Source organism: Serratia sp. BNK-23 (genome assembly GCF_047456145.1).
In the GTDB taxonomy this organism is placed as follows: Bacteria; Pseudomonadota; Gammaproteobacteria; order Enterobacterales; family Enterobacteriaceae; genus Serratia; species Serratia nematodiphila.
The window spans coordinates 3,010,834-3,066,251 of record NZ_CP179900.1; the positions used below are offsets into that span (position 1 = coordinate 3,010,834).

The window sequence follows — 55,418 nt, forward strand, 5'->3', positions numbered from 1 at the left end:
TTCTCTTACTGCTGGCTAGCGTTGATGAAATCAATAGCTGCCTGAACAGTAGTGATCTTCTCAGCTTCTTCGTCTGGAATCTCGGTGTCGAATTCTTCTTCCAGTGCCATTACCAGCTCAACGGTGTCAAGAGAATCAGCGCCCAGATCTTCAACGAAAGAAGCGTTGTTCAAAACTTCTTCCTGTTTAACACCCAGTTGCTCAACAATGATTTTCTTAACGCGTTCTTCGATAGTGCTCATACTCTTAAATTTCCTATCAAAACTCGCTTTCGCGATGGTTTTCGTAGTGTATAAAATGCTGAAAAAGATGCAACTAAATCCCGGCTGGTCAAACCACGATTTTACGCTATTTTGCGGTTTTTGCCTCAAATAACGCAAATGGTTTTCACATTTTTTAAATCATGTACATGCCGCCATTGACATGTAACGTTTCACCGGTGATATAGCCGGCCTCATCAGAGGCCAAAAATGCAACAGCGCTGGCGATTTCTTTAGCATCGCCCAGCCGGTTGGCTGGAACTGATGACAAAATGCCTGCGCGTTGATCATCTGTCAACGCCCGTGTCATGTCCGTCTCAATAAAGCCAGGTGCCACGACGTTGACCGTAATGCCACGAGAAGCAACTTCACGTGCCAAAGATTTGCTAAAACCAATCAGACCGGCTTTAGCCGCCGCGTAGTTCGCCTGCCCTGCGTTCCCCATGGTACCGACAACGGAACCGATGGTGATGATACGGCCAAACCGCTTTTTCATCATAGCGCGCATTACCGCTTTTGACAGGCGGAATACGGAAGTCAGGTTGGTGTCGAGGATATCCTCCCACTCATCATCCTTCATACGCATCAGCAGGTTATCACGCGTGATGCCGGCATTATTCACTAAAATGTCGATTTCGCCAAATTCGGCACGAATCGATGCCAGCACGCTGTCGATAGATTGCGCATCAACAACGTTCAACATAAACCCTTTGCCGTTTGCGCCCAGGTAGCCGCTGATCGCTTCAGCGCCACTCTCACTGGTCGCGGTGCCGATCACTTTGGCGCCGCGTGCTACAAACGTTTCTGCAATGGCTCGGCCAATACCGCGGCTCGCGCCGGTGACCAGAACGATTTTACCTTCGAAGCTCATCATTTTCCTCTTTATTGTTCAAGCGCCGCCGACAGGCTGGCGGTGTCGTTCACCGCCGCAGCCGTCAGGGTGTCAACAATACGTTTAGTCAGACCGGTCAGCACTTTGCCCGGCCCCACTTCCAGCAGCGACGTCACTCCCTGTGCTGCGATAAATTCTACGCTCTCGGTCCAACGCACCGGGCTGTAAAGCTGACGCACCAGCGCGCTGCGGATCGCTTCAGGATCGTTTTCGGTGCGTACGTCGACGTTGTTCACCACCGGCACCTGCGGCGCGTTGAAGGTGATGTCCTGCAGCGCCACGGCCAGCTTGTCGGCGGCCGGTTTCATCAGCGCGCAGTGCGAAGGCACGCTCACCGGCAGCGGCAGCGCACGTTTGGCGCCGGCGGCTTTGCAGGCGGCGCCTGCACGTTCAACCGCTTCTTTATTGCCGGCGATAACCACCTGGCCCGGCGAGTTGAAGTTGACCGGAGAAACCACCTGCCCCTGCGCGGACTCTTCGCACGCCTTGGCGATCGCGTCGTTGTCCAGACCGATGATGGCGTACATCGCGCCGGTGCCTTCCGGCACCGCTTCCTGCATCAGCTTGCCGCGCAGCTCGACCAGACGGATCGCCGCCTTGAAGTCCAGCACGCCGGCGCAGACCAGCGCCGAGTACTCGCCCAGGCTGTGGCCCGCCATCAGCGCAGGCGCTTTACCGCCCTGCTGCTGCCACACGCGGAAAATCGCCACCGAAGCGGCCAACAGAGCCGGTTGGGTCTGCCAGGTTTTGTTCAGTTCTTCCGCCGGACCTTGCTGCACCAGCTGCCACAGGTCGTAACCCAGGGCGGAAGAAGCCTCGCCAAAGGTTTCTTCGACGATCGGGAACTGGGCGGCCAACTCGGCCAGCATGCCAACGGTCTGCGACCCCTGGCCCGGGAAAACAAAAGCAAATTGCGTCATTTTTTCTTCCTGTCCAAATCAGAAACGAACCAGCGCCGAGCCCCAGGTAAAGCCGCCGCCGAAGGCTTCCAACAGCACCAGTTGGCCACGCTGAATTCGCCCGTCGCGCACGGCTTCGTCCAGTGCGGAAGGCACCGAGGCGGCAGAGGTGTTGCCGTGACGATCGAGCGTCACCACCACTTTGTCCATCCCCATGCCCAGTTTTTTCGCCGTTGCGCTGATGATGCGCAGGTTGGCCTGGTGCGGCACCAGCCAATCCAGCTCGCTGCGGTCCATGTTGTTGGCCTGCAGCGTCTCGTCGACGATGCGCGCCAGCTCGGTGACCGCAACCTTGAAGACTTCATTGCCCGCCATGGTGACATAGGCCGGCTTGTCTTGATTCTGGCGATCCTTATATGGCAGCGTCAGCAGGTTGCCGTAGCTGCCGTCGGCATGCAGATGGGTAGACAGAATGCCCGGCTCTTCAGACGCCCCCAGCACCACCGCCCCTGCGCCATCACCAAACAGGATGATGGTGCCGCGATCTTCAGGATCCAGCGTGCGTGACAACAGATCTGCGCCGATCACCAACGCATGTTTGACCGCGCCGTTTTTCACGTACTGATCGGCCACGCTGAGCGCGTAAGTAAAGCCGGCGCAGGCCGCAGCCAGATCGAACGCCGCGCAGTCTTTGATACCCAGCATGTCTTGCACCAGGCACGCCGCGCTCGGGAACGCGTGCGTATTCGTGGTGGTCGCCACCACGATCAGCCCGATGTCTTCTTTAGCCACACCTGCCATTTCCAGCGCTTTTTCAGCGGCCTGGAAGCTCATCGTCGCAACGGTTTCATCCGCGGCGGCGATGCGACGTTCGCGGATACCGGTACGCGTGACGATCCACTCGTCAGAGGTATCCACCATTTTTTCCAAATCAGCATTGGTGCGCACTTGTACGGGCAAATAACTCCCCGTACCGAGAATCTTTGTATACATGTACGATCAGTCACTCTTAGGTAATACAGCCTCAAGGCGCGCAGCAATCCTTTCCGGGACTTGCCGCTGCACCGCCTGCACAGCCTGTTCGATTGCGACTGCAAACGCGTGAGGGTTCGCAGCGCCGTGGCTCTTGACTACGGTGCTGCGCAATCCTAACAGACATGCGCCATTATACTGGTCGGGGTTCAGGTGGCCGAACCGCTTAACCACCCGTTTTTGCAACCAACGGCCCAACAATTTCAGCCACCACGCTCGCTTGTTTCCGTCGCCGGACGATTTCAGCAGCGATAAGAACACCCTGACCACCCCTTCCATGGTTTTCAGGGTGACATTGCCCACGAAGCCATCACAAACCAACACGTCGGTCTTGCCGGTGAGCAGTTCGTTTCCTTCCAGGTAACCAATATAGTTGATTGCCGGAGTATTTTTTAGCACAGCGGCCGCTTCGCGGATATTATCCAGGCCTTTGGTCTCTTCTTCGCCAATATTCAGCAGCGCCACCCGCGGTTGCGCAATGCCGATCACCTCTTCCGCCATCACCGCACCCATCACGGCAAACTGCACCAGCATGGTGCTGTCGCACTCAACGTTGGCGCCCAGATCCAGCACCACGGTTTTGCTGCGTTGCTGGTTCGGGATCGCCGTCATCAGCGCCGGGCGCTCGATGCCTTCCAGCGGCTTGACCAGCAGCTTCGCCAATCCCATCAGCGCACCGGTATTGCCGGCGCTGACGCACCCCTGCGCGTTGCCGCTGCTGAGCTGTTCGAGCGCAATGCGCATCGACGTGCCGCGACTGGCGCGTATCGCTTGTGAAGGTTTGGCGTCGCCGGCGATCACGGACACGGCGGGCACGACTTGCAGACGCTCCAGAAGAACCGGATCGGCGTGGGCAAGCAAGGGAGAGATGACGTCGGGATTGCCGACCAGCAGGAGATGAAGCTGTAAATTAGAGGCCAGTGCCTGCAACGAAGCAGGCACTGTGACGCAGGGACCGAAGTCCCCGCCCATTGCATCTAACGCCAGGGTTAGACGAGTCAAGGTATCGCTACTTAGCCGATAACCTTGCGACCGCGGTAGAAACCGTCGGCAGTGATGTGGTGACGACGGTGAGTTTCACCGGATACTTTGTCTACAGACAGAGTAGTCGTGGTCAGAGCATCGTGAGAACGACGCATGCCACGCTTGGAACGGGTTGGTTTATTCTGTTGTACGGCCATGGACCTTACTCCTCAATTACTTACGCTTTAAACTGGCTAATACGGCAAACGGATTCGGTTTCTCCGCCTCGGGAGGCAGTTGGCCAAATACCATGTCCGCTTCGGACACTTCACAGTGTTCAGATTCATGTACCGGAACGACAGGCAGTGAAAGAATAATTTCGTCTTCAATCATTGCCAACAGATCGACTTCGCCAAACTCGTCAACTTCGATCGGTTCGTACGCTTCCGGTAATGCCTCAGCCTGCTCATCATTGACGACCGGGCTAAAACAATATGTTGTGTGAACCTGATGTTCGAACGGGACTCCACAGCGTTGGCACATCAACGTTACCGTGACGTCCGCATGCCCTGTTATCACCGCGAGGCGTTGATTGTCGATATTGAACGACAACGACACCTCGACATCACTGTCCACACTGACCACGGAGTCGGCAACACGAGTAACCTGCTCAGGCGCATAGACACCAGCATAGTCCAGGCGTTTCTGAGCGGTACGTACCGCATCAATGGTCAAGGGTAATTTTACCTTTTGCATAGGGCGCGCATATTAACTTTGTAACGACATAGAGTCAAAGAAAAAGGCCGTAAAACGGCTCCTTTCACCAATATTCGCTTCCACAGCGGCCGACAGTTTAAAATGCCGTACCCATTTACGCTACGGTTTGCGAAAAAAATTATGCAGAGATTGCTTTTAGCCTCCACTTCCCCCTATCGAAAAATGCTGCTGGAGAAGCTGCAGCTGCCGTTCGACTGCGCCGCGCCGGAGGTGGATGAAACCCCCTTGCCCGGCGAAAGTGCCGAAGCGCTGGTGCTGCGCCTGGCGGCGGCGAAGGCTCAGGCGTTGGCCCTCGCCTATCCCGAGCATCTGATCATCGGCTCCGATCAGGTCTGCGTGATCGATGGCAACATCACCGGCAAGCCCCATACCGAGGAAAACGCCCGCGCGCAGCTGCGGCAGGCCAGCGGCCAGGCCGTGACTTTCTATACCGGCCTGGCGCTGTACAACGGCCGCAGCAAGCAGCTGCAAGCCTTGTGCGAGCCGTTTCACGTGCATTTTCGCGCGCTAAGCGAAGCGGAGATAGCCGCCTATGTGCGTCTGGAGCAACCGCTGAACTGCGCAGGCAGTTTCAAGAGCGAGGGATTGGGGATCGCGCTGTTCGACAGGCTGGAAGGCCGGGATCCGAACGCCCTGATCGGCCTGCCGTTGATCGCGCTGTTGGACATGTTGCGGGCTGAAGGCATCAACCCGCTGGTGTGACGCAGATTACTTGGCCGCCTGCCGGCGCAGCACCTGCAGGCAGTGGCGCAGTTCTTCGTCCATCGGCGCTTCGATGCGCATCGTTTCGCCGGTGGCCGGATGCTCAAAGCGCAGCGCCGCAGCGTGCAGGAACAACCGCTTCAGGCCGGTGCCCGCCAGTTGACGATCGAACTCGCGATCGCCGTAGCGATCGTCAAAGGCGATCGGGTGCCCGGCATGCAGAGTGTGCACGCGGATCTGGTGAGTACGCCCGGTGATCGGGCTGGCCTTCACCAGGGTGGCGAATTCGTAACGCTCTTCTACCTTGAAGCGGGTTTCCGAAGGCTTGCCTTCGCTGTTGACGCGCACGATACGTTCGCCGCTTTGCAGAATATTTTTCAGCAACGGCGCCTGTACGGCCTTGCAGTGCGATTGCCACTGGCCGCGCACCAGCGCCAGATAATCCTTCTGCATGCCCTTCAGCCGCAGTTGCTCATGCAGCGAACGCAGCGCGGAACGCTTCTTGGCCACCAACAGCACGCCGGAGGTATCGCGATCCAAACGGTGCACCAGCTCGAGGAAGCGGGCTTCCGGGCGCAGCGCCCGCAGCCCTTCAATCACGCCGAAGCTCAGGCCGCTGCCGCCGTGCACCGCGGTGCCGGAAGGCTTGTTGAGGATCAGCAGGTGGTCATCTTCATACAGAATGCAGTCGGCCAGCGCCGCCACCTTATCCAGCTTGGCCGACACCGGCGCCTCTTCGCGCTCGGCCACGCGCACCGGCGGCACGCGCACCACGTCGCCGGCCGCCAATTTGTATTCGACCTTGATGCGCCCTTTATTAACCCGCACCTCGCCTTTGCGCACGATGCGATAAATCATGCTCTTCGGCACGCCTTTCAGGCGAGCGAGCAGAAAGTTGTCGATTCTCTGACCGGCTTCGTCGTCGGAAATCGTGATGAATTGTACTGCTGGATTGTTCGTTTTCATGGTGCGGGATTCTAAATAGAGCGCGTGAATAGCGCCACATCTTTTTCTGTGCTTAACTGTCTCTCTGACGGCGGGCGAAACCCCAGCGGACAATAAGGCAGCAAGCCGATTTGAACGTTTGCGATTTCTTCCGCAGTTAAGGAAAAGTCACCTTGCTATAACGGCATCAGCAGTGGAATAATGCAGTCACTTTCCGCGTTGATTCTCGTTAAACAGGGAAAACGGTGGAATTATAAAATTTGTCTGATCGCGCAAAAACGCAGCAATGGCGTAAGACGTAATGCGAAATCAAACAATTAGCGGGCTGCGGGTTGCAGCTTGGCCGGCAAATGGAATCAGATCTGTCGACGTAAATCAGAGGCTATTCCCCTAGTAAAAGTGCTGTCTTTCACAAAGAAAAGCAGGCTTACCGAGATAATGCGCCCCTATGCAGGCGACAACCGTGAGGTTGACGACTTTGCGAGAAGACACGGGGCTTTCGGTTTAACTCCGGCCATGAGGTTATTTTGCCCGCAGCTTTGTCGATAATGTAAAAATAACGAGTAAGTTAAGATGAAAAGAATGTTGATTAACGCAACTCAGCAGGAAGAGTTGCGTGTTGCCCTCGTAGATGGACAGCGGCTGTATGATTTGGATATCGAAAGTCCGGGTCATGAGCAGAAAAAAGCGAATATTTACAAAGGCAAAATCACCCGCATTGAACCAAGTCTTGAAGCAGCGTTCGTGGATTACGGCGCAGAACGACATGGTTTCCTCCCCCTTAAAGAAATCGCCCGCGAATACTTCCCTAGCAATTACTCTTCCCATGGTCGCCCAAACATCAAAGATGTGCTGCGCGAAGGCCAGGAAGTCATTGTTCAGGTAGACAAAGAAGAACGTGGCAACAAAGGCGCCGCCTTGACCACCTTCATCAGCCTGGCGGGCAGCTATCTGGTGTTGATGCCGAACAACCCGCGCGCCGGCGGTATTTCTCGCCGCATCGAGGGTGACGATCGCACCGAGCTGAAAGAAGCGCTCTCCTCGCTGCAGCTGCCGGACGGCATGGGCCTGATCGTTCGCACCGCGGGCGTAGGCAAATCCGCCGACGCGCTGCAGTGGGATCTTTCCTTCCGTCTGAAGCACTGGGAAGCGATTAAAAAAGCCGCCGAAGGCCGCCCTGCGCCGTTCCTGATCCACCAGGAAAGCAACGTTATCGTGCGCGCCTTCCGCGACTACCTGCGCCCGGACATCGGCGAAATCCTGATCGACAACCCGAAAATTCTCGATCTGGCCAAAGAGCACATCGCTGCGCTGGGTCGCCCGGATTTCAGCAGCAAAATCAAACTGTACAGCGGTGAAATTCCCCTGTTCAGCCACTACCAGATCGAATCGCAGATCGAATCCGCCTTCCAGCGCGAAGTGCGCCTGCCGTCCGGCGGCTCGATCGTCATCGACAGCACCGAAGCGCTGACCGCCATCGACATCAACTCCGCGCGCGCAACCCGCGGCGGCGACATCGAAGAGACGGCGTTCAACACCAACCTGGAAGCGGCGGACGAGATCGCTCGCCAGCTGCGCCTGCGCGACCTCGGCGGCCTGATCGTCATCGACTTCATCGACATGACGCCGGTACGCCACCAGCGCGAAGTGGAAAACCGCCTGCGTGACGCCGTGCGCCAAGACCGCGCGCGCATCCAAATCGGCCGCATCTCCCGCTTCGGCCTGCTGGAAATGTCGCGTCAGCGCCTCAGCCCGTCGCTGGGCGAGTCCAGCCACCACGTGTGCCCACGCTGTAACGGCACCGGCACCATTCGCGACAACGAATCGCTGGCGCTGTCCATTCTGCGCCTGATCGAAGAAGAAGCGCTGAAGGAAAACACCAAAGAAGTTCACGCTATCGTGCCGGTTCAGGTCGCTTCGTACCTGCTGAACGAAAAGCGCGAATCCGTCAGCGCGATCGAAAAACGCCAGGGCGGCGTGAAAGCCGTCATCGTGCCGAACGATCAGATGCAAACCCCGCACTACTCGGTGCTGCGCGTGCGCAAGGGCGAGGAAACCTCTACCCTCAGCTACCTGCTGCCGAAGCTGCACGAAGAAGACATGGAGCGCCCGCTGGAAGATGCGCCGATGGAACGCAAGCGTCCGGAGCAACCGGCCCTGGCTTCCTTCTCGCTGTCCGCCGATGCGCCGCCGCCGGCTGAAGAGCCCGTCGCCGTGACCAAACCTGTCGCTGCCGCCGCCAAGGCGAAAGCCGCAGCGCCGGTCGCCGCCAAGCAGGGCTTCCTGGGCCGCCTGTTCGGTGGTCTGAAGAGCCTGTTCGCCGGTGAAGAACAACCTGCCGTCGAAGAAGCCAAACCGGCCGAAACGCCGAAAGCGGAAGGCAACGGTGAAAACCGTCGTCAGGATCGTCGCGGTCAGCGCCGCCAAGGCACCGGCCGTAAAGAGCGCGGTGAGCGTGGCGATCGTCCTGAACGCGGCGAGCGTAAAGAGCGCGGTGAAGGCCGTGACAATCGCGAGCGCGACAACCGTGAACCGCGTGAGAACCGTGAAGGCCGTGAATCGCGTGAGTCCCGCGATGAGCAGCGTCGTAACCGCCGCAACCAGCAGCAGAACGCGCCGGTAGCGGAGGAAACCACTTCGGAAGAAAGCGCTAAAGCGCCGCGCGAAGATCAGCAGCAGCGTCGTGAGCAGCGTGCTGAACGCCAGCGTCGCCGTCAGGAAGAGAAACGTCAGGCTCAGCAGGAAGTGAAAGCGCTGGAAAGCGTTGAAGCGGTCGAGAGCACCGACGAAGAGCAGGAAGAACGCCAGCAGCAGAACATGCAGCGCCGTCAGCGCCGCACGCTGACGCAGAAAGTGCGTATCCTGTCTGCCGAAGAAGAGCTGCAGCGTGCAGCGGAAGAGCTGTTGGCGCCGAAAGCGCCGGTAGCGAAAGCCGAAGACGTGCAGCCGACCGCCGACGATAGCGTCAAGCTGCTGCCGGAAACCGTTGCCGCACAGCCGGAAGACGATGCCCAGGGTGAAAACCGCGGCAACGGCGAAGGCATGCCGCGCCGCTCCCGTCGTTCACCGCGTCACCTGCGCGTCAGCGGCCAGCGCCGCCGTCGTTACCGCGATGAGCGTTACCCGCTGCAATCTCCAATGCCGCTGGCGGGTGCCTTCGCTTCGCCGGAAATGGCATCGGGCAAAGTCTGGGTAAGCTACCCGGTCGCTCAGGTTGAAGAAGCCGAAGTGCAGACCGAAGCCGTAGAGCAGGCACCGGTTGTCGCCGCAGCGGTTGAACAACACAACGTTGCCGTGGAAGAAACCCAGGCCGCGGCCAGCGTCAACGAACCGGCACCAGAAGCCGCCGTTGAAACTGCCGCCGTCACCGTAACGGAAGAAGCTGCAGCCGTAGCGCCTGTCGTTGCTATCCCGGCCGAGGAAACCCCGGCGCCGGCGGAAGCCGCGGTTGAAGAGCCGAAAGTGGAAGAGACTGCCCCGGCAGTGGAAGCCGAGCCGGTAGTTGAAACCGTTGCTGCAGAGCCTGTAGTTGAAGCTAAGTCGGTCGAGGACGAGCCTGTGGTCGAAACTGCGCCGGTAGAAGCCACGCCAGCGAAAGAAACGCCAGTGGTAGAAGCTGCACCTACGGCGGCGGCCGTGGAAGCCGCTCCGGTGGAAACAGCCCCTGCGCCAGTGGTTGCTCAGCAGCCGGCGCCGGTGAAAGCCGTGCAGAACGTGCTGTACAAACACATCGCCACTGCACCGATGACCAAAGCGCCGGCACCAGCCTATGTACCGGAAGAACGCAAGCACAGCGACTGGCAGCGCCCTTCCTTCAACTTCGAAGGCAAAGGCTCCGCAGGCGGCCATTCGGCGGTGAGCCAGGCAACCGCGCCGGCCACCAAACCGCAGCCGGTTAACGAATAAGTTAATCTGCACCCCTAAAAAAACCCGCCATCGGCGGGTTTTTTCTTGCCTGTAAAATACTCAGGCGATCTTCTTCAGTTTTTTGATGTCCAGAACATCCAGCTTGCCGTCAAGCCGGCTGACGAACTGCTGAAAATGCGCCGTCTCATTATGCTTATCCAGCGCTTCGCTGCTGGCCCAACGCTCAAAGAACACGAAAACACCCGGCTTTTCCAGATCGCGATGCAAGTCATATTGCAGGTTGCCCAACTCCTGGCGGCTCGGCTCGATAATGTCGTGCACCGCTTCGCTGACGGCGGCTTCAAATCCCGCTTTCGCTTGCAGGGTGGCGATAACGCGTACTTCCATTGCTTTCTCCCTTTCCACTTGATGAAGGTCGACGGTATTGGCGTCGGCATCGTTGAAATCCCGGTTACTATGCGCCCGCCGCGCTATTGATTTCAACTTGTCGCCAACAAACAGATGCATCTGCGGCACTTTCCGCTTATCCTTACACCCCGGCGTGAATAAACCCATTATTCGCTTTTCATTAGACGTATTTGACCGCCGGAGCCTAGCTAGATGACCGCACAACCTCAAGTTCTGAAAATCCGCCGCCCAGACGACTGGCATATCCACCTGCGTGACGATGAAATGCTGAAAACGGTGGTGCCCTATACCAGTCAGGTATTTGGCCGGGCGATCGTGATGCCGAACCTGGTTCCGCCCGTAACGACCGTGGCCGCCGCGCGCGCCTACCGCGATCGCATTCTGGCGGCGGTCCCGCAGGGGCACAACTTCACTCCGCTGATGACCTGCTACCTGACCAACTCCCTGGCGGCCAGTGAACTGGTCAACGGCTTCGAACAAGGGGTGTTTACTGCCGCCAAGCTGTATCCGGCCAACGCCACCACCAACTCCAGCCACGGCGTCAGCGACGTGACCGGTATTTACCCGCTGTTCGAACAGATGCAAAAAATCGGCATGCCTTTGCTGATCCACGGCGAAGTGACCGATCCCGCCGTCGATATCTTCGACCGCGAGGCGCGCTTTATCGAACAGGTGATGGAACCGATTCGCCAGCATTTCCCTGAGCTGAAGATCGTCTTCGAGCACATCACCACCAAGGAAGCGGCGCAATATGTGCAGGCAGGCAATCGTTTCCTCGGCGCCACCATCACGCCGCAGCACCTGATGTTCAACCGCAACCACATGCTGGTCGGTGGCATTCGCCCTCACCTGTTCTGCTTGCCGATCCTCAAGCGCAATGTCCACCAGGAGGCGCTGCGTCAGGCGGTGGCCAGCGGCTCGGACCGCTTCTTCCTTGGCACCGACTCCGCGCCGCACCTCAAGCACCGTAAAGAGTCCAGCTGTGGCTGCGCCGGCTGCTTCAACGCGCCGAATGCCATCCCGGCTTACGCCGCCGTGTTCGAACAACTCGGCGCGTTGGAACACTTTGAAGCCTTCTGTTCGCTCAACGGCCCGCGCTTCTATGGCCTGCCGCTCAACGAAGACTTCATCGAACTGCAGCGCGTGCCAACCACCCAGCCGGAAGAGATCGCCCTCGGCAATGAATCCGTGATCCCCTTCCTGGCGGGTGAAACCCTGAACTGGTCGCTGAAAGACTGATATTTTTGCTTCGCCCTCTTGCCCCCGCACTCGGTTAACTGTATAAATAAACAGTAAATCGCTTCGGGGGCAATTATGCGTGTTGAAGTCACTATAGATAAAACCCGGCCGCTGCCGGCGGGCGCCATTGAGGCGCTGACCGGTGAACTGGGCAAGCGGGTCAACCGCCAGTTTCCAGACGCCGTCGTGCACGTACGCTATGCCGGCGCCAACGGGCTCTCCGTGCTGGGGGGCGCCAAAACCGACCGGGATCTGATCGAGGAAATCCTTCAGGAAACCTGGGAAAGCGCAGACGAATGGTTTAGCGCAGAATAACACTGCAATGCTGTTTTTGCCGGGGGTCGCTCTCCGGCTTTTTTGTTTCTGGCGCCCTGCCCATTCATCGCTTACCCTTACTCTGGAACAAAATCCGCCTCAGCGCTGTATTTAACGCAAAGGAGTTAGCATGGCCCCGGACAAGGTGAAATCCGAAGACGCAATGACGTTTGGCGAACTGCTGGCGCTGATAGCCGATCAGAAAAGGCGCTTGAACGTACTGGAAGTGGCTTTTTCTTATCTGGCCTTCAGCCTGGATGACAAAGCCAACCAACGGCTGATCCACAGCCTGAAGCTGGAATCGCACAGCCAGAATCGCGATGCCGAAACGCAAAAGCATTTCGCCCATTTGGCCGAAGAGCTGGAAAAATGTCTGCATGGCGCATCGCCGCCTGCCGACGCGGAATAACGCGCTGCGCTCTGCTCATCCACTGCTGCACATACAAATTTGTAGAATAATTGTTCAAATAAATATTTATTTTGCAAATTTCGGTGACAACCCTCTCCACCGTTGAAAGCTGATGCGTATACTGTAATTGCTCTCATGATGATGAGCCGCATTGATCCTCGTTAGTCACTCACGGTAGTTACTACTCAATAAGGGGTCTTTATGGACAGAAATGATGAAGTAATTCAGACGCACCCGCTTGTCGGTTGGGATATCAGTACTGTCGACGTTTACGACGCCATGATGATACGCCTTCATTACCTGTCTTCACTAGACCAAACGCCCGAAGAAGCCCAAGTAGACCGAACGCTTTGGCTGACTACAGATGTCGCCCGTCAATTAATCAATATTTTAGAGGCCGGCATCGCCAAGATTGAAGCTACGGATTACCAGGATCTTGATCGCAGAAAACATTGATTCATCGTCCCCTAACCCTAAGGCGCCGTGACCGTTCCCGGCGCCTTTTTCTCTGCCTTTCGCCGTTCAATCAGTGCATTGCGCTCGCCAACCTTTTATCATGGGGCGATAAGCAATTGCTATCAGAGAGGGTGGGCACGTGGAATATGATTTGATCGTGGTGGGCAGCGGTTCAGTCGGCGCGGCGGCAGGGTATTACGCTACCCGGGCCGGTTTGAAAGCGCTGATGATCGACAGCGCCATTCCTCCACACCGCAACGGCAGCCATCACGGCGATACCCGCATCATTCGTCACGCTTACGGCGAAGGTGAAAAGTACGTGCCGCTGGTGCTGCGTGCACAGGCGCTGTGGAATGCGCTGATTCAGCAATCCGGTGAAGAACTGTTCCAGTCGTGCGGCGTACTCAACCTGGGGCCGCAGCACTCCGAATTCATTCGCAATGCTCAGCAGAGCGCGCAAAAGTTTCGCCTGAATGCGCAAACCCTCAGCGCCGAACAGATCGCTCAACGCTGGCCGGAATTCCGCGCGCCGGAAGGTTACGTCGGCGTCTTCGAGCCAGACGCCGGCTTCCTGCGCTCCGAACGGGCGGTTGCCAGCCTGATCAAACTGGCGAAAGAGGCCGGCTGCAGCCAGCTGTTCAACTGCCCGGTCAGCGCGGTGAACCCCATTGATGGCGGCGTTGAGATCGTCACCGGCGAAGGGCGTTTTACGGCGCGAAAAGCGGTGGTCACCGCAGGCACCTGGGTGAAAGCGCTGTTGCCGCAGCTGCCTATCGCGCCATTGCGCAAGGTATTCTCCTGGCATCAGGCGGACGGCCGCTACAGCGTGAACAATCGCTTCCCGGCCTTTACCGTCGAAGCGCAGGACGGCACGCACTATTACGGCTTCCCGGCGGATAACGATGGCCTGAAAGTGGGCAAACACGACGGCGGCCAGCCGATGGATGCCCCCGAACAGCGCAAACCCTTCGGCAGCTACGCCAGCGACGGCACGGAAGTTTTCTCCTTCCTGCGGCAATTTTTGCCGGGTGTAGGCGTATGTTTACACGGCGAAGCCTGCAGTTATGATATGAGCCCCGACGAAGATTTTATTATCGATACCCTGCCGGATTGCGATCGCCTGATGGTCATCAGCGGATTGAGCGGCCACGGCTTCAAGTTCGCCAGCGCACTGGGCGAGATCGCCGCGCTGTTCGCGCAGGACAAAGCGCCGCCGGTTGACCTCTCCAGCTTTGGTCTGAAGCGATTCAGCTAAGCGAAGGATTTCGCTGTCCACGTTCCCGTCGCGCCCTGGACAGCGAAATCTGCCGGTTACAATTTATTAACCTGCTAACTCTTTTAAATACCAAGTAAAAATTCTGATAACGGAAATTTCTTGCATTCAGCATTTGAATTTCCGAATTGAACACTTGCAGTGTAAGTCCTATTTTACAGAAGATATGCTCCATCGGCTTTCAACAAGGACGTCACCATGAAACTACTTGTCGTGGACGAATGCTGCTTCACCCGGGTCGGTATAGCCAGCTACTTTGCTGATAGTGGGATTACGACGATCAAGTGCTGCCACAGCATTGAATACGCTACGCCGCTGTTGGCCAGCTTTCAGCCGAGCCACATTCTGGTGAACCTCAGCAACCAATGCCGCTATAACGAAGCGGACGCACAGCTGCAGGCATTTATGGAAGCCAGCCAGTCCGCCTTGCTGTTTATCTATCTCGATACACCTTATCCTTACAGCGAAGCGCCAATGCGCATTGCCGATAATGCCTTTCTGTTCAATAAAAGCATTCTGCCGCTCACCTTACGCACGCTGCGCGAAAATCCGCTGGCGCTGGCCGATGACGGCGAAGAGCGTTCCCTGTTCAGCCCACAGGAACTGACGGTAATGAAATATTGGATGGCGGAAATGCCCAACTACCGTATCGCGAAAAAGCTGCAGATCAGCTCGCATACGGTGTACGTGCACAAGCGTCACATCACGGAGAAGATCAACGCGCGCAACCGGCTGGAGTTCTACTCGCTGTATAACGTGCTGCGCTATTTCTACCCACCGAGCACGCCAACCAATTCGACGCCGCTGGCGCTGCTGGCGGTATAACATCAAGCCTGCGATAACGCAGGCTTTTTTATCGCCGCTCTTCCAGCACTCACGCGCGGCGCGCTGTAAAAGACGCCGAGAAAAGGACTATAATCAAGGGTCCTTCTCTTCAGGCGGCTAAAATGTTAAACCGAATACTGGCGGCTATCGTCAACAATGTGCGTGAGCACCTGGTGCTTTACCTTTGTCTGTGGCTGGTGCTGCTGGCGTTGGATGTCTATTTCTTCTTCGTCATGTAAGCCATGCCGCCGTTATTTCCCCGATTGAGCTTCAGCCGCTTCGGCGATCCCACCCAGGTGCTGGAATTGCAGCAGATGAGCAGACCGCTGCTGCGCCCCGGGCAGCGGTTATTGCAGATGCGCTATGCCCCGATCAACCCTTCCGATCTGATCCCGATCCACGGCCAATACGCGCACCGCATCGCCCTGCCGCAGGTGCCGGGATATGAAGGCGTAGGCATCATCGTCAATCCGCAGAATGGGCATTCAACGGGCCGACGCGCGCTGGCGGTAGCGGGTAACGGCAGTTGGCAAACCTTCGTCACGCTGCCTGAGGATCGGGTGATCTGGGTGCCGGACGACATCGACGACGCCTGCGCAGCGCAAATCTATATCAACCCGCTCACCTGCTGGGTGCTGTTGACGCAATGGCTGCCACTCAGCGCCGGCGACGTACTGCTGCTCAACGGCGGCGGCTCCGCTGTCAGCCTGCTGCTGGCGCAGCTGACGGCGCTGCGCGGCATTCGTCTGGCGGTCGTGGCGCGCAACACCGCTCATCGCCAGGCGTTGCTGGCCGCCGGCGCCTGGCGCGTTATCGAAGCGCCGCAGCTGGTGGAAATGACGAATTTTGGCGCCCGTGCGGCCATCGACTGCATCGGTGGAGAAGACGGATTGCAATTGGCGCGGGCGGTGCGCTCCGGCGGCGATTTTGTGGCGCTGGGCCTGCTGAGCGGCCGCCAGGTAGACTGGCGGCGCGTGGTGGACGAGTTAAAGCTGCGCGCTTCGCTGTTCCACCTGCGCAAATGGAACGCACAGGCGGCGCCGGCGCAACGGCAGATGGCGTTTTATCAGTTGTTCCAGCTGCTGCGGCGCGGCCAGCTGGCGCTGCGCCCACCCGCCGCGATTTATCCTTTGCATCAGTACGCAGCGGCGCTGCAGCATGCCGCACAACCTGGCGTGAGCGGAAAAATCTTCCTCACTCCGGCGCCGCCGGAGGCTGGCGCGGCGGGCGGCCGTCCCCCAGGATAACCGCCAGCCGATAGCCGCCCTCGGTGGTCTCCAGCGCGATGCGCGCCACGATCGTCAGCGGCACCGACAGCAACATGCCCACCGGGCCGAGCAGCCAGCCCCAGAAGATCAGCGACAGGAACACCACCAGCGTCGACAGCCCCAGCCCGCGCCCCATCACGCGCGGCTCGAGGATATTGCCGATCACCATGTTGACAGCGATAAAGCCGCCCGCCACCACCAGCGCATCCCCCAATCCGTTGAACAGCAGCGCCTGAATCAGCGGCGGAATGGCGGCCAACACCGAGCCGATATTGGGAATATAGTTGAGCAGAAACGCCAGCAGCCCCCAGATAAAGGCAAAACGCACGCCGACCGCCGCCAGGAAGATCCAGACGATCACCCCGGTGGCCAGGCTGATGATGGTTTTAATCACCAGATAGCGCGTCACGCCGTCCAGCGCCCGCCGCATCGCGGCGAGCCCCTCGTTCGGCTTATCCAGCGCCTGCTGCAGCTTGTAAGGCAGCAGCTGCACTTCGAACAGCATAAACACCACGGTCATCAGCAGCAGGAAGACGTTGGTCATGGCGCCAGACAGGTGCCCCAGCATGCGGGTGACCAGATTCATCGCCGCGCTGGGATCGACATACTGCAGCATCGCTTCGCTGGAGAGGCTGATATTGAAGCGATCGGCGTAATGCTGCAGCTCGCGCAGCTTCTCGATCATCATGCCGCGGTACTGCGGCAGCGAGCGGGCGAATTCGTTCAGCGAAGCACCCAGCATGCCGATAAACAGCATCACGACCACGATCACCGCCGTCAGCAGCAGCGTCACCCCGACGATACGCGGCACCCGCTTGCGTTCCAGCATCGCCACCAGCGGGTTCAACACCATAGCGAGAAATACCGCCAGCAAAAACGGCACCACGATGTCGGCGGCGGCTTTCACCCCGGCCAAAATGATCACCAACATCGCCAGCAGGACGGCCAGACGCAGGCTGCTGTCGGTCACGCGGGTTCGGCCCATGACGTTTCCTTGTTATTTCACTGGGTTAACCGGCCTCATGGGGCCGTCTCTTGGCGCTAATGGTAGCAAAATCCGCCGCTGCACCGCAGGGGATTTAGCGAAACCGTTCGACAACGTTAATCTTTCCGCCCTGCTCTGCGCCGCAAAAAATAGGCATAACCTTTGCCAACAAATAATCTCACCGGGCAACTCACGCGAGGTTTACGTAAAATGACAAAAGCTGACATTAATAGATAATAAGCCTAATTTTCAACAACTAGCACAATCACCGGGCGAGAGAAACAATATCATCTTCAACGATTTATCTGAAGGTTCACGAACATCTCAAACAAATTCACTGACTAATATTTCTAAGAAGTAACATAGTTAAATTTATTATTGATTTTATGTTTCCTAAAGTTTAATTATTGCAGCCAGCCAATCGGTAATCGAAGGAAACAGGATGCTCTGGAAAAATACCGCCGATCGTTTCGGCCATGTGTCAGTGTTGATCCACTGGCTGGTGGCGTTGACGGTGTACGGCATGTTCGCGCTCGGCCTGTGGATGGTCACGCTGGGCTATTACGACGTCTGGTACCACCAGGCGCCGGAGATCCACAAAAGCATCGGCACGCTGCTGTTCATCGTGATGGTGATCCGCGTGATCTGGCGCTTTGTCTCACCGCCACCCAAGCCGCTGGCCAGCTATGGCCGCCTCACTCGCGTCAGCGCCATCCTCGCGCATCTGGCGCTGTACGCCGTGCTGTTCGGCATTCTGATCAGCGGCTATCTGATCTCCACCGCCGACGGCCAACCGATCAGCGTATTCGGCTGGTTCGACGTGCCCGCCACCGTGACCGGCATGGCGGAACAGGCCGACACCGCCGGCGCCATACACCTTTACCTGGCCTGGGCCGTGGTAGTGCTCTCGGTACTGCACGGGCTGGCCGCGCTTAAACATCACTTTATCGATCGTGATGTCACTTTGAAACGGATGCTGGGTAGCAGCGCCGATTAACCTTTGGATTTATGGAGATTGCTATGTTGAAAAAGACCGTATTGGGCCTGACCGCAGGCGCCCTGCTGCTGAGCGCCGGTTCCGCACTGGCGGCGGACTACAAGATCGACAAACAGGGCCAGCACGCCTTTATCGAGTTCCGCATCCAGCATCTGGGCTACAGCTGGCTGTACGGCAGCTTTAAAGACTTCGACGGCGGCTTCACCTTCGACGAAAAAGATCCTTCGAAGGACAAGGTCAACGTGACCATCAATACCGCCAGCGTCGACACCAACCATGCCGAGCGCGACAAGCACCTGCGCAGCGCCGAATTCCTCAACGTGGAGAAGAACAAGCAGGCCAAGTTTGAATCCACCGAAGTGAAGAAAAACGGCGACGGTTATGCGGTGGTCGGCAACCTGACGCTGAACGGCGTCACCAAACCGGTTACGCTCGATGCCAAACTGATTGGCCAGGGCAACGATCCGTGGGGCGGCTACCGCGCCGGCTTTGAAGCCAACGGCAAGATCAAGCTGAAAGATTTCGGCATCACCACCGATCTGGGCCCGGCGTCGCAAGACGTTGAGCTGATCATCTCCGTAGAAGGCGTGCGCGAGAAATAAAAAAAAGCCCGGCTTGGCGGCCGGGCTTCTCATTTCCTCAGGCTCAGCGGGCTGGGCCTTCTTCTTCCGGTGCCGGAATGTGCATCGTGGTCTGCAGCAAGCCTTTCGACTTATTGAAGATCTTGACGCCATTTTCACGGCCGGCACGGCGCGCGCGCTGCTCTTCGCGCGGCAGCTTCAGCTCTTCGCGGCAAATCTCGCTGCAGCATCCTTCAAACTTGGCGGCGCAGCTCGGGCACTGAATGAACAGCAGATGGCAGCCGTCGTTCTTGCAGTTGGTATGAGTGTCGCACGGCGCTCCGCACTGGTGGCAGTTGGCGATCACATCGTCGGAGATGCGCTCGCCCATGCGCTCATCGAACACGAAGTTTTTGCCGATAAACTTCAGCGGCAACCCCTGTTCTTTCGCTTTGCGGGTGTATTCGATGATCCCGCCTTCCACGTGGTAGATGTTTTTAAAACCGTTGTGCAGCATATAGGCGCTGGCTTTTTCACAGCGAATGCCGCCGGTACAGTACATGACGATATTCTTGTCTTTGCTGTCCTGCAGCATCTCCACCGCCATCGGCAACTGATCGCGGAAGGTATCCGACGGCACCTCGATGGCGTTTTCGAAGTGGCCGACTTCGTACTCATAGTGGTTGCGCATATCGACAAATACCGTATTCGGATCGTCGATCATCTGATTGACGCGCTCGGCCTGCAGATACTCGCCGACGTTGCTCGGATCGAAACTTTCGTCATCGATGCCGTCGGCCACGATACGCTCACGCACCTTGAGGCGCAGCACCCAGAAGGATTTGCCGTCGTCTTCGAGCGCGATATTCAGGCGTACCTGATCCAGCGCCGGGTGCGAGGCGAACAGCGCGGCTTTGAACGCGTCGAAGTTATGCTGAGGCACGCTGATCTGCGCGTTGATGCCCTCTTTCGCCACGTAGATGCGGCCAAACACCTTCAGTTTTTCAAACTGAACGTACAGGCTGTCGCGAAACGCCTTGGGATCGTCGATGGAGAAGTATTTGTAAAAAGAAACTGTGGTGCGCGGCTCGGTTTCCGCCAGCATGCGCGCCTTCAGTTCCTCATTAGAAATTCGGTTATGTAACACTGGCATGGTGTACTTTCCTGTCTTTCGGGAGGTGACTGATTACCGCGCGCAGCCAGCAGGCCCACGCGCGGCGCACATCATACCCGAAAAACCACCGCCGCGCAGCCCTGGCGCAGCGCCCCGTTCAGCGCCCGCCGCCTTCGGTAAACGCGGAGGCCACCATACCGAGCGCCATCATTACGCCGGCCAGCGCCAATATCGCGTTCATCTGCAGATGTGCGCCGACGCTGCCGACCGCCGCACCCAACACCAGCAGCCCCGCACTGATCCATGATGCCAACATATTTACCCTCTAAATAATTACCGACAATAATATCGCCATTATCTTTGGCAGGAAAGATTGTGGAAAAATTCGGCATTCGATGCATATTTAACGCCCCAAAAGGGATTTTAATGCGTTGTGTTTTCCCGGATCGCCAGAAAAATGCCACAATAGTCGCAAACAAACGGCAGAAACGAACCTTGCCGCCGAGTTCACCCGGCTGCCAGACCGTGCGATGACGCTGTCATTACACTTAAACAACCGTATTCAAACAGAGAACCCATGACTCAAGTTCCTACTTTCAATCGCTCCTTATTGCACCCGCGCTACTGGCTGACCTGGGTCGGCATCGGCTTGCTGTATCTGCTGGTGTTGCTGCCTTACCCCGTCATCTACTGGCTCGGCACCTCGATTGGGCGATTTTCCATGCGCTTTCTCAAGCGGCGCGTCGCTATCGCCCAACGCAACCTCGAGCTCTGTTTTCCCGACATGCCGCAGGCCGAACGCGATGCGCTGGTGGTAAAGAATTTCGAATCGGTCGGCATGGGGCTGTTTGAAACCGGCATGGCGTGGTTCTGGCCCAACTGGCGCATCGAGCGCTGGTTCAAGGTCAGCGGCCTGGAGCATATCCAAAAAGCGCGCGACAACCAGCAGGGCGTGCTGCTGATTGGCCTGCACTTTTTGACGCTGGAGCTGGGCGCGCGCATCTTCGGCATTCACAACCCGGGCATCGGCGTTTACCGCCCGCACGACAACAAGCTGATGGACTGGCTGCAAACCTGGGGACGCATGCGTTCCAACAAGTCGATGCTGGATCGCAAGGACGTCAAAGGCATGATCCGTGCCCTGAAACAGGGCGATATCATCTGGTATGCGCCGGATCACGACTACGGCCCGCGCAGCAGCGTTTTCGTGCCGCTGTTCGCCGTGGACAAAGCCGCCACCACCACCGGCAGCTATGTGCTGGTGCGAATGGGTAAACCGGCGATCATTCCGTTCACCCCGCGTCGCCTGCCGGACGGCAAAGGGTATGAGCTGATCATGCAGCCGGCGGTGGAAAACTTCCCGCTGGATAATGAACTCGACGCCGCCGCCTTCATGAATAAAGTGGTGGAAAAAGAGATCCTGATGGCGCCGGACCAATACATGTGGCTGCATCGCCGCTTCAAGACCCGTCCGGAAGGCGAGCCTTCGCTTTACTGATAAAACCAACCCGCCGCCGGCGGGTTTTTTATTGCGTGCCTCTTGAGAATCGCCGGCGAGGGTGGGATGGTAATGCCTTTGCCGACACCCCAGGAGCCGCTATGTACATTGTCAGCCTGACCTACCATCGCCCGATCGCCGACGTCGACAGCCACCTTGACGGGCACATCGCCTGGCTTAAGAAATATTTTCAGGACGGCACCTTCGTCGCTTCCGGCCGCAAGAATCCCCGCACCGGCGGCGTGATCCTGGCCAAGGGCATTGAGCGTGCGCAGCTGGACGCCATCCTGGCCGAAGATCCGTTCAACGCCGTGGCCCACTACGAGGTCATCGACTTTAGCGCGACCACCACCGCCGCCGGTTTCGAGGCGCTGGCCGGCTTATAAAACGCTGTAAATTCCGCGCGCTAAGCGCGGAATAAGGTTTAAACGCCATTTTTAAAACTTTATTTCATTTTTCACCCTATTTCCGTCCTCTGGTTTGCCGTTGCCACGCAGGCGGCGCATACTTATCAGGCTAACTTTCACGTTTTGCCCCTTCATCATGCCGCCGGCAAAGCGCGTCACCCTTCGACAGTGGACATTTATGGCTTCGGCAGCAGAACCCGTTAACTGGAAACGCAACCTTTTCGTCGCCTGGGTCGGGTGTTTTCTCACCGGCGCCGCCTTCAGCCTGGTGATGCCGTTTCTTCCGCTGTACGTAGAGACGCTGGGCGTAACCGGCCATCAGGCGCTCAACATGTGGTCCGGCCTGCTGTTCAGCATCACCTTCCTGTTTTCCGCTATCGCCGCGCCGTTTTGGGGCGCCCTGGCCGACCGACGCGGCCGTAAACTGATGCTGCTGCGCTCCGCCCTGGGCATGGCGATCGTCATGGTGCTGATGGGCATGGCGCAAACGGTCTGGCAATTTCTCGCGCTGCGCGCGGTGCTGGGGCTGCTCGGCGGGTTCATCCCCAACGCCAACGCGCTGATCGCCACCCAGGTGCCGCGCAACCGCAGCGGCTGGGCGCTCGGCACCCTGTCAACCGGCGGCGTCGGCGGCGCGCTGGTCGGCCCGCTGATCGGCGGTTTGCTGGCCGACCTTTATGGTCTGCGCCCGGTGTTTTATATCACCGCCGCGGTGCTGTTCGTCTGTTTCGTGCTGACGCTGCTGTATGTCAAAGAGCAATTCACCCCGGTGCAAAAGCGCGACATGCTGCACGCAAAACAGGTGTTCGCCTCGCTGAAGAACCCGAAGCTGGTGCTCAGCCTGTTCGTGACCACCATGATCATCCAGATCGCCACCGGCTCGATTGCGCCGATCCTGACGCTGTATGTGCGCGATCTGGCCGGCGCCACCCATAACCTGGCGTTTATCAGCGGGCTGATTGCCTCGGTGCCCGGCGTCGCGGCCTTGATGAGCGCCCCACGGTTGGGCAAGCTGGGCGATCGCATCGGCCCGGAGCGCATTCTGGTGTTTATGCTGATCGTCTCGGTGCTGCTGCTGATCCCGATGGCGTTCGTGCAAACGCCGTGGCAGCTCGGGGTGCTGCGTTTTCTGCTGGGGGCGGCCGACGGCGCGCTGCTGCCGGCGGTACAGACGCTGTTGATTTACAACTGCACCAATCAGGTAGCCGGCCGAATCTTCAGCTACAACCAATCGTTCCGCGACGTCGGCAACGTCAGCGGTCCGCTGCTCGGCGCTGCGGTCTCCGCTGGCTACGGTTTCCGCGCGGTCTTCGCCGTCACCGCTTTAGTGGTGCTGTTCAACGCCGGTTATTCCTGGTGGTGTCTGCGGCGGCGGCCGGGCTATTTGCGGGAAGACACGCTGCAGGAAGAACAATAGCTGCATTTATCGCCAGCTTCCTCCGTTGGCCGGCTCAACGGCGCATTTCCCCCACTTTTAATAATGCCTCCTTCGGGCCGGCGAATTTCCGTCCCACCCAGAACTTTCTTATCTCAACATTTTGTTTATCAACAAAAAAATAACTTTCAGCACATAAAACCCGCTGTCAATCATATTCCTGTCACAACCAACATAAAAACCAGAAAAGGAGATGCTTGTCGACTTTTCGTCTAAAAAATGGGATACAGGTACTAGACAAAACCAACGACCAGTTATCAAATGGTTAAATAATATCACGCCAGATGTGAAGCATCGGCCAAGTGAAGAAAAGGTCAGCACGCTTTCCACGGTTTATCAGCGTTGCAGCCACGGTGTTTGTCGGGTAATCCGCATTGGGCGGATCGCCTTTATTAAATACACATACATACCACAGTACGGGCTGCAGCCTTGCAGCGCCTTTTATTGGGAAATCGTTATGCAATCCTCTGTCAATAAGTCAGAAAGCCGGACCTTCTTCGGCCATCCCTATCCGCTGGGTTCTCTGTTCTTCACCGAAATGTGGGAGCGTTTCTCGTTCTACGGCATCCGGCCGCTGCTGATCCTGTTTATGGCCGCCACCGTGTACGACGGCGGTCTGGGTCTCGCGCGCGAGAACGCGTCGGCGATCGTCGGCATCTTCGCCGGCAGCATGTACCTGGCGGCACTGCCGGGCGGCTGGCTGGCGGACAACTGGCTCGGCCAACGCAAGGCCGTCTGGTACGGTTCGATCCTGATCGCGCTCGGCCACCTGTCGATCGCCCTGTCCGCGGTGATGGGCACCAACCTGTTCTTCATCGGCCTGATGTTCATCGTGCTCGGTTCCGGCCTGTTCAAGACCTGTATCTCGGTGATGGTCGGCACGCTGTACAAAAAAGGCGATGCGCGCCGCGATGGCGGTTTCTCGCTGTTCTACATGGGCATCAACATCGGCTCGTTCATCGCTCCGCTGATCTCCGGTTGGCTGATCAAGTCACACGGTTGGCACTGGGGCTTCGGCATCGGCGGTATCGGGATGCTGGTGGCGCTGGTGATCTTCCGGGTGTTCGCCGTCCCGGCGATGAAACGCTATGACCGCGAAGTGGGCCTGGACTCCACCTGGAACAGCCCGGTAGCGAAGAAAAAAGGCGTCGGCGCCTGGTTGCTGGCGCTGGCGGTCATCCTGGTGGCCGTCATCGTGCTGATCGCTCAGGGCACCATCGTCATCAATCCGGTCGAAGTGGCCAGCATGCTGGTGTACGTGATCGCTGCGTCGGTCACCCTGTACTTCATCTATCTGTTCGCCTTTGCCGGCCTGAGCCGCAAAGAGCGCGCACGCCTGCTGGTGTGCTTCATCCTGCTGATCTCCGCTGCGTTCTTCTGGTCGGCGTTTGAGCAAAAACCGACCTCGTTCAACCTGTTCGCCAACGATTACACCAATCGCATGATTGGCGGCTTCGAGATCCCGGCGGTGTGGTTCCAGTCGATCAACGCCCTGTTCATCATCCTGCTGGCGCCGGTGTTCAGCTGGGCCTGGCCTGCGCTGGCACGCAATAACGTGCGTCCGAGCAGCATCACCAAGTTCGTGATCGGCATCCTGTGCGCCGCCGGCGGTTTCGGCCTGATGATGTTGGCCGCGCAGAATGTGCTGAGCAACGGCGGCGCCGGCGTATCGCCGATGTGGCTGGTGGGCAGTATCCTGATGCTGACGCTGGGTGAGCTGTGCCTGAGCCCGATCGGGCTGGCCACCATGACGCTGCTGGCGCCGGAGAGAATGCGCGGTCAGATGATGGGGCTGTGGTTCTGCGCCAGTGCGCTGGGCAACCTGGCGGCCGGTCTGATCGGCGGTCACGTCAAGGCCGACCAACTGGATATGCTGCCGGATCTGTTCGCCCGCTGCTCAGTCGCGTTGCTGATCTGCGCCGCCGTGCTTATCGTGCTGATCGTGCCGATTCGCCGCATGCTGGAAAATACCCAGTCCAAGAGCGCACAAAAGCCGGCGACCAGCGCCTGACGGATAAACCGTTTTATCTCGCAAACCGGCGCTCGATGCGCCGGTTTTTTTTATGCCTGCCAGGCCTGGTGTTGCAATACCACCCGGTAGCCATCAGGATCTTCAAAGGTTTGCCCCGCCCGATCCCAATAGGGGTTATAGGCGGCGACCGCCAAGAACCCCGCCGCCCGCATCCGCTCACACGCGGCTCGCCATTCGTTCTCATCCGGCAGATAAAACACCAGCAGGTGATCCTGCGTCGGCGCTTGTCCAACCTGCACCCCACGATGCTGCGTAAACTCCAGATGGTAAGCATGCTGCGGATGCCCGATCATAATGCCGTCAAAGCCCAGATGATCGACAAACTCGCCCAGCCTTTCGAACCCCAGCCCACGGCAATACAGCGCGGCAATCTCTTGCAACCGATCTGTCGGGCGCGCGATGCGCAACACCGCTTTGGCTATCGACATGTACGCCTCCGCCTCATGATAATTTCATACAGCGCCATACCCGCCAGCATCGCCAACAGGAACGGCCACACCCGCTGCATCTCCGCCCCCGCCAACACCCAGGCCGGGCCGGGGCAAATCCCCGCGATGCCCCAGCCGATGCCAAACAGCGCGCTGCCCGCCAGCAAACGGCGATCCACACGCCCGGCGGCCGGGATCTGCAGCGGCTCGCCCAACAGGCTCCGCTCGCGTCGCCGCGCCCACAGGAAGGCCGGCGTCGCCACCGCGATTGCCCCAGCCATCACCAGCGCCAACGAGGGATCCCACTGGCCGGTAACGTCGAGAAACGCCAACACCTTGGCCGGATTGGCCATGCCAGCAATAATTAACCCCAGACCGAAAATCACGCCGCTCAGCAGCGCCAACAGCGTTTTAAGCATTTTCACCCCCCCAACGTGTGGCGCATCAGCCACACGGTCATAAAGCCCAGCAGCATAAACAACGCCGTGGCGGCCAGTGAACGCGGCGCCAACCGCGCGACGCCGCACACGCCGTGCCCGCTGGTGCAACCGCTGCCCAATCGAGTGCCCAAGCCCACCAACAGCCCTGCGGCCGCCAGCCAGCCGCTGCCAACCGAGATCTCACCGGATGGCAACGCCGCAGCGGCAGCATATAGCCAGGGGGAGAGCAGCAACCCGCCAATAAATGCGGCGCGCCAGCCCCGCTCCCGGCCGCCCTCGCTCAATAAACCGCCGGTAATGCCACTGATACCGGCGATCCGGCCGTTGAACAACAGCAGCAGCGCTACCGCGCCGCCGATAATGGCCCCGCCCGCCAACGCGGAATACGGCGTGAAGTGCTGCCAGTCAATGGTCATCGCGGTTCTCCGGCTGTGGGCAATACAGTTGATACAGGGTCGCGAGCAGCGCCAGCGCTTTGGCATCGGCCACCGCATAGTAAATCTGCTTGCCGGCTCGCCGGGTGGAGACCAACCCCTCCTCGCGCAGCACGCCAAGCTGTTGGGACAGCGTCGGCTGGCGGATATCCAGCGCCTGCGCCAGTTCGCTCACCGCCATCTCGCCCTGACTGAGCCGGCACAGCAGCAGCAGCCGATCTTCGTTGCCCAGGGTACGCAGCATCGCACCGGCCTGCGCCGCCGCCTTGCGCATCGCATCAATATCCATTGCCCCTCCTTCAGTTTATAAAATTATATAATATAATTTTATAAACCATTTTGCCGTGCCGCGCCACAGACTGGTGTGAAACAGCGACGCATGGCATGCTGTCCTCCCCCTTTTGCCGCGCGGAGCCTGCTTACGATGCTGCTTTTTCACGACGTTCTGCCGCCCGATCGGCCTGTCCGGCCATTAGCCAGAGATTATCGCCACGGCGACAGCGAGCCGGACCACTACCATAACTGCGCGCAGCTGATCCATAGCCTGAGCGGCGTGGTGCAGGTCACGACCCGGCTCGGCAGCTGGGTGGTGCCGCCCGGCCGCGGCGTCTGGGTGCCGGCGAAAGTGGTGCACAGCCTGCGTATCACCGGCCAGGTGGCGGCCAGGACGTTGTTCGTCGATCCGTTGGCGCGCGCCGATCTGCCGGCCCAATGCCAGGTAGTGCAGGTTTCCCCGCTGCTGCGCGAGTTGATTATCTGTGCGATGGAGATTGCGCCCGGCTACCCCAGCGGCGGGCGCGATGAGCGCGTGATGGAACTGATTCTGGATGAGTTGCGAATGCTGCCGATCCTGCCGCTGCACCTGCCGGAACCTCGCGAAGCCTCGTTGCTCGCCCTGTGCCGCCATATCCAGGCCACGCTGGCGCAGCCCTGGACGCTGGAACAGGCTGCCGCTCATCTCAGCGTCAGCGGACGCACCCTGTCGCGACGCTTCCTGCGAGAAACCGGGCTACATTTTAGCGACTGGGTGCGACGCGCCCGTTTGCTGGCGGCATTAAACGCGCTGGCGACCGGCCGCTCGGTGTTGGAAGTGGCGCTGGATCTCGGCTATGACAGCCCCAGCGCGTTCAGCGCCATGTTCCGCAGGCTGCTGGGAGTAGCACCCAGCGACTATTTCAGCCGGACTGCGCCGACGTTGGCGCCAGATAGCGCCCGGCGACGTTGAACAGCGCCTGCAGCGAGGCGCTGGCGGAGTCGACGTCGATGCCAACGCCATAAGTCGCCTCACCTTGCGGCAGCGTACAGCGAATATAGGCCACCGCTCGGCTATCGCTCTGATGCCCCAACGTATGCTCGTGGTAATCCTCGATCGCCAGCGGCAAGCCGAAGCGCTGACGCAGTGCATCCACCGCGCTGGACAGCAGACCGTTGCCGGCCCCCTGCAGGCGCAGCGGCTCTCCCTCGCAGGCAACTCGCGCGTTGAAGCTGTAGGCCTCTACCCCATGGCTTTCCGTCTGGTAGCTTAACAGCTGCAAACGCGGCTGCTCCACCAGCCCGTAAGTATCGCGGAATAAGCGCCACAGCTGCGCGCCGCTCATTTCTTTGCCGCTATCGTCGGTCGCGCGCTGCACCACCTGGCTGAAATCAATCTGCAAACCACGCGGCAACGCCAGCCCATGATTCTGCTCCAACAGCCAGGCGGCGCCGCTTTTGCCGGACTGGCTGTTGACCCGGATCACCGCCTCATAGCTGCAACCGACATCGGCGGGATCGAGCGGCAGGTATGGCACCTGCCAGCGGCCATCTTGCCGCTGCCGCTGTGCGGCGAAACCTTTCTTGATCGCATCCTGATGCGAACCGGAGAAGGCGGTAAACACCAACTCGCCGGCATAAGGATGGCGAGGATGCACCGGCAGCTGATTGCACTGCTCCACCACCTCCACCACCTGCTTCAGGCGGCTGAAGTCGAGACCCGGCGCCACGCCCTGGGTATAGAGATTCAACGCCAGCGTGACCAGATCGACGTTGCCGGTGCGCTCTCCGTTGCCGAACAGGCAGCCTTCGACCCGATCGGCGCCGGCCAGCAAGGCCAGCTCCGCACAGGCCACGCCGGTGCCGCGATCGTTATGCGGATGAACGCTGATCGCCACATCGGCGCGGCGGCTGAAGTGACGGCAGAACCATTCGATCTGATCGGCATACACGTTGGGCGTGCTCACTTCCACCGTCGCCGGCAGGTTGATGATCATCGGCCGCTGCGGCCCCGGCTGCCAAACCTCCGCCACCGCTTCGCAGATCTCCAGCGCAAACTCTAACTCAGTAAAACAGAAGGTTTCCGGCGAATATTCGAAGCACCAGGCGGTATCGGGCTGCGCCTCGCACTGCCGGCGGATGCGCCGCGCGCCGTTCACCGCCAGCGCCACGGTCGCCGCCTTATCCTGGCGGAACACGATATCGCGAAACATCGGCGCCGTGGCGTTATACAGATGCACGATAGCCCGCGGCGCCCCCTGCAGCGCCTCGAAGGTGCGATCGATCAGATCGTCACGTGACTGCGTCAGCACCTGGATCGTGACGTCGTCCGGGATCAGCCGCTCGTCGATCAGCGCGCGTACAAAGTCAAAATCCGTTTGCGACGCCGAAGGGAACGCCACCTCAATCTCTTTGAAACCACACTGCAACAACAATTGATAGAATTCGCGCTTGCGCGCGTTATCCATCGGCTCCGCCAGCGCCTGGTTGCCGTCGCGCAGATCGCTGGAGCACCAGCGCGGCGCCTGCCGCAGCGTACGCGCAGGCCATTGGCGGTCCGGCAACGCCACCGGCGGGAAAGGTCGGTATTTGCTTGAAGGGTCGATTAACATGGGCTTCTCCTGACGCCAGAGTGAACGATCGCGTCATTATTTCCCGCCATCGCCTCCTCTTCTCCCGCTTTGCGGACAACCATCGTCGCAAAGCGGACAACAAAAAAATTTGCATCCTGCGCCAGTGAGACAACAATTAGTTTTGACGTTTCCCCCACCGCGCCGGCAGCACGCCGGACGCTTTACTCTCATTGTCAACGGAGGCGAACATGAGCCTGTATGCAACCCTGGAAGAAGCCATCGAGGCCGCACGCGAAGAGTTTCTCGACACCGCCGAAGGCGGCGGCGGTGACGAACCGCCGGTGCCCCAGCAGTTCAATCTGCAAAAGTACGTGATGCAGGATGGCGACACGATGTGGCAGGCGGAGTTCTTCGAAGAAGAAGGCGAGGCGGTGGAATGCCTGACGCTGCGCAGCGGTGCGGCGGCGCAGGCGATCTTCGACGGTGACTACGACGAGGTGGAAATCACCGCCGAGTGGATAGACGAAAACACCCTGTACGAATGGGAGGAAGGTGACTTTCAGCTCGAACCGCCGCTGGATACCGAAGAAGGCCAGGCCGCAGCCGATGAGTGGGATGAACGTTAACCCGCACCACGCTTTCATCGCCAAGGAGGCCGCATGATTATTCGCCGGGCCCGCCCTACCGACTACCCCGCCATTTTGCAGCTACAGGGGGAAAACGTGCCGGAAGCGCTCGACGAGCGCCAAAAACGGCAGGGATTTATCGTATCGCGCATGAATGAGGCGCAGCTGGCGGCGATCAACCGCGGCATCGGCATATGGGTGGCCGAACAGGAGAACCAACTGGCGGGGTTTGTTTGCCTGATGCCCGCCGACGTGCAACCGCGCCCGCCGGTGGTGGAGGCGATGCTGGTGACGCTCGCCACGCAATCCTTCGCCGGACGGCCGCTGAGTGAGCAGCGGGTGTTTCTCTACGGCCCGGTCTGCCTCGCCGCCGCCTGGCGCGGCAAAGGCGTGCTGAAGCGCCTCTACGCCGCGGTCAAAGCGCATACCTGCCATGACTATGACGTAGGCGCGTTGTTTATCGACGACGACAATCCGCATTCGTTGGCCGCTCACGTGCAAGGGTTGGGGATGACGGCGCTGGCGCCTTTCCATTGCGGGCAGCAAAGCTATCAGCTGGTGGTGTTCGCCACCCGCTAAACGAAATTACTCGTAGGGGCCATGCTGCGCATCAAACGGCAGCATAAAGGTGTCCACCACCATCGACAGCGGGACGTCTATCACCGTGACGTAGCGCCAGGGCGTGTCACGCAGATCCCACTGCACGCCGGGATAGTACTGGTGGCCATGCCCCGCACCGGGCACGGTGCGGCTGATAATGCTGCCGCAGCCGGTGAGTGCCATCACACCGGCCGCCACGCAGGCCAGCCGAAGATAGGAAGAGAGCTTCACGACATTGACTCTGAGCAAGGGGTTGTTTCGCGAGTGAACAACGCATCGGCCGCAGTCTATCACAGTTCTCTTTCTCCACCGGCACCGGCGCACGTAAGCGAAAGGTAAAAAAAACGGGGAATGCGCCATGCGCATTCCCCGTCTGAGCGTTGCCGATTAGCAATTAACGCCGGCCCGTAGGGTGCGCCAGCGGGTTGTGCGGCAACTGCTGATAATGCTCACGCCAGGCGGCGCCTTCCGGCAACAGCCAGACGCGTTGATGCAAACGAGCCAGCGTGACCGGATCACTCAGCAGCTCCAGACGTTTGCCCTTCACCAGCTTCTCAGGCCCCAACTGCAGCGCTTCGTTCACCCGCTCCTCACGATTGCGATCGAGCGTCGCGCGCAGATGGTGACGCGCCGTCGCCAACGCCGTCGCCAGCGCGTTGAAGGATGGATTGACCACCGCATGCATAAAGCCGTTGGTCAGCGCGCGGTTGCGGTTGAGATGCAGATATTCTTCCGTCGCCAACAGCTCACGCGGCGGATTGTACTCTTCCGGGATCAGGAACAGCTTGGCGCGTTTGCTTTTCATGCCCAGCGTTGCGCGGCTCGACAACACAGACACAAACGGCGACAGGATCAGCGAGAACACGATCGGCGCCAACCACCACAGGAAGCGCAGATCCAGCCACGCCATGCCGCCGGCCCACACCAGGCCCAGCAACATCTGCGAGCCATGGCGGCGGAACGCTTCGCCCCACGGCGTGTCGTCGTCGTCACGCTGCGGCGAATTCCACACCACTTCCCAACCAAGGAAGGCGCTCACCACGAACACGGTATGGAACAGCATGCGCACCGGCGCCAGCAGCACCGAGAACAGCATTTCCATCAGCATCGAAATGAACAGACGGAACGCCCCGCCGTATTCTTTCGCGCCCTTGGCCCAGATCAGCACAATACTGAGCAACTTCGGCAGGAACAGCAGCACCAGCGTGGTGGAGAACAGCGCTATCGCCAGCTCGGGCCGCCACTGCGGCCAGACCGGGAACAGCTGCCGTGGCTGCAGGAAGTATTGCGGCTCCATCAGCGTATGCACCACCTGCAATGCGGTGGAGAGCGCCAGGAACATAAACCACAGCGGCGCCGACAGGTAGGACATGACACCGGTAAGGAACACCGCGCGGTGCACCGGGTGCATGCCTTTCACCAGGAACAGGCGGAAGTTCATCAGGTTGCCGTGACACCAGCGACGGTCGCGCTTCAGCTCGTCCAGCAGGTTTGGCGGCAGCTCTTCATAACTGCCCGGCAGATCGTAAGCGATCCACACGCCCCAGCCGGCGCGGCGCATCAGCGCCGCTTCAACGAAGTCGTGCGACAGGATAGACCCGGCGAAAGAGCCCTCGCCCGGCAGCGGCGCCAGCGCACAGTGCTCGATAAACGGCTTCACGCGGATGATGGCGTTGTGCCCCCAGTAGTGCGACTCGCCCAGCTGCCAGAAATGCAGGCCAGCGGTGAACAACGGCCCGTAAACGCGGGTGGCGAACTGCTGCACGCGCGCATACAGGGTATCCATGCCGGACGCCTTCGGCGCCGACTGGATGATGCCGGCGTTCGGGTTGGCTTCCATCAGGCGCACCAGCCCGGTGAGGCATTCGCCGCTCATCACGCTGTCGGCATCCAGGATCACCATGTAGCTGTACTCACCGCCCCAGCGGCGGCAGAAGTCGTCGATGTTGCCACTCTTGCGTTTGACGCGGCGGCGGCGGCGGCGATAGAAGATGCGGCCGTGGCCATCGACATCGCGGCACAGCTCCATCCACGCTTTTTGCTCGGCCACGCAGATGTCCGGATCGTAGCTGTCGCTCAGCACGTAGATATCGAAGTGTTCCAGCTGACCGGTCGCGGCGACGGACTCATAGGTCGCACGCAGGCCGGCGAACACGCGTTCGACGTCTTCGTTGCAGATCGGCATGATCAGCGCAGTGCGGTGCGCCGGGTTGATCGGCTCATCGCCCTTGATGGTGGAGGAAATGCTGTATTTGTCCTTGCCGATCAGCAGTTGCAGGAAGCCCATCAGCGCGGTCCAGAAACCGGCCGAGACCCAGCAGAACAGTACGGCGAACAGGATCAGAATGCCGGTTTGCAGCACATACGGCAGCAGCTGCAACACCGACTGCATCAGATCCTGATCCAGCATGGCGATAGGATCGATCAGCGCCCAGCCCTGATAAGGCAAGATGGTTTTCATGTACCAGGTGGCGATGCCGGTTTGCACCAGCATCAGCACCAGCAGCACATAGCGGCGCATGGAGCCGACGGTACGCCAGCGGTTCTCGGCCTCGGCCTCCTCTTTGGTGGCGTGCCGATTGTGCGGCGACCGCCCCAGCAGAGAATCCCAGAAGCGCGCCACCGGGTTGGTGCGCCAGGCTTCCGGGAACATGGTGGTGCGTTTGATCGGCGGCGTCGCCTTCAGAATGGCGCGCCCTTCGGCGTCGGTATCGAAGTCGTCATCGCTGACCGCATCCGGCCAGGCGTTTTCGATACGCGGTTTGACCGAGGCCAGCGCCACGTCATCCGCCGACAGGCTATTAACGTTGGCGTCGGCGGCGCCCATCTGCCGATGGAGCGCCTCCAGTGCCTGAGCGCCATCCGCCGTTTGAGGGTTGAGCGCCTCCGACCGCTCGGCGGTCAGAGGCAGCGCCGCAAGATAATCCTGGGCGGGTTGAGTAGGCTTATTCATTGGCAGGTAGCTGATAGCTCCAGGTTTCCGACAGAGTCTTATCGCCATTGACCAGCGCCGCACGCATTTCTACCGGCTTCTTGTCGTCTTTCACTTTCAGACGCACCGTCAGGCGCCAGCCTTTGGTCACTGGGTTATAGCGGACGTTGTTTTCTACCATCTCACCGTTGTCGCCGATGCTAATCTGAGAGGCGACCGGGGTATTGGCGTCCAGCCCTTTCAGCACCGGGCCAACGAAGTCGACCAGGAAGGCCACGCTGCCGTCTGGCTCGCGGATCAGGTTGGACTGCTTCACGTCGCCGGTCGAACGCATGGTACGGGCCACATAGGCGATATCTTGCGAATGCAGTTTGTCTTCATCGCGGGTGAAGTTCAAACGGTAGCTCAGCGTCAGCGGCTTTTTGGCTTCCGGCAAGGTATCCGGCGTCCAGAACGCGACGATGTTGTCGTTGGTTTCATCCGCCGTCGGGATCTCCACCAGTTCGACCTTGCCTTTGCCCCAGTCGCCCTTCGGTTCGATCCAGGCGCTCGGGCGCAGATCGTAGCGATCGTCCAGATCTTCGTAATCCTTGAAGTTGCGGCCGCGCTGCAGCAGACCGAAGCCTTTCGGATTCTCGACGGTATAGGTGCTGACGGACAGGTGTTTAGGATTGTTCAGCGGACGCCAGATCCACTCGCCGTTGCCGGCGTGGATAGACAGACCGTTGGAATCGTGCAACGCCGGGCGGTAGTTCAGCGTCGGCGACGGCTGGTTCGGCCCGAACAGGTACATGCTGGTCAGCGGCGCCAGGCCCAGTTTGCCCACCTTGTCGCGCAGGAACACTTTAGACTCGACGTCCACGGTGGTGTCGCGGCCCGGGATCACCGTGAAACGGTAAGCGCCGGTGGCGCGCGGGGAATCCAGCAACGCATAAATCACCAGGTGCTTGTCGCCCTGCTTCGGACGCTCAACCCAGAATTCGCGGAAACGCGGGAACTCTTCGCCGGACGGCAAAGCGGTGTCGATAGCCAGGCCGCGAGCGGAAAGCCCGTAAACCTGTCCTTTACCCACCACGCGGAAATAGCTCGCGCCCAGCAGGCTCATGATCTCATCGTTTTTGTCGGCGCTGTTGATCGGATAAAGCACCTTAAAACCGGCAAAGCCGAGGTTTTTCACCGATTCAGGGTCGTGTTTGACCGAACCGAAGTTGAAGTAATCCGGGCTGTACTTGATCTGTTTTACGCTGGTGGAGGTGACTTCGTTGATTTTCACCGGCGTATCGAAGTACATCCCCTGATGATAAAACTCAAGCTTGAAAGGGGTTTTCAGCTTGCTCCAATAGGCTTTATCGTGATTGAACTGAATTTGCTGATAGTCTGCGAACTTCATCTCGCGGAACTGAGAAGGAAGGTTGCTCTTCGGGGCTTCGAAACCTTTCGCCGCCAGATCCTGCGCCTGCTTGGCGACATCATCAATAGAAAAGGCCCAAGCCGGCGAACTGAACAGCGTGAACAATACGGTCGCACCTAACCAACGAACGCTCGCGGCGCGTGGTTGTCCGGATAATATATTAACTAGCACATCCCCCCCTATTCGTGTGCTCAAAGCATTTAAATCCATATTAATGGATTACTCAGCTTTCCGACAACATGATAAATGGATGGTTCATGTTTACGGCTCATTGTTTAAGCAGCTGATGGAACACCAGCGTAGCAAGCCGCGCAACAAGACGCTATGGAAAAATGCGGGGGGCTATAGTAGGGTTCCGGATAACAATTTAACGTTTGACGACTTATTAAGCGTGTTAATGAACTCTCGATTAAATCACCAGCGGTAATCTATGACTAAAGGCAGCAAACAGCGCGAGTTTTTCCTCGACTCCATCAGAGCCTATTTGATGTTGCTCGGCATCCCGTTTCACCTCTCCCTGATTTATTCCAGCCACGCCTGGGCGGTGAACAGCGCGTCGCCCTCCTTTTCGCTCACGGTGCTGAACGACTTCATCCACGCCTTCCGCATGCAGGTGTTCTTCGTGATATCCGGCTACTTCTCCTACATGCTTTACGAGCGCTACGAGCGCCACCAGTGGCTGAAGGTCAGGCTGGAGCGGGTGGCGATCCCGCTGTTGAGCTCCATCCCGCTGATCACGGTGCCGCAGTTTTTCATGCTGAAATATTTCACCGACAAATTAAACGGCTGGGATGAATTTTCTCTCTATCAGAAAATAAATGTAACAGTTTGGGAATTGGTTTCTCATCTGTGGTTCTTATTGACGCTGTCATTGTTAACCTGCGCCTGTTTTTATCTGTTCCGTAAAATCAAGCGTCAAACCCGTGAATATATTCCAACGCTAATAAACAGAATGCGTGGATTAGGAAACATCTCACTGTATTTCTTTATTTATGCGGTATGCTATTCGGCCGCGCACCGCATTATTTTAATTTTCGCCCCGCAGCTATTATCCAACGGCCTGTTCAATTTCGTGGTGATGGAGACGATGTTCTACTTGCCGTTCTTCCTCCTCGGCGCCTATGCGTTTAAGTATGTGTGGCTTAAGGAGATTTTTCTGCGCCGTTCGCCGCTGGCGCTGCTCGGTTCGCTGCTGCTGTTTATCGCATATATGCTGAACCAAAAGCTGTTGGCGCACAGCAGCTATATGTTCGAGCTGGAAGTGGTGATCAAAACCCTAATGGGGATCCTGATGACCAACGTCGTGTTCTCTTTCGGGCATAACCTGCTGAATTATCACTCGCCGCGCATCACCTATCTGGTCAACGCCTCGCTGTTTATATATCTGGTGCACCATCCGTTGACCCTGATATATGGCGCTTTCGTGACGCCGTATATCGGCAACAACCTGTTGGGATTCTTGCTGGGCCTGCTGTTTGTGTTCTCTCTGGCCTTCGCGCTATATGAACTGCACAAGCGCATTCCGGTGCTGCGCTTCCTGTTCTCCGGCAAACCGCAATAACCTTTCCCCTGTAAACCCGACCGTTTGCAGGGGGCTTCTGTCATATTGCCGCCGCGTAAAAAGCCTATACTGGTGGTTTGCATACAGAGCACACATTGCTCAGCCTGGCGTCGACCGTTAAGGCAAAGTGATACGGCTGCATAGATAACCTAGCCGTTATAACTGCAATGCATAAGTAGAAATCCGGATCCCTGCCTTACGGTAGTGATTGGGCTCAACACCCCCGAAGGGCTGCGCGATCGTTTAATTTATTCGGTGGCGTTAGCTGCATCTCCCTTCCGTCACGACAGAGAGGATTTTGAATGACCGATAAGAACACCCCAGCTCAAGAAGCCATAGCGGAAAACGCCACCCTGCTGAAGATCCTCGGCAGGTTGCTGTCCGCGCTGGACGCTTCGATCAGCGGCAAAGAACGCAGCGTTTTGGTCGCTGAGCTTTCCAACTTCAATCTCGACGGCATTTCCGAAGCGGAAAGCAAGCTGGCCACCGAGCTGATCAAACGGGCGCTGGAATCGCTCGATCATTAATCCTACCGCGCCTGCAAACCATTAAGCCTGCCGGCGCGGGCTTAATGGTTTTTCCCTCAGCCACGATCGGGCATTGTTGCCAAAGCAGAAATACAGCAGCCTGATAATGTTGGATAAAAGACAGCATTCTCCCTCTTCCCCTCACTTTATTCGGTTAATCGCACCAAAGGGCAATAATTGATCGGTTGTTTTCGCAATCAGCCTTGGCGTTTTACCCACTAAACACGTTATCATCGACACCAGCGCAGTGCCCCTATCCCCCAGCCTCAGGAGAGCGATATTTTGGATGCCAGCACCATTAACAGTTTGTTCGTCATCGGTGCCGTGCTGGTGGGGGCAAGCATTCTGCTCAGCTCATTTTCTTCCCGGCTCGGCATTCCGATCCTGGTGATCTTCCTGGCGATCGGCATGCTGGCCGGCGTCGATGGCCCCGGCGGCATCGTCTTCAGCAATTACCCGGTCGCTTATCTGGTCAGCAACCTCGCGTTGGCGGTGATCCTGCTCGACGGCGGCATGCGTACCCGGGTCAGCTCTTTCCGCGTCGCCCTGTGGCCGGCACTCTCTCTCGCCACCGTCGGCGTAGTGATCACCGCCGGCCTGACCGGCATGGCCGCCGCCTGGCTGTTCAATCTCGATCTGCTTCAGGGGCTGCTGATCGGCGCCATCATCGGTTCCACCGACGCCGCCGCGGTCTTCTCCCTTTTGGGGGGCAAAGGTTTGAACGAACGCGTCAGCGCCACGCTGGAGATCGAATCCGGCAGCAACGATCCGATGGCGGTGTTTCTCACCATCACGCTGATTGCGATGATCGCCGCCGGGGAAACCGCACTGAGCTGGACCTTCCCGCTGCATCTGATGCAGCAGTTCGGCATGGGCATCGTCTTCGGTCTGGGCGGCGGCTGGCTGCTGCTGACGCTGATCAACCACATCAAACTGGCGGACGGCCTCTATCCGCTGCTGGCGGTAAGCGGCGGCATTCTTATTTTCGCGCTGACCACCGCGCTGGACGGCAGCGGCATTCTGGCGGTTTATCTGTGCGGCCTGCTGCTGGGCAACCGGCCGATCCGCAACCGTCACGGCATCGTACAAACCTTCGATGGCCTCGCCTGGCTCAGCCAGATCGGCATGTTCCTGGTGCTCGGGCTGCTGCTTAACCCGCACGAGCTGCTGCCGATCGCCATCCCTGCCCTGCTGCTGTCGCTGTGGATGATCCTGTTCGCCCGCCCGCTGTCGGTGTTTATCGGCCTGCTGCCGTTCCGCAGCTTTACCCTGCGCGAGCGCGGCTTTATTTCCTGGGTCGGCCTGCGCGGCGCGGTGCCGGTGATCCTGGCGGTGTTCCCGATGATGGCCGGGCTGCCCAACGCCCAGCTGTTCTTCAACGTGGCGTTCTTCGTGGTGCTGGTCTCCCTGCTGCTGCAGGGCACCACGCTGTCGTTTGCCGCCAAAAAAGCCAAGGTGATCGTGCCGCCGGCGCTGACGCCGATCTCCCGCGTTGGGCTGGACGTGCACCCGGAAAACCAGTGGGAACAGTTCGTGTATCAGCTTTCGGCGGAAAACTGGTGCGTCGGCGCGGCGCTGCGTGAGCTGAAAATGCCGCCCAATACCCGCATCGCCGCCCTGTTCCGTGGCAAAGAGCTGCTCCATCCTAGCGGCAGTACCCGGCTGCGGGAGAACGATATTCTGTGCGTCATCGGCCATGAGCACGATCTGCCGATCCTCGGCAAGCTGTTCAGCCAGGCGCCGGCCGTGACGCTCGACGAACGCTTCTTCGGCGACTTTATCCTGCAATCCGACGCCCGTTTAAGCGACATCTCGCAGGTTTATGGTCTCAATCTGCAAGACGACGTGGACGAGCAGCAGACGCTGGGGCAGTTCGTCATTCAGCTGATCGGCGGTGAACCGGTGATCGGCGACCAGGTGGAATGGGACGGTCTGACCTGGACCATCGCCGAAATGGACGGCAATCAAGTCAGCAAGATAGGCGTGCGGATCGTGACCGACTAACGCTGCCGCTCAGGCGCCGGCCTATCAGATGAGGGAACTTCTGGCCTTAAGAACGCTCTTAATCTCTATCACGATGTATGCAGTACGGCGCTGCCAAATTATATCCCTTTGATATAACGGCGCCGATAGGGATTAGGGAAGTGAACGGCAAGACTCGATTTCTTTCGGTGATAGTGATCATGGCGCTGGGCGTAGCGGCGCTCGATCTCGGCATCGCCGGTTTGGTCCATAGACTTTTAATTGGATAATTTCAACGTGACGCAGCAGGAACAAGAAAAAGACATTCTGGGGAAAATACTGGTGACGGTGTCCGCGCTTTGCCTGATTCTGGTGGCGGCGTTCCTGATCTGGGGATTCGTGCTGGATTGACGCCGCGCGACGCTCAGACATAAAAAAAACCGCCGCGGCGGTTTTTTTTATGGGGCAGGCAATCAGATCTTGCAACCTTCGCAGTCCGCTTCGTCTTCGAGGAACTCGGGGACCTCTTTTACCTTCTGCGCCGCTTTTTCTTCGGCTTTCGCCAGTTCGGCATCGATATCAAAATCGAAAATATCATCACTCATCGCTTGGTCCTCATTCTGCTTCGCGTTCAAACGCTGAGTATAATCGACAAGCCGCCGGCCGGAAACCTTTCAGTTCGCCGCCGCCAGCTGAGACGGTTCATCCTGCGGCTTTTTTCCGTAGGCCATGTCGTACACGTCGTAGAAATCGATTTCGCCCTTGTTGCCGATGATGATTCGCATCTTCTGTTTCAGCGCGGCGCCGATGGACGGCTCATCCAGCAGCTGCTGCACCGCATAAGGCGACAGCGCGCGGGTGAAGTACCATTCGCCGTTGTAGCAAACCCGCAAATCCAGCACCCCGATGTCCTCGAAACGATACACCGGCCGGATCTCGATCAGCAGCATGGCGAACATGAACAGCACGAAAGCGGTGAAGCCCAGGAAGGCATACATCCCCATATACGGCACCTGATACATCACGGCGATCACCGCGAAGTAACCGGCGAACATGGCAAGGCACAAATAGCGGTGAGTGCGGGCGAATTCGCTGTTGAAACGCGGCTTGCCGTCGCGCCCCTCGCGCCGATTGATCTGTTCAATCTCTTTAACCAAGATGCTTTTAATCGCGTCCATCGTTACAACCTTATGCTGGAAACAGCATTGCCATCAAATCTCACCGCTAAAAGTAACACAAGTACAGTTTTGCCGGGTAGATCAGTTAGCCAACTTAATGGCGGCAACTGTTATAGTTCGGCTTCAGCGCGGCTGAGCGGCTTTGCCTTGCGCAAACATGAACATGCGCTGGGCGACGTCGTCGGCCTGTTTGATTTTTTGCTTTTGCGGTTCGTTGCTGCGTTGAATGGCGCGGGCGTAGGCGATTTCATGGGCCTGATCGATCATGGCGATGATCCGGTCACGTTCGACCTTCTCCATATTGCCCAACATGGTGGTGATAATCGCCTGATAAGCGTTGGATGCGGCGGTCAGCGCTTTCTCTCTCGCCTCAAGGGCGGCGACGCGTTGCAAGAGCTCCTGCAGTTGCTCGGAGTGAGACATATCGACCTCCTGTTGCCGGGCAGCAAGCCTGCCTGATTACAGTTTAGCAAAGGATCGAAAGAGAAAGAGGAAGGAAAGCCAGCGGTTACGGTAAAGCACACCCGAAAATCCCAACGAGGAGCCGATAGTGCAAATCAACCCGGGTGCGCTTTACGATAAGCGCGGTGAGATGAAGGAAAGAAAGCTGGCGCGCTATGCAGGACTCGAACCCGCGTCTATCAATTTTCAAGCCAAAACAAGCCATTATAAAACCAATCACTCTGCCAACTGAGTTAATAGCGCGTTCCTTCGCTTCGGGGTGCCATTATCCATAACAACATTATGGACTCAAGCTTTTTTAGCATAATGCCCTGAATTTACAGATAAGTCTTAGGTTATCGATAGCGTTATGGCATTACGGCAGCGCAATAATCCGATAATCGCCGGCCATGAGCGGCTTGCACAGAATCTTGTAGCCATCGCTGTCAAAGTGGCTGGCCGCGCTCTGCAGCAACTTCGCCTGCGCCAGATTGCCGACCGAGCCCAGATAAAACCAATTGTGGATCACATGGTACTGACGCAGCGTCTCGCCCTGCTCCTCCAGCGCCACGCGTCCGGCGAACGGCCAACAGGCGATGCGCAACTGTTCAAGCGCCGCGCTAAGCCGCAGAGCATGTTCCTGCGCCGACTCCACGCCACAGCAGGCGCCGGCGCACTTGCGCAGGCTGTAACGGAAACAGGCTCGCCCGGCGGGCAGCTTGTCGATCCCCAGCTTGCCGTAACATAAACGATGCTCGTCGGCGATGGCGCGCAGCTTTTCCAGCGCGGCGTGGCGATTGGCAAACAGCCCGTAGAGATCGGGCGTGACGGCGAAGTCGATCTCTTTGGCGTGAGCAATCGTCACCGCATCTGCCTGCAAGCGCAGCGCGCAAAGCTGTTTCGAGCGCCGCAGACGTTTGTTGAACAGCGGCTGTTGTTGTTTGATCAACTGCGCCTCCAGCAGCAATGCGCCCAACTCACCGGCGGTCTCGATAAAGCTGATGCGTCGAGTTTGGCGCAGCATTTTAGCCTCGTCCTGCGCGCGGAAGTGCGCCATCACCCGGCTGCGTATATTGACGCTTTTACCGATGTAAAGCGGCAGGCTCTCGCTTTGACCGTGAAACACATACACGCCCGGCCCTTTAGGCAACGGCGCCAGGCAGGCGCGCAGGTGCTCCGGGTATTGATAAATGTCGAGTTCCGGCTCGAGGCGGTTTGGCATCATGGCGGTGGCATTATCCTGCTGATGAATGAATACTGGTTTTTTAGCCAGTATAACGCGCCCTGCAGCCGGTTGCACACCCGGCGGATAATAACTCACCGTGATCTTTAACGGGAAAGCCTTTACTATCCCCTTTCCAGCGGGAAAGCGCCTCACGTTTAGCGCCAGTTCAAGCTGGCGCTGCCATGATGGCAGACTGGAACCGCCGCTTTTATCGTTATGGAAAACCTGGGTATGTCATCACTGAAGCTCCCCTCCCGCCGTCTGGCGTTGCTCGCCGCCATCGTTTTCATCGCCGTCGCCGTCGCGCTGGCCATCTTTTGGCAACGCCCGCCGCAGCAGGATTACGTTACCGCGCCGGCCCGCCTGGGCGATATCGAAAACGCCGTGCTGGCCACCGGGCGGCTGGATGCCATCGAACGCGTCAACGTCGGCGCCCGCGTCTCCGGCGAAGTCAAATCGCTGAAGGTCAAGCTGGGCGATCGCGTCACCAAAGGGCAACCGATCGCCGACATCGACGATCTGCAACAGCGCAACGATCTGCGCAACGCCGAGGCGGCGCTGAACGTAGTCAAAGCCAATATGTTAGCCAAACAGGCCTTGCTGAAACAGGCGGAGTCGCGTTTCAAACGCCAGCGCCGCATGCTGAACGACGAAGCCAGTTCGCGGGAAGACTTCGAAACTGCCGAAGCCTCGCTCGCCACCACTCGCGCCGATCTGCAGGCGCTCAATGCGCAGTTGGTGCAATCGCAGATCGAAGTCGAGAAGAAAAAAATCGATCTGGGCTATACCCGCGTGGTTGCGCCGATGGACGGCATCGTTATCGCCGTGGTCACGCAGCAGGGGCAAACGGTCAACTCCAGCCAAAGCGCGCCGACCATCGTCAAGCTGGCGCGGTTGGATATGATGACCATCAAGGCGCAGATCTCCGAAGCCGACATCACCCGCATTTCACCGGGGCAAAAGGCGTACTTCACTATTTTCTCCGATCCGGATAAACGGTACGACGCCACGCTGCGCACCATCGAGCTGGCGCCGGAATCGGTGATGAAAGACGATTCGCTCGCCGGCACCAGCTCCGCTTCCGGCTCCGGCACCTCGAACGCCTCGGTCTATTACAACGCGCTGCTGGACGTACCCAACCCGGAGAACCGCCTGCGCATTGCCATGACCGCGCAGGTGTCCTTGCTGCTCGGCGACGCGAAGAACACCCTGCTGGTGCCGATCCAGGCGGTGCATAAAGCCGAAGGAGAAATGCAGCAGGTGCAGGTGCTGACCCAGGACCAGCGGTTGGAAACGCGCAAAGTGACCACCGGCATCACCAACAATGTCGACATTCAGATCCTCAGCGGCCTGAAAGCCGGTGAAACCGTGGTGCTGTCGCAGCCCGCCGCCAAATCGGCTGAGGATGGCATCTTCCTGTGAACGCGATCATCGAACTAAAAGGCATCAGCCGAACGTACACCAACGGCGGTCAAGCGTTAACGGTGTTGAAAGACATCGATCTGACCATCGCCGCCGGCGAGCTGGTGGCGATCATCGGCGCTTCCGGCTCAGGCAAATCGACGCTGATGAACATCATGGGCTGCCTCGACGTGCCGGATCGCGGCGATTACTACATCAGCGGCCAGAACGCCGCCCACCTGTCGCCGGACGAACTGGCCCGCCTGCGCCGCGAACATATCGGTTTTATCTTCCAGCGCTATCACCTGATGCCCGATCTCAGCGCGCTGGGCAACGTCGAAATCCCGGCCATCTACGCCAACGCCCGGCGCGATCAGCGGCGGCTGCGGGCGGCGCAACTGCTGGCGCGGTTAGGCCTGGAGGGACGCGAAGACCACAAGCCCGGCCAGCTTTCCGGCGGCCAACAGCAGCGCGTCAGCATCGCCCGCTCCCTGATCAACGGCGGCGAAATTATCCTGGCGGACGAACCGACCGGCGCGCTGGACACCCAATCCGGCCAGGAAGTGCTGGCGATCCTGAGCGAACTGAATCAGCGCGGCCATACCGTGGTGATCGTCACCCACGATATGAAAGTGGCGCAACATGCGCAGCGCGTCATCGAACTGCAAGACGGCAAGATCATCGCTGACAGCGGCCGCAAATCGGCGTCCGGCCCATCGTTGCCGCCGCCGAACCGCAGCCGGCAAAGCGGCTGGCAACGCCTAATCGACCGCACCCGCGAATCGCTGCACATGGCGCTGAAAGCGATGAACGCTCATCGTCTGCGCACCGCGCTGACCATGACCGGCATCATCTTCGGCATCGCCGCCGTGGTCACGGTAGTGGCGCTGGGCGAAGGCGCCAAACAGCGCACGCTGGAAAACCTCAAAGATCTCGGCACTAACGTGGTAAGCATCTATCCGGGCCGCGATTTCTTCGACGACGCCATCGACAGCATCCGCACCCTGGTGCCGGCCGATGCCGACGCGCTGGCGCAGCAAAGCTTCGTCGACAGCGTCAGCCCGGAAGTAGACGCTTCCGACAGCATCCGTTTTCGCAGCAAATCCGCCACCGCCTCGATCACCGGCGTCGGGCGCGACTATTTCCGCGTTAACGGCATCGAGCTGTTACAAGGCGTGACTTTCCGCGACGATCGTAATGCGCTGCAGGAAGTGATCATCGACGACAATGCGCGCCAGGCGCTGTTCGGCGATTTCGGCGTCGAGCCGCTCGGCCAGATCGTGTTTCTCGGCTCGGTGCCGGCACGGGTGATCGGTGTGGCGAAAAGCAATCGCAACTACGCGCCCAATCGCATTACTGTTTGGATGCCCTACAGCACGGTGATGTATCGCATGGTAGGCAAACCGACGCTCAGCGGCATCACCGTTCGGCTAAAGGACAATGTCGCCAGCGAATCGGCCGTCACCGCTATCACACAGCTGTTGACCCAACGCCATGGCGTAAAAGATTTCCGTTTGTACAACTTCGATAAAATCCGAAAGTCCATCGAACGCACGTCAATGACTTTCAGCCTGCTGATCCTGATGGTAGCCTCGATCTCGCTGGTGATCGGCAGCCTCGGCGTGATGAACATCATGTTGGTTTCGGTGACCGAACGCACCCACGAAATCGGTGTGCGCATGGCGGTCGGCGCGCGGCGCAGCGACATCATGCAACAGTTCATGATCGAAGCGGTGCTGGTCTGTCTGATCGGCGGCGCATTGGGTATTGCGCTGTCGCTCGCCGCCGGGTCGCTGTTCACCTCGCTGGCGGGCGGCATGTTCACCGCCATCTATTCCTGGCAAGCTGCCGCAACGGCGTTTTTCTGTTCAACCTTAATCGGCATGATCTTCGGTTATCTCCCCGCCCGCAAAGCGGCAAGGATGGATCCGGTCGTTTCATTGGCCAGCGAGTAACCCATGAAAATTTTATCCCCCCTGGCGCTAAGCCTCGCCGCCCTGCTAACCGCCGGCTGCGGCAATGCCCTGAAAAGCGACTACCAGGCACCGCAGGTCAACTACCCGGCGAGCTGGCAGCACGCGGCAGACAATGCCGCACCGACGCCGTTCGACTGGCGTGATTTCCACGATCCCGAGCTTGATCGTTGGCTGCAACAGGTGATGGCGAGCAACAACGATTTGGCCCTCGCCGTGCTGCGCGTTTACCGCGCGCGGCTCGAAGCGGAACGCGTCGGCATCAGCACCGCGCCCGGCGTCAGCGCCTCGTTGACGAGCGGCATCAATCGCCCGCTGTCCGAATCCTCCGCCTGGAACAAAACCAGCGGCGCCTCTCTCTCTACGAGCTATGAAGTCGATCTGTGGGGTAAACTGGCGCGCCAGCGCGACGCCGCCGAGTGGGCCAGCCAGGCTTCCGAGCAGGATCTGCAAACGGCGCGCCTGACGCTGCTGGCCGACGCCGCCACGAATTACTGGCGCATCGGCTTCCTCAATCAGCAGATCGACGTCAGCCGGGCGAGCATCGCCTATGCCAAAACGACGCTACGGCTGGCCAACGCCCGTTATCAGGCCGGCAGCATCTCGGCGCTGGACGTGGTGAACGCGGAGCAAAGCTTGCTGACGCAGGAAAGCCGACTGCTGGCGTTGCAGCACGAACGCCAACAGGCGCTGAACGAACAGGCGGTGCTGCTGGGTGCGCCTTCGGGCCAGGCCACCATCGCGCCCGCACGCCTGCCGACGGCGGCGATGCCGCAGATCAACACCGGCATTCCCGCCAGCGTCCTGAGCCGTCGCCCGGATCTCAGCGCTCAAGAGCTGCGGTTGCGCGCCGCCCTGGCCAACGTCGATGAAAAACGTCTGCAATACTATCCCGAGTTCAGCCTGACCGGTTCACTGGGCGCCAGCAGCAGCGCGCTGCTGGAATTCCTGCGCAACCCGACGGGCAGCCTCAGCGCCAGCCTGACGCTGCCGTTCCTGCAGTGGCGGCAAATGGGCGTGGAGATCAAGATCGCCCGCAACGACTATGAACAGCAAGTTCTGGCCTTCAAGCAGGCGCTGTACAAAGCGATGGGCGATGTGAACAATGCGCTGTCACTGCGCACGCAGCTGCTGGCGCAGGAGACGCAGTTGCGCGCCTCATTGGCGTTGGCGCGTAAATCGGAGCGGTTGAACGAGGTGCGTTACCGACAGGGCGCCGTCACCATTACCGACTGGCTGAACGCTCAGGAACAACGCCGTCAGGCGGAACTGGCGGTGGATGAAAACCGCTTCGCGCAGTACCAGAACCTGGCGAAAATCTATCTGGAGTTCGGCGGTTCGTCGGCGCCCTAATCCAAACTGCCTGGCCAGTTGGTCAGGCGTTTTTTTAGCGACGAACACATCAATTTTTCCTGTTTTATCTCCCGTACTCTCTATACTTGAAACATCATCAATCAGACGAAAAACCGTCAAATAGCACAATTATTAGACTATTCTCGCACCAAATCGGTGCAAATACTTAAGTTAAACTGCTGGATTTGATCGCCGCAAGATATAACGTTAAGCTATAGATGCAAAATAATTAGTCACCTAAATGACATAACCTTGGCATAAACGACGATATTTTGTGATCCACATCCCAACTTAAATGTGGATAATGAATCGTTTTGAATCGCGATTCGATTAGCCGATTTGATAACTCGAAAACAACAGTGAACGGAGATGACGCTTTCACGAACAACGAATAATTCATTAAGGGATGATTATATGAAGTTAAGAAAAAAACGACATAAACCGATGCACATTAACGACATCACCATCATCGATGACAGCAAACTCAAGAAGGCGATCACCGCGGCGGCCCTGGGCAACGCGATGGAGTGGTTCGACTTCGGCGTATACGGCTTTGTCGCCTATGCGCTTGGCCAGGTCTTCTTCCCCGGCGCCTCTCCCGGCGTACAAATGATCGCCGCGCTGGCGACCTTCTCCGTGCCCTTCCTGGTGCGTCCGCTCGGTGGTCTGTTCTTCGGCGCCATGGGCGACAAGTTCGGCCGGCAAAAAGTTCTCTCGGTCACCATTATCATCATGGCGGTCAGCACCTTCTGTATCGGCCTGATCCCGTCCTATGCGTCGATCGGCATCTGGGCCCCGATCCTGCTGCTGCTGGCCAAACTGGCGCAGGGCTTCTCCGTCGGCGGTGAATATTCCGGTGCGGCGATCTTCGTCGCCGAATACTCACCGGACCGCAAACGCGGCTTTATGGGCAGCTGGCTGGACTTCGGCTCCATCGCCGGCTTTGTGATGGGCGCAGGCGTAGTGGTGCTGATCTCCAGCATCGTCGGCGAAGCCAACTTCCTCGACTGGGGCTGGCGCATTCCGTTCTTCATCGCCGCGCCGCTGGGCCTGATCGGTCTCTATCTGCGCCATGCGCTGGAAGAAACCCCGGCGTTCCAGCAGCACGTGGATAAGATGGAGAAAGAGGATCGCAACGCCATCGAAAATCCGCCGAAAACCTCGTTCAAAGAGATTGCGGCCAAACACTGGAAAAGTTTGCTGGTGTGCGTCGGTATCGTGATTTCCACCAACGTGACCTATTACATGCTGTTGACCTACATGCCGAGCTACCTGTCGCATAACCTGCACTACTCGGAGGATCACGGCGTTCTGATCATCATCGCCATCATGATCGGCATGCTGTTCGTGCAGCCGGTGATCGGCCTGACCAGCGACCGTATCGGTCGTAAGCCGTTTATCATCGGCGGCAGCATCGGCCTGTTGGCGCTGGCGATCCCGTGCTTCATTTTGATCAACAGCAACGTCATCGGCCTGATCTTCGTCGGCCTGCTGGTGCTGGCGGTGCTGCTCAACTCCTTCACCGGGGTAATGGCCTCGATTCTGCCGGCAATGTTCCCGACGCACATCCGCTACAGCGCGCTGGCGATTTCGTTCAACATTTCGGTACTGATCGCCGGTGCGACACCGACCGTCGCTGCCTGGCTGGTCGAAGCGACCGGCAACCTGTACATGCCGGCCTACTACCTGATGGTTGTGGCGGTGATCGGTCTTATCACCGGTCTGTACATGAAAGAGACCGCCAACAAGCCGCTGCGCGGCGCGACGCCGGCCGCTTCTGACCGTACCGAAGCGAAAGAACTGCTGCAGGAGACCTACGACAACATCGAACAGAAAGTCGAGGACATCAACGCGCAGATCGCCGAGCTGGAAAAGAAAAAGCAGATCCTGATAGACCAGCACCCCAAGCTGGACTGATCGCCGCTGAAAGCCACCCGTTTGGGTGGCTTTTTTACTTTGATTTCAAAAGAAATAATGCGCAGCGCATTTTTATGACAATCAGGATTGGTGGTACGCTTTGCCGCACACTCTTTATTGATGAAGAACATGATCATGAGCAAAATGGACCTTCCCATCATTATCGGCATCCTGGTGATGCTGACCCTGTGGCTCGGCGCGCTTTTCAACATTGGCGATATCACCTTCAGCATTTCACGTCTGTTTCACTGGATTGAAAGCCAACGCGGCTAACCCGACGCCGCCGCAGGCGGTGGGAAACTTCGGCTATGATTGATAGACGTTACGCCATTTTCCGAGACTGTCGCTCGCGATAAAGAGGACCGCATCATGACCGACTATGAGTTCTACAATCAGATCCTGACCCACCTGGCCGCCAATCACCCCGGCACGCTGGATGAAAAAACCTACGAACTGTGGAAGCAGGACGCCACCAGCCCGCACGCCTTCGCCGATCCCTTCGCCTATCTTAAAACCAAGGGGCTGATACAAGCCTATGTGATGAGCGACATCGACGAGAACAACTATGATATCGATCCGCACCAAACGCGGATCACCACCGCCGGTCTCGAGTTCATACGCAACGGCGGGTTTAAGTAAGCAACAAAAAACCGCCGGGCGGCGGTCTTTTATCCTAAAAAGCCTGCGGCCGGTGGTTCAGGCGGGGAAAGGCCGATAAAAAATGCGCAGCACTTCGTTGTCGCCCTGGCGTAAAAAACCGCCTTCCGGCTGCCAGCGCAGATCGCGCGCCAGATTGAGATTTTCCCAACCGACCGCGCCGCCCACGCCGATGCAAAGATTTTTATTGCCCGCGGCAAATCCCGCACCGGTGCCGATCATAGCATGCAGCAATCGGGGCGCCGCCGCATCGCGCATGGAAAATATACCGATAAAACATCCCTGCGGAGCGCGCAGCATATCCGCCATGGTGCGGATCTCGGTATCATCAGGGCTGACGAAATGTTTATATTGCTTATCGAACACCGTCAGCCACAGCTGCTTGTATTTCGCCTTGCTGAGCGCACCTGAACGGTGAGCGCAAAGCACCACCGCATCCCAGCACATCTCCCCGCTCAACGAAAGGTACTCTTCCGTATCGGCTTGCGGCTTGTCGGCGTAATGCCGCGCAAATTCAGCCGCATTCAAATGCGGCGGCACGGCCTGTTTGGCAACGTCACTCTTGTAGCGCTTGAAATTCAACCAATGCATGGGGAGTATCCTCTTCACCCGCGAGATTAATGAATCTGAAACCGTGGATGAGACGAGCCATCACATCCAGGGCGTCGTCGGCGATGGCGGTTTCGTCGTCATTCAGACCCTGCGCCACCGACCGCTCAATCGCGTTCATCACCGCCGGAGCGCTGGTTTCTTCCCCCTGCGCCACCACGTCTAATACGGCTTTGCCGATCGCCAGACAAAGCTCATGATCAAACTCAACCTCTTTATACGGCTGCATAATCACCCCGATAAATTTTCACCCAAGAATACTAGACCACAATGGCGTATCGCGCCTGCCATCGTAGCGCAGCAAGGCATGCGGCCGAAGATAAATGCATCCGGCTCCGGGTTGATAGCCCGAAGCCCGATAAAAAGCAGGTTATTGCGGTGCTTGTTCGGTGGGGCGAATAATAAAGCAAGTGGCGGTTGCCGAAGCCAGCAGCTTCCCTTCCGCCGTTTTGAGCGTGCCTTCAGCAAAAGCGACGTTCTTCGCCGCATAGACCAGACGCCCCTCGGCGATCAGATCAGTTTCCTTCGGCACAGGGCGCAACATTTTAACCTGCAGATCGACGGTGCCATAGCCAATCCCCGCGCCCAGCGTACTGTGCACCGCGCAACCGGTCACCGAGTCCAAAACCGTGGCGGCGAAACCGCCATGTACGCCCCCCAGTGGATTCAGATGGCGCCCGTCGGCCCGCGCCGCGATGCGGATATACCCCTCTTCCACCGCGACCGGTTTCATGGGCACGGTTTCAGCGATCGAGGCCGGTGGGATCTTGCCAGCCATCGCAGCCTGTAATAACGCCAGCCCGGTCATTTTTGTCGGATCCATTGCTCTCTCCTCTGGTGGTAAACCGGTTATATAGGAGAGGTCTGACCTCTTAACTTGCTTTTTCGTGCTGATGTCGTCAGCCGCCTGCTCTTCAGATTCTCTGAACGTGACCGTCATCACTCTTTAGAGCTAATAACCACAATTTTTTAGCGCCTTTAGATTTAAAACAACTTTCTACTGTAAACACCGCCGGAAACTGAACGCAGTTAAGTTCAACATTATTAAGGCGTATCTATCATGGATTTCTTTCTGCAATTAGCGGTTATATTGGCATGCCTGCTGTATGGGGCGCGTAAGGGCGGCATTGCGCTGGGGTTACTGGGCGGTATTGGTTTGATGATCCTGGTGTTTGGCTTTCACCTGCAGCCCGGCAAACCGCCGGTAGACGTGATGCTGGTGATCATCGCGGTGGTGGCGGCCTCCGCCACCCTGCAGGCTTCAGGCGGGTTGGACGTCATGCTGCAGATCGCCGAGCGGATGCTGCGGCGCAACCCGCGTTATGTCTCGATCATCGCCCCCTTCGTCACCTGCATTCTCACTATCCTGTGCGGCACCGGCCATGTGGTGTATACCATCTTGCCGATCATCTATGACGTGGCGATCAAAAATAATATCCGCCCGGAACGGCCGATGGCGGCCAGTTCGATCGGCGCGCAGATGGGCATTATCGCCAGCCCGGTCTCGGTGGCGGTGGTGTCACTGGTGGCAATGCTCAGCAGCTACACCTTCAATGGCCGCCATCTGGAATTCCTCGATCTGCTGTCTATCACCATCCCTTCAACGCTGTGCGGCATTCTGGCGATCGGCATCTTCAGCTGGTTCCGCGGCAAAGACCTGGACAAAGATCCGGAGTTCCAGAAGTTCATCTCGGTGCCGGAGAACCATCGCTATGTCTACGGCGACGCCGCTACCCTGCTGGACCGGGTATTGCCGCGCAGCAACTGGATCGCCATGTGGATTTTCCTCGCCACCATCGCCCTGGTGGCGGTGCTGGGGGCCTTTTCCGGCCTGCGGCCCAGCTTCGGCGGCAAGCCGCTCTCCATGGTTCTGGTGATCCAGATGTGCATGCTGATGGCCGGGGCGTTGATCGTTATCATCACCCGCACCAACCCGGCGTCTATCTCTAAAAACGAGGTGTTCCGTTCCGGCATGATTGCCATCGTGGCGGTGTATGGCGTCGCCTGGATGGCGGAAACCATGTTCGGCGCGCACCTGACGCAGATAGAAGCCACGCTGGGCGTGCTGGTGAAAGAGTACCCTTGGGCCTATGCGCTGATCCTGCTGCTGGTGTCGAAATTCGTCAATTCGCAGGCTGCCGCGCTGGCGGCGCTGGTGCCGGTGGCGCTGGCGATCGGCGTCAACCCGGCCTATATCGTCGCTTCAGCGCCGGCCTGCTACGGTTATTATATTTTACCGACCTACCCCAGCGATCTGGCGGCAATTCAGTTCGACCGCTCCGGCACCACCCGCATCGGCCGCTTTGTGATCAACCACAGCTTTATTCTGCCCGGCCTGATTGGCGTCAGCGTCTCCTGCGTCTTCGGCTGGATCCTCGCTGCGGCGTTCGGTTTCTTATGAGTTGTACTTCGGAGCCCTGCGGGGCTCCCTGCAGGCAGGGTAGCGGCATGACAAGAAAGGAAAAAATGCAGGCGTAACGCGAATTACAAAAACAAAAAAACCGCCTCTCGGCGGTCTACGACATTACTACTTATTGCTTTGATTATTCGGTATTTTTGTTCCCTGGTACCCGGGGCGGGACTTGAACCCGCACAGCCATAAGCCGAGGGATTTTAAATCCCTTGTGTCTACCGATTTCACCACCCGGGCTCGGGAAAGTTGGAGGCGCGTTCCGGAGTCGAACCGGACTGGACGGATTTGCAATCCGCTACATAACCGCTTTGTTAACGCGCCTTTATTCTGTTTGCCTTTTCAGGCCAAAGCCGGTGATTCACCCACTTCGTTTTGTTCTTTTCAATCGCGATGTTGAAATCGCTTATCTTAATCATCTGATTCTTAAGTAATTTATTTCGTCACCGCCGAATCGATGGACTGCATTATGGACTAAACCCCCCACCTTGGCAACCCCCCGAAATAGCAAAAAGTTCTCTAACGCTTTCAACTGCTTATTTTGTGGGCGCACTGTTCACAATGCCAACGGAAAGGCAAGCGGAATGTTGATTTTATATGCATCGGCTTAGGGATTCACGGGCAAATCGGATCTTTTTTCTCGACAGGAATCGCTTACCCGTGCCCTCCCAGGCTTTTCATTTGCTTATGATCAATGGGGTACCGGGCAAAGCATCATCATGGGGACATCGCGCAATCTTCGATACCGCCGCCCTGAACGACCAACGCAACTGCAGAGCTGGAGACTCACATCGGGTTGTACGCCGCACGATGGGTCGGCATCAATACCCCACAGAGCATCGACACGATGTCCAATCAAATGTGCCTGTTTTCAGGAGGCATCCTGCGGTATGAAAATGGCAGGAGATATAGGGACAATAGTCGATGCAGGAAGATGAAGAAAGGTTTCGCCGGACGGCAAAGGAATAGAAAACGAAAAAGGGGCCGAAGCCCCTTTTTCTTACCTGCCGAATCACGAAAATTCAACAGGCTAATGTTTGGAGCGGGAAACGAGGCTCGAACTCGCGACCTCAACCTTGGCAAGGTTGCGCTCTACCAACTGAGCTATTCCCGCATTACCAGAACTGACTGATTTCTTTGCTATCTTTCGGCAATTCATCGTTGTCGTCTGATGCGATGCATTCTACTTACCTGACGTGATGAGTCAATAAAATTGTTGGCACACCACGATCGTTTGCCGCTTTTTGCAGCGTATCGATCACGGTTCCAGCAAATCGTTGCGTGCCGCGTTCAAATATTGGAACATCGACCAGAAAGTCAGCACCGCCGCGATATACAACAAGCCAATCGCCACATACTCTACGGAACGATCCGGCCGCCACAGCAAGCCCACCAGCGACATCATCTGCGCCATGGTTTTCACTTTGCCGATCCAGGACACCGCCACGCTGCTGCGTTTGCCAATTTCCGCCATCCACTCGCGCAGCGACGAAATGATGATTTCACGGGCGATCATGGTGGCCGCCGGCAGCGTGATCCACCAGCTGTGGTAGTGCTCAGCCACCAGCACCAACGCCACCGCCACCATCACTTTGTCCGCGACCGGATCCAAAAACGCCCCGAAGCGCGTCGTTTGTTTCCAGCGACGTGCCAGGAAGCCGTCAAACCAGTCGGTGACGGCGGCAAACACAAAGATAACGGCGCAAACCATCGGAGCCCAGTTGAACGGCAGATAAAACGCCAGCACAAAGAATGGGATCAGAACTACGCGAAACAGGGTAAGCCAAGTCGGTATATTCAATTGCATAATGCTACGGTAACTATCTGGCTAGAGTGGAAATTAAGAGTATGTTGCTACATTGCCCTCAGTGTTTCAATGCATTGTAGATCTTTTCTGCCAATGCTTGTGAAATACCCGGCACTTTTGCAATTTCCTCCACGCTGGCGTTCAACAAAGGTTGCAGTCCGCCCATATACTTCAACAGCACCTGGCGCCGTTTCGGCCCTACGCCTTCAATCAGCTCCAATGCGCTGGTATTCCTGACTTTCGCCCTTCTCTGCCGGTGACCGGTAATGGCATGATTGTGCGAATCGTCGCGGATGTGTTGGATCACATGCAGCGCCGGCGAATCCGGCGGCAGAGAAATCCCTTCACCTTCCGGCACGAAGAACAACGTTTCTAACCCTGCCTTGCGGTCGGCGCCTTTGGCGATGCCGATCAACAGCGGCTTATTCTTGTCCCAGGTAACATTCAGCGATTTGAATACGTCGATCGCCATGCCGAGCTGCCCTTTACCGCCGTCGATGAAGATGACATCCGGGATCTTTTTCTCTTCCAGCGCCTTGCCGTAACGGCGCTTCAGCACCTGCGTCATCGCCGCGTAGTCATCGCCAGGAGTAATGCCGCTGATATTGTAACGCCGATACTCCGCTCGCACGGGGCCGTTTCCGTCGAACACCACGCACGAAGCCACGGTCTGCTCACCCATGGTATGGCTGATATCGAAGCACTCCATACGGTTGATTTCCGTCAGGTTCAGCACTTTGGCCAATTCCGCCAGCCGCTGATGGATCGTCGACTGTTGCGACAGCCTGGTGGTCAACGCCGTTGCCGCGTTGGTGCGCGCCAGTTTCAGATAACGGGCGCGATCGCCGCGCGGTTTGCTTTGAATTTGGATCTTGCGCCCCGCCAACTCGGAGAGCGATTCCGCAAGCAGGTCTTTTTCCGGCAGGCTGAAATCCAGCAGGATCTCGCCGGGCAGCGTACGCGCCTGGCTGCCTTGCAGATAGAACTGGCCGACAAAGGTCTGCACCACCTCACCCATATCCGTGCCGCCCGGCACTTTAGGGAAATAGCTGCGGCTGCCCAGCACCTTGCCCTGACGGATGAACAGCACGTGCAGGCACGCCATACCGGCATCGAACGCCACGCCGATCACGTCCAGATCGT

The 55,418-nt window shown here is 58.2% G+C and carries 59 protein-coding genes and 4 tRNA genes (1 of these 63 running past the window's edge); 30 read left to right on the forward strand and 33 right to left on the reverse strand.

Translation table 11 applies throughout. The annotated features are described in order from the left end of the window. Positions 1-5: 5 nt before the first annotated feature. The 7 genes from acpP to yceD all read right to left on the reverse strand — a co-directional run bounded on the left by acpP (position 6) and on the right by yceD (position 4,802). Positions 6-242 (reverse strand): acyl carrier protein, encoded by a 237-nt coding sequence (gene acpP, locus ACMGF9_RS14325; RefSeq protein ID WP_004719003.1) that lies wholly within the window; start codon positions 240-242, stop codon positions 6-8. A gap of 154 nt (positions 243-396) precedes the next feature. Further along, a complete protein-coding gene (fabG, locus tag ACMGF9_RS14330; RefSeq protein ID WP_004928729.1) occupies positions 397-1,131 on the reverse strand; it encodes a 3-oxoacyl-ACP reductase FabG in 735 nt (244 codons plus the stop codon). 11 nt (positions 1,132-1,142) lie between these two features. After that, positions 1,143-2,072, reverse strand: a complete 930-nt coding sequence (fabD, locus tag ACMGF9_RS14335) for an ACP S-malonyltransferase (protein ID WP_015377451.1) — start codon at positions 2,070-2,072, stop codon at positions 1,143-1,145. 18 nt (positions 2,073-2,090) lie between these two features. Continuing rightward, the gene (locus tag ACMGF9_RS14340) at positions 2,091-3,044 is read right to left on the reverse strand and encodes a beta-ketoacyl-ACP synthase III (protein ID WP_004928723.1); all 954 of its coding nucleotides are present in this window, start codon (positions 3,042-3,044) and stop codon (positions 2,091-2,093) included. Positions 3,045-3,050: 6 nt separating this feature from the next. Continuing rightward, entirely contained in the window at positions 3,051-4,085 is a 1,035-nt protein-coding gene (plsX, locus tag ACMGF9_RS14345; RefSeq protein WP_071796784.1) for a phosphate acyltransferase PlsX, read from the reverse strand. Between the two features lie 11 nt (positions 4,086-4,096). Continuing rightward, entirely contained in the window at positions 4,097-4,264 is a 168-nt protein-coding gene (gene rpmF / locus ACMGF9_RS14350) for a 50S ribosomal protein L32 (protein WP_004927778.1), read from the reverse strand. A gap of 16 nt (positions 4,265-4,280) precedes the next feature. Continuing rightward, entirely contained in the window at positions 4,281-4,802 is a 522-nt protein-coding gene (yceD, locus tag ACMGF9_RS14355) for a 23S rRNA accumulation protein YceD (RefSeq protein WP_004927780.1), read from the reverse strand. A 141-nt stretch (positions 4,803-4,943) separates the two neighbouring features. On the opposite strand from yceD, the gene ACMGF9_RS14360 reads away from it, so the two are divergent. Then, positions 4,944-5,525 carry a Maf family protein gene (locus ACMGF9_RS14360; RefSeq protein ID WP_004927784.1) on the forward strand — a complete coding sequence of 194 codons (582 nt, stop codon included), beginning with the start codon at positions 4,944-4,946 and terminating at the stop codon, positions 5,523-5,525. 6 nt (positions 5,526-5,531) lie between these two features. On the opposite strand, the gene rluC is transcribed toward ACMGF9_RS14360, so the two are convergent. Continuing rightward, positions 5,532-6,491: a 23S rRNA pseudouridine(955/2504/2580) synthase RluC gene (rluC, locus tag ACMGF9_RS14365; protein WP_004927787.1), complete on the reverse strand. Its 960-nt coding sequence runs from the start codon at positions 6,489-6,491 to the stop codon at positions 5,532-5,534. A gap of 552 nt (positions 6,492-7,043) precedes the next feature. Between rluC and rne the strand changes: the two genes are divergently transcribed. Then, positions 7,044-10,376, forward strand: coding sequence for a ribonuclease E (gene rne, locus ACMGF9_RS14370; RefSeq protein WP_076740344.1), 3,333 nt, complete (start codon positions 7,044-7,046; stop codon positions 10,374-10,376). A gap of 60 nt (positions 10,377-10,436) precedes the next feature. On the opposite strand, the gene ACMGF9_RS14375 is transcribed toward rne, so the two are convergent. Next, positions 10,437-10,724 (reverse strand): putative quinol monooxygenase, encoded by a 288-nt coding sequence (locus ACMGF9_RS14375; protein ID WP_015377446.1) that lies wholly within the window; start codon positions 10,722-10,724, stop codon positions 10,437-10,439. Positions 10,725-10,937: 213 nt separating this feature from the next. On the opposite strand from ACMGF9_RS14375, the gene pyrC reads away from it, so the two are divergent. The 8 genes from pyrC to ACMGF9_RS14415 all read left to right on the forward strand — a co-directional run bounded on the left by pyrC (position 10,938) and on the right by ACMGF9_RS14415 (position 16,509). Then, entirely contained in the window at positions 10,938-11,984 is a 1,047-nt protein-coding gene (pyrC, locus tag ACMGF9_RS14380) for a dihydroorotase (protein WP_004927803.1), read from the forward strand. Between the two features lie 75 nt (positions 11,985-12,059). Continuing rightward, positions 12,060-12,299 (forward strand): DNA damage-inducible protein I, encoded by a 240-nt coding sequence (gene dinI / locus ACMGF9_RS14385; protein ID WP_015377444.1) that lies wholly within the window; start codon positions 12,060-12,062, stop codon positions 12,297-12,299. A gap of 130 nt (positions 12,300-12,429) precedes the next feature. Further along, positions 12,430-12,708 carry a hypothetical protein gene (locus ACMGF9_RS14390; protein WP_004927809.1) on the forward strand — a complete coding sequence of 93 codons (279 nt, stop codon included), beginning with the start codon at positions 12,430-12,432 and terminating at the stop codon, positions 12,706-12,708. A gap of 201 nt (positions 12,709-12,909) precedes the next feature. Beyond that, on the forward strand, positions 12,910-13,164 hold the full coding sequence (bssS, locus tag ACMGF9_RS14395; protein ID WP_004927812.1) for a biofilm formation regulator BssS: 255 nt from the start codon (positions 12,910-12,912) through the stop codon (positions 13,162-13,164). A 139-nt stretch (positions 13,165-13,303) separates the two neighbouring features. Continuing rightward, on the forward strand, positions 13,304-14,419 hold the full coding sequence (gene solA / locus ACMGF9_RS14400; RefSeq protein WP_118892179.1) for an N-methyl-L-tryptophan oxidase: 1,116 nt from the start codon (positions 13,304-13,306) through the stop codon (positions 14,417-14,419). Positions 14,420-14,635: 216 nt separating this feature from the next. Next, positions 14,636-15,262, forward strand: a complete 627-nt coding sequence (locus ACMGF9_RS14405) for a LuxR C-terminal-related transcriptional regulator (RefSeq protein ID WP_015377442.1) — start codon at positions 14,636-14,638, stop codon at positions 15,260-15,262. Positions 15,263-15,384: 122 nt separating this feature from the next. Continuing rightward, complete coding sequence (locus ACMGF9_RS14410; protein WP_004927822.1) at positions 15,385-15,501, forward strand: DUF2770 family protein; 117 nt, start codon at positions 15,385-15,387, stop codon at positions 15,499-15,501. 3 nt (positions 15,502-15,504) lie between these two features. Continuing rightward, complete coding sequence (locus ACMGF9_RS14415; RefSeq protein ID WP_380693441.1) at positions 15,505-16,509, forward strand: zinc-dependent alcohol dehydrogenase family protein; 1,005 nt, start codon at positions 15,505-15,507, stop codon at positions 16,507-16,509. Here the strand turns inward: ACMGF9_RS14415 and ACMGF9_RS14420 are convergent. Beyond that, positions 16,457-17,515, reverse strand: a complete 1,059-nt coding sequence (locus tag ACMGF9_RS14420; protein WP_021504908.1) for an AI-2E family transporter — start codon at positions 17,513-17,515, stop codon at positions 16,457-16,459. The genes ACMGF9_RS14415 and ACMGF9_RS14420 overlap by 53 nt on opposite strands. A 442-nt stretch (positions 17,516-17,957) precedes the next feature. On the opposite strand from ACMGF9_RS14420, the gene ACMGF9_RS14425 reads away from it, so the two are divergent. Then, complete coding sequence (locus ACMGF9_RS14425) at positions 17,958-18,512, forward strand: cytochrome b (RefSeq protein WP_004927830.1); 555 nt, start codon at positions 17,958-17,960, stop codon at positions 18,510-18,512. Positions 18,513-18,535: 23 nt separating this feature from the next. After that, entirely contained in the window at positions 18,536-19,114 is a 579-nt protein-coding gene (locus tag ACMGF9_RS14430; protein WP_015377429.1) for a YceI family protein, read from the forward strand. A 43-nt stretch (positions 19,115-19,157) separates the two neighbouring features. On the opposite strand, the gene ACMGF9_RS14435 is transcribed toward ACMGF9_RS14430, so the two are convergent. Both ACMGF9_RS14435 and ACMGF9_RS14440 read right to left on the reverse strand, forming a co-directional pair. Next, a complete protein-coding gene (locus ACMGF9_RS14435) occupies positions 19,158-20,225 on the reverse strand; it encodes a rhodanese-related sulfurtransferase (RefSeq protein ID WP_015377428.1) in 1,068 nt (355 codons plus the stop codon). Between the two features lie 118 nt (positions 20,226-20,343). Further along, positions 20,344-20,502, reverse strand: coding sequence for a hypothetical protein (locus tag ACMGF9_RS14440; protein WP_015377427.1), 159 nt, complete (start codon positions 20,500-20,502; stop codon positions 20,344-20,346). Between the two features lie 261 nt (positions 20,503-20,763). On the opposite strand from ACMGF9_RS14440, the gene ACMGF9_RS14445 reads away from it, so the two are divergent. The 4 genes from ACMGF9_RS14445 (at position 20,764) to ACMGF9_RS14460 (ending at position 25,537) form a co-directional block, all read left to right on the forward strand. After that, positions 20,764-21,684: a Kdo(2)-lipid IV(A) acyltransferase gene (locus tag ACMGF9_RS14445; RefSeq protein WP_015377426.1), complete on the forward strand. Its 921-nt coding sequence runs from the start codon at positions 20,764-20,766 to the stop codon at positions 21,682-21,684. A gap of 101 nt (positions 21,685-21,785) precedes the next feature. After that, complete coding sequence (locus ACMGF9_RS14450; RefSeq protein ID WP_004927842.1) at positions 21,786-22,070, forward strand: YciI family protein; 285 nt, start codon at positions 21,786-21,788, stop codon at positions 22,068-22,070. Between the two features lie 199 nt (positions 22,071-22,269). Next, entirely contained in the window at positions 22,270-23,508 is a 1,239-nt protein-coding gene (gene mdtG, locus ACMGF9_RS14455) for a multidrug efflux MFS transporter MdtG (RefSeq protein ID WP_004927846.1), read from the forward strand. Between the two features lie 475 nt (positions 23,509-23,983). Beyond that, positions 23,984-25,537, forward strand: a complete 1,554-nt coding sequence (locus tag ACMGF9_RS14460) for a peptide MFS transporter (protein ID WP_099982624.1) — start codon at positions 23,984-23,986, stop codon at positions 25,535-25,537. Between the two features lie 50 nt (positions 25,538-25,587). Here the strand turns inward: ACMGF9_RS14460 and ACMGF9_RS14465 are convergent, their stop codons facing one another. From ACMGF9_RS14465 to ACMGF9_RS14480, 4 genes are read right to left on the reverse strand one after another with little or no spacing between them, the layout of a single operon-like run. Further along, positions 25,588-25,986, reverse strand: a complete 399-nt coding sequence (locus tag ACMGF9_RS14465; protein ID WP_015377424.1) for a VOC family protein — start codon at positions 25,984-25,986, stop codon at positions 25,588-25,590. Continuing rightward, positions 25,977-26,405: a YeeE/YedE family protein gene (locus ACMGF9_RS14470; RefSeq protein ID WP_176326095.1), complete on the reverse strand. Its 429-nt coding sequence runs from the start codon at positions 26,403-26,405 to the stop codon at positions 25,977-25,979. Before ACMGF9_RS14470 ends, ACMGF9_RS14465 begins: the two co-directional genes overlap by 10 nt. 2 nt (positions 26,406-26,407) lie before the next feature. Next, positions 26,408-26,842 carry a YeeE/YedE family protein gene (locus tag ACMGF9_RS14475; RefSeq protein ID WP_350981712.1) on the reverse strand — a complete coding sequence of 145 codons (435 nt, stop codon included), beginning with the start codon at positions 26,840-26,842 and terminating at the stop codon, positions 26,408-26,410. Next, positions 26,832-27,149 (reverse strand): ArsR/SmtB family transcription factor, encoded by a 318-nt coding sequence (locus ACMGF9_RS14480; protein WP_004927863.1) that lies wholly within the window; start codon positions 27,147-27,149, stop codon positions 26,832-26,834. Before ACMGF9_RS14480 ends, ACMGF9_RS14475 begins: the two co-directional genes overlap by 11 nt. Positions 27,150-27,284: 135 nt before the next feature. Here ACMGF9_RS14480 and ACMGF9_RS14485 point away from each other — a divergent pair, with 135 nt between their 5' ends. Next, positions 27,285-28,085 carry an AraC family transcriptional regulator gene (locus ACMGF9_RS14485; protein ID WP_048322861.1) on the forward strand — a complete coding sequence of 267 codons (801 nt, stop codon included), beginning with the start codon at positions 27,285-27,287 and terminating at the stop codon, positions 28,083-28,085. On the opposite strand, the gene leuA is transcribed toward ACMGF9_RS14485, so the two are convergent. Next, positions 28,036-29,724, reverse strand: coding sequence for a 2-isopropylmalate synthase (leuA, locus tag ACMGF9_RS14490; protein ID WP_015377420.1), 1,689 nt, complete (start codon positions 29,722-29,724; stop codon positions 28,036-28,038). The genes ACMGF9_RS14485 and leuA overlap by 50 nt on opposite strands. 209 nt (positions 29,725-29,933) lie before the next feature. On the opposite strand from leuA, the gene ACMGF9_RS14495 reads away from it, so the two are divergent. Further along, a complete protein-coding gene (locus ACMGF9_RS14495; protein WP_015377419.1) occupies positions 29,934-30,311 on the forward strand; it encodes a MysB family protein in 378 nt (125 codons plus the stop codon). A gap of 33 nt (positions 30,312-30,344) precedes the next feature. Further along, positions 30,345-30,890, forward strand: a complete 546-nt coding sequence (locus ACMGF9_RS14500) for a GNAT family N-acetyltransferase (protein WP_049241772.1) — start codon at positions 30,345-30,347, stop codon at positions 30,888-30,890. A gap of 6 nt (positions 30,891-30,896) precedes the next feature. Here ACMGF9_RS14500 and ACMGF9_RS14505 read toward each other — a convergent pair whose 3' ends face one another. The 3 genes from ACMGF9_RS14505 to mdoG all read right to left on the reverse strand — a co-directional run bounded on the left by ACMGF9_RS14505 (position 30,897) and on the right by mdoG (position 35,425). Further along, the gene (locus tag ACMGF9_RS14505) at positions 30,897-31,142 is read right to left on the reverse strand and encodes a YceK/YidQ family lipoprotein (protein ID WP_015377417.1); all 246 of its coding nucleotides are present in this window, start codon (positions 31,140-31,142) and stop codon (positions 30,897-30,899) included. Between the two features lie 163 nt (positions 31,143-31,305). Then, positions 31,306-33,864: a glucans biosynthesis glucosyltransferase MdoH gene (mdoH, locus tag ACMGF9_RS14510; RefSeq protein WP_015377416.1), complete on the reverse strand. Its 2,559-nt coding sequence runs from the start codon at positions 33,862-33,864 to the stop codon at positions 31,306-31,308. Next, entirely contained in the window at positions 33,857-35,425 is a 1,569-nt protein-coding gene (mdoG, locus tag ACMGF9_RS14515; RefSeq protein WP_004927882.1) for a glucans biosynthesis protein MdoG, read from the reverse strand. The genes mdoH and mdoG overlap by 8 nt, the downstream gene beginning before the upstream one ends. Positions 35,426-35,684: 259 nt before the next feature. Between mdoG and mdoC the strand changes: the two genes are divergently transcribed. The 4 genes from mdoC to ACMGF9_RS14535 all read left to right on the forward strand — a co-directional run bounded on the left by mdoC (position 35,685) and on the right by ACMGF9_RS14535 (position 39,715). After that, a complete protein-coding gene (gene mdoC, locus ACMGF9_RS14520; RefSeq protein WP_015377415.1) occupies positions 35,685-36,815 on the forward strand; it encodes a glucans biosynthesis protein MdoC in 1,131 nt (376 codons plus the stop codon). A 302-nt stretch (positions 36,816-37,117) separates the two neighbouring features. Then, complete coding sequence (locus ACMGF9_RS14525; protein ID WP_004927891.1) at positions 37,118-37,342, forward strand: hypothetical protein; 225 nt, start codon at positions 37,118-37,120, stop codon at positions 37,340-37,342. A 282-nt stretch (positions 37,343-37,624) separates the two neighbouring features. Continuing rightward, positions 37,625-39,346 (forward strand): potassium/proton antiporter, encoded by a 1,722-nt coding sequence (locus ACMGF9_RS14530; RefSeq protein WP_015377414.1) that lies wholly within the window; start codon positions 37,625-37,627, stop codon positions 39,344-39,346. Positions 39,347-39,586: 240 nt separating this feature from the next. After that, positions 39,587-39,715, forward strand: a complete 129-nt coding sequence (locus ACMGF9_RS14535) for a hypothetical protein (RefSeq protein WP_016928228.1) — start codon at positions 39,587-39,589, stop codon at positions 39,713-39,715. Between the two features lie 62 nt (positions 39,716-39,777). Here the strand turns inward: ACMGF9_RS14535 and ACMGF9_RS14540 are convergent, their stop codons facing one another. The 5 genes from ACMGF9_RS14540 to cho form a co-directional block, all read right to left on the reverse strand. Beyond that, a complete protein-coding gene (locus ACMGF9_RS14540; protein WP_015377413.1) occupies positions 39,778-39,909 on the reverse strand; it encodes a hypothetical protein in 132 nt (43 codons plus the stop codon). 69 nt (positions 39,910-39,978) lie between these two features. After that, a complete protein-coding gene (locus ACMGF9_RS14545; protein ID WP_015377412.1) occupies positions 39,979-40,482 on the reverse strand; it encodes a YlaC family protein in 504 nt (167 codons plus the stop codon). 123 nt (positions 40,483-40,605) lie between these two features. After that, the gene (locus ACMGF9_RS14550; protein ID WP_021504894.1) at positions 40,606-40,905 is read right to left on the reverse strand and encodes a sigma-S stabilization anti-adapter protein IraP; all 300 of its coding nucleotides are present in this window, start codon (positions 40,903-40,905) and stop codon (positions 40,606-40,608) included. Between the two features lie 185 nt (positions 40,906-41,090). Beyond that, positions 41,091-41,187, reverse strand: a tRNA-OTHER gene (locus tag ACMGF9_RS14555). A gap of 112 nt (positions 41,188-41,299) precedes the next feature. Then, entirely contained in the window at positions 41,300-42,148 is an 849-nt protein-coding gene (cho, locus tag ACMGF9_RS14560; RefSeq protein WP_015377410.1) for an excinuclease Cho, read from the reverse strand. 216 nt (positions 42,149-42,364) lie between these two features. On the opposite strand from cho, the gene ACMGF9_RS14565 reads away from it, so the two are divergent. The 6 genes from ACMGF9_RS14565 to ACMGF9_RS14590 all read left to right on the forward strand — a co-directional run bounded on the left by ACMGF9_RS14565 (position 42,365) and on the right by ACMGF9_RS14590 (position 49,431). After that, positions 42,365-43,570: an efflux RND transporter periplasmic adaptor subunit gene (locus ACMGF9_RS14565; protein ID WP_021504893.1), complete on the forward strand. Its 1,206-nt coding sequence runs from the start codon at positions 42,365-42,367 to the stop codon at positions 43,568-43,570. Continuing rightward, a complete protein-coding gene (locus ACMGF9_RS14570; protein WP_250601981.1) occupies positions 43,567-45,504 on the forward strand; it encodes a MacB family efflux pump subunit in 1,938 nt (645 codons plus the stop codon). Before ACMGF9_RS14565 ends, ACMGF9_RS14570 begins: the two co-directional genes overlap by 4 nt. Positions 45,505-45,507: 3 nt before the next feature. Further along, entirely contained in the window at positions 45,508-46,875 is a 1,368-nt protein-coding gene (locus ACMGF9_RS14575; RefSeq protein WP_380693417.1) for a TolC family protein, read from the forward strand. Between the two features lie 414 nt (positions 46,876-47,289). Next, the gene (proP, locus tag ACMGF9_RS14580) at positions 47,290-48,792 is read left to right on the forward strand and encodes a glycine betaine/L-proline transporter ProP (protein ID WP_015377406.1); all 1,503 of its coding nucleotides are present in this window, start codon (positions 47,290-47,292) and stop codon (positions 48,790-48,792) included. A 135-nt stretch (positions 48,793-48,927) separates the two neighbouring features. Continuing rightward, positions 48,928-49,065 carry a hypothetical protein gene (locus tag ACMGF9_RS14585; protein ID WP_162138956.1) on the forward strand — a complete coding sequence of 46 codons (138 nt, stop codon included), beginning with the start codon at positions 48,928-48,930 and terminating at the stop codon, positions 49,063-49,065. Positions 49,066-49,161: 96 nt separating this feature from the next. Continuing rightward, positions 49,162-49,431 carry a hypothetical protein gene (locus ACMGF9_RS14590; RefSeq protein ID WP_004927920.1) on the forward strand — a complete coding sequence of 90 codons (270 nt, stop codon included), beginning with the start codon at positions 49,162-49,164 and terminating at the stop codon, positions 49,429-49,431. Positions 49,432-49,488: 57 nt separating this feature from the next. Here the strand turns inward: ACMGF9_RS14590 and ACMGF9_RS14595 are convergent, their stop codons facing one another. The 3 genes from ACMGF9_RS14595 to ACMGF9_RS14605 all read right to left on the reverse strand — a co-directional run bounded on the left by ACMGF9_RS14595 (position 49,489) and on the right by ACMGF9_RS14605 (position 50,881). Next, entirely contained in the window at positions 49,489-50,040 is a 552-nt protein-coding gene (locus ACMGF9_RS14595) for a hypothetical protein (RefSeq protein ID WP_004927924.1), read from the reverse strand. After that, positions 50,006-50,287, reverse strand: coding sequence for a hypothetical protein (locus ACMGF9_RS14600; protein ID WP_004927927.1), 282 nt, complete (start codon positions 50,285-50,287; stop codon positions 50,006-50,008). The genes ACMGF9_RS14595 and ACMGF9_RS14600 overlap by 35 nt, the downstream gene beginning before the upstream one ends. A 141-nt stretch (positions 50,288-50,428) precedes the next feature. Then, positions 50,429-50,881, reverse strand: a complete 453-nt coding sequence (locus tag ACMGF9_RS14605; protein WP_004927931.1) for a PaaI family thioesterase — start codon at positions 50,879-50,881, stop codon at positions 50,429-50,431. Positions 50,882-51,118: 237 nt separating this feature from the next. Between ACMGF9_RS14605 and ACMGF9_RS14610 the strand changes: the two genes are divergently transcribed. Beyond that, positions 51,119-52,459: an anaerobic C4-dicarboxylate transporter gene (locus ACMGF9_RS14610; protein ID WP_075684798.1), complete on the forward strand. Its 1,341-nt coding sequence runs from the start codon at positions 51,119-51,121 to the stop codon at positions 52,457-52,459. A 163-nt stretch (positions 52,460-52,622) separates the two neighbouring features. On the opposite strand, the gene ACMGF9_RS14615 is transcribed toward ACMGF9_RS14610, so the two are convergent. The 5 genes from ACMGF9_RS14615 to uvrC all read right to left on the reverse strand — a co-directional run. After that, positions 52,623-52,708: transfer RNA gene (locus ACMGF9_RS14615), tRNA-Leu, on the reverse strand. A 10-nt stretch (positions 52,709-52,718) separates the two neighbouring features. Then, a tRNA-Cys gene (locus ACMGF9_RS14620) sits at positions 52,719-52,792 on the reverse strand. A gap of 714 nt (positions 52,793-53,506) precedes the next feature. Continuing rightward, a tRNA-Gly gene (locus tag ACMGF9_RS14625) sits at positions 53,507-53,582 on the reverse strand. A 144-nt stretch (positions 53,583-53,726) separates the two neighbouring features. After that, positions 53,727-54,275 (reverse strand): CDP-diacylglycerol--glycerol-3-phosphate 3-phosphatidyltransferase, encoded by a 549-nt coding sequence (gene pgsA / locus ACMGF9_RS14630; protein WP_004927937.1) that lies wholly within the window; start codon positions 54,273-54,275, stop codon positions 53,727-53,729. A 58-nt stretch (positions 54,276-54,333) separates the two neighbouring features. Beyond that, on the reverse strand, positions 54,334-55,418 hold the 3' portion of the coding sequence (uvrC, locus tag ACMGF9_RS14635) for an excinuclease ABC subunit UvrC (protein WP_015377403.1). It continues 748 nt past the right edge of the window; 1,085 of the gene's 1,833 nt are visible here — the last part of the coding sequence; its start codon lies off the right edge, out of view; its stop codon occupies positions 54,334-54,336.

Coding starts and splice junctions, on each gene's coding strand:
- ACMGF9_RS14525 (WP_004927891.1), top strand. CDS start 37,118: ATGACCGATAAGAACACCCCAGCTCAAGAAGCCATAGCGGAAAACGCC.
- leuA (WP_015377420.1), bottom strand. CDS start 29,724: ATGTTAATCGACCCTTCAAGCAAATACCGACCTTTCCCGCCGGTGGCG.
- ACMGF9_RS14425 (WP_004927830.1), top strand. CDS start 17,958: ATGCTCTGGAAAAATACCGCCGATCGTTTCGGCCATGTGTCAGTGTTG.
- ACMGF9_RS14340 (WP_004928723.1), bottom strand. CDS start 3,044: ATGTATACAAAGATTCTCGGTACGGGGAGTTATTTGCCCGTACAAGTG.
- ACMGF9_RS14605 (WP_004927931.1), bottom strand. CDS start 50,881: ATGGATCCGACAAAAATGACCGGGCTGGCGTTATTACAGGCTGCGATG.
- ACMGF9_RS14415 (WP_380693441.1), top strand. CDS start 15,505: ATGCCGCCGTTATTTCCCCGATTGAGCTTCAGCCGCTTCGGCGATCCC.
- ACMGF9_RS14465 (WP_015377424.1), bottom strand. CDS start 25,986: ATGTCGATAGCCAAAGCGGTGTTGCGCATCGCGCGCCCGACAGATCGG.
- ACMGF9_RS14390 (WP_004927809.1), top strand. CDS start 12,430: ATGGCCCCGGACAAGGTGAAATCCGAAGACGCAATGACGTTTGGCGAA.
- ACMGF9_RS14435 (WP_015377428.1), bottom strand. CDS start 20,225: ATGCCAGTGTTACATAACCGAATTTCTAATGAGGAACTGAAGGCGCGC.
- ACMGF9_RS14495 (WP_015377419.1), top strand. CDS start 29,934: ATGAGCCTGTATGCAACCCTGGAAGAAGCCATCGAGGCCGCACGCGAA.
- ACMGF9_RS14410 (WP_004927822.1), top strand. CDS start 15,385: ATGTTAAACCGAATACTGGCGGCTATCGTCAACAATGTGCGTGAGCAC.
- ACMGF9_RS14595 (WP_004927924.1), bottom strand. CDS start 50,040: ATGCATTGGTTGAATTTCAAGCGCTACAAGAGTGACGTTGCCAAACAG.
- proP (WP_015377406.1), top strand. CDS start 47,290: ATGAAGTTAAGAAAAAAACGACATAAACCGATGCACATTAACGACATC.
- yceD (WP_004927780.1), bottom strand. CDS start 4,802: ATGCAAAAGGTAAAATTACCCTTGACCATTGATGCGGTACGTACCGCT.
- rne (WP_076740344.1), top strand. CDS start 7,044: ATGAAAAGAATGTTGATTAACGCAACTCAGCAGGAAGAGTTGCGTGTT.
- ACMGF9_RS14420 (WP_021504908.1), bottom strand. CDS start 17,515: ATGGGCCGAACCCGCGTGACCGACAGCAGCCTGCGTCTGGCCGTCCTG.
- rpmF (WP_004927778.1), bottom strand. CDS start 4,264: ATGGCCGTACAACAGAATAAACCAACCCGTTCCAAGCGTGGCATGCGT.
- bssS (WP_004927812.1), top strand. CDS start 12,910: ATGGACAGAAATGATGAAGTAATTCAGACGCACCCGCTTGTCGGTTGG.
- rluC (WP_004927787.1), bottom strand. CDS start 6,491: ATGAAAACGAACAATCCAGCAGTACAATTCATCACGATTTCCGACGAC.
- fabG (WP_004928729.1), bottom strand. CDS start 1,131: ATGAGCTTCGAAGGTAAAATCGTTCTGGTCACCGGCGCGAGCCGCGGT.
- ACMGF9_RS14450 (WP_004927842.1), top strand. CDS start 21,786: ATGTACATTGTCAGCCTGACCTACCATCGCCCGATCGCCGACGTCGAC.
- ACMGF9_RS14475 (WP_350981712.1), bottom strand. CDS start 26,842: ATGACCATTGACTGGCAGCACTTCACGCCGTATTCCGCGTTGGCGGGC.
- ACMGF9_RS14460 (WP_099982624.1), top strand. CDS start 23,984: ATGCAATCCTCTGTCAATAAGTCAGAAAGCCGGACCTTCTTCGGCCAT.
- ACMGF9_RS14500 (WP_049241772.1), top strand. CDS start 30,345: ATGATTATTCGCCGGGCCCGCCCTACCGACTACCCCGCCATTTTGCAG.
- ACMGF9_RS14480 (WP_004927863.1), bottom strand. CDS start 27,149: ATGGATATTGATGCGATGCGCAAGGCGGCGGCGCAGGCCGGTGCGATG.
- ACMGF9_RS14485 (WP_048322861.1), top strand. CDS start 27,285: ATGCTGCTTTTTCACGACGTTCTGCCGCCCGATCGGCCTGTCCGGCCA.
- ACMGF9_RS14590 (WP_004927920.1), top strand. CDS start 49,162: ATGACCGACTATGAGTTCTACAATCAGATCCTGACCCACCTGGCCGCC.
- pyrC (WP_004927803.1), top strand. CDS start 10,938: ATGACCGCACAACCTCAAGTTCTGAAAATCCGCCGCCCAGACGACTGG.
- ACMGF9_RS14610 (WP_075684798.1), top strand. CDS start 51,119: ATGGATTTCTTTCTGCAATTAGCGGTTATATTGGCATGCCTGCTGTAT.
- fabD (WP_015377451.1), bottom strand. CDS start 2,072: ATGACGCAATTTGCTTTTGTTTTCCCGGGCCAGGGGTCGCAGACCGTT.
- mdtG (WP_004927846.1), top strand. CDS start 22,270: ATGGCTTCGGCAGCAGAACCCGTTAACTGGAAACGCAACCTTTTCGTC.
- ACMGF9_RS14375 (WP_015377446.1), bottom strand. CDS start 10,724: ATGGAAGTACGCGTTATCGCCACCCTGCAAGCGAAAGCGGGATTTGAA.
- dinI (WP_015377444.1), top strand. CDS start 12,060: ATGCGTGTTGAAGTCACTATAGATAAAACCCGGCCGCTGCCGGCGGGC.
- ACMGF9_RS14470 (WP_176326095.1), bottom strand. CDS start 26,405: ATGCTTAAAACGCTGTTGGCGCTGCTGAGCGGCGTGATTTTCGGTCTG.
- mdoC (WP_015377415.1), top strand. CDS start 35,685: ATGACTAAAGGCAGCAAACAGCGCGAGTTTTTCCTCGACTCCATCAGA.
- ACMGF9_RS14360 (WP_004927784.1), top strand. CDS start 4,944: ATGCAGAGATTGCTTTTAGCCTCCACTTCCCCCTATCGAAAAATGCTG.
- ACMGF9_RS14440 (WP_015377427.1), bottom strand. CDS start 20,502: ATGTTGGCATCATGGATCAGTGCGGGGCTGCTGGTGTTGGGTGCGGCG.
- ACMGF9_RS14600 (WP_004927927.1), bottom strand. CDS start 50,287: ATGCAGCCGTATAAAGAGGTTGAGTTTGATCATGAGCTTTGTCTGGCG.
- ACMGF9_RS14565 (WP_021504893.1), top strand. CDS start 42,365: ATGGAAAACCTGGGTATGTCATCACTGAAGCTCCCCTCCCGCCGTCTG.
- acpP (WP_004719003.1), bottom strand. CDS start 242: ATGAGCACTATCGAAGAACGCGTTAAGAAAATCATTGTTGAGCAACTG.
- ACMGF9_RS14585 (WP_162138956.1), top strand. CDS start 48,928: ATGAGCAAAATGGACCTTCCCATCATTATCGGCATCCTGGTGATGCTG.
- cho (WP_015377410.1), bottom strand. CDS start 42,148: ATGATGCCAAACCGCCTCGAGCCGGAACTCGACATTTATCAATACCCG.
- ACMGF9_RS14550 (WP_021504894.1), bottom strand. CDS start 40,905: ATGTCTCACTCCGAGCAACTGCAGGAGCTCTTGCAACGCGTCGCCGCC.
- ACMGF9_RS14540 (WP_015377413.1), bottom strand. CDS start 39,909: ATGAGTGATGATATTTTCGATTTTGATATCGATGCCGAACTGGCGAAA.
- ACMGF9_RS14405 (WP_015377442.1), top strand. CDS start 14,636: ATGAAACTACTTGTCGTGGACGAATGCTGCTTCACCCGGGTCGGTATA.
- ACMGF9_RS14445 (WP_015377426.1), top strand. CDS start 20,764: ATGACTCAAGTTCCTACTTTCAATCGCTCCTTATTGCACCCGCGCTAC.
- mdoH (WP_015377416.1), bottom strand. CDS start 33,864: ATGAATAAGCCTACTCAACCCGCCCAGGATTATCTTGCGGCGCTGCCT.
- ACMGF9_RS14430 (WP_015377429.1), top strand. CDS start 18,536: ATGTTGAAAAAGACCGTATTGGGCCTGACCGCAGGCGCCCTGCTGCTG.
- pgsA (WP_004927937.1), bottom strand. CDS start 54,275: ATGCAATTGAATATACCGACTTGGCTTACCCTGTTTCGCGTAGTTCTG.
- ACMGF9_RS14545 (WP_015377412.1), bottom strand. CDS start 40,482: ATGGACGCGATTAAAAGCATCTTGGTTAAAGAGATTGAACAGATCAAT.
- ACMGF9_RS14575 (WP_380693417.1), top strand. CDS start 45,508: ATGAAAATTTTATCCCCCCTGGCGCTAAGCCTCGCCGCCCTGCTAACC.